Raw genomic sequence first — 57671 nt, forward strand, 5'->3', positions numbered from 1 at the left:
ATTGCTGCTATTGACCAAGGACGCAAGGAACGGGCTCAGCTGGAGTCAGCGATTATCAAATCAGCAGAAACCATTAATGACTCTGTCAAGCTGCGCGACCAAAGCATCATTCAAGCTCTCCTCAATGAGGGCAAGGAAAAACAAGAGACAATCGATCAGGCAGAACACAAGCCTTAAAGCCTCTCTTGGTAAGATAGACCTGCCACAGACACTCTGCCTGTGGCTTTTTAATTGGTAACAACAAAAAACACCCTTTCGTCAGACACCACCACTGACAAAGGGTATTTGTAATAGTCACTTATTTTCTTTGTATGACTTAGCTACTAGGTATTCTTAGCAAGGGCTTATAGTCAAGATCAAAGACTATTGCTTGCCTTTTTTGTCATACGAGAATAAACCGATACGAGAACAACAGCTATAGTAACCCCAATAACAGCACATAATAGCTCTATCCACAGCCTTGCTGTATCAATACTCCCTAAGGCTAGCTTAGCCTTTTGATATTGCTTTTGGTGATAAGGAACCCTATGACCTCTCACCAATAAACGTTTAGTATTAACGCCATAAGGCGTGCAGGTCACTAATGTGGCATAGTCTTTCCCAATTTCTCCGGAAAGGGCTGCAACCTGGTCCGGTTCAACAGTTACAATCTGGTCAACCCTGTAAGCCAGCTTTCGATTTAAGATGTGAAAATAAAACAGCTCTCCTTTTTGAAGCAGGTTTAAATTGGTAAACATCTCTGCTGATGGGAGACCTCGATGAGCAGAAATAACAGCATGTGTCCCCTCTCCCCCAACAGGCAAGGCACTTCCAAATAAATGACCTGCACCCTTGGATAAAACCTCATCGGTTGTGTAGTGATATATCGGTAAATTTACCTTAATAGACGGGACCTCAACATACCCCATAATGCCAGCCTTATCAATATTAAGTAAGGCCTCATAAGCCTTATCATGAACACCATCTCTAAAAGAAAAGGCATCTGGAACAGGTTGAATTCCTATTTGAGCATTATAGCTTATAGCCCTTTGCCACATATCATCTGTTTCGGATCGTTTCTGTTTCGCGATCTGTTCGTCATAGGCTGACATAAGCTGTCTATCACGGTAAGCGTTCCATTGACTACTGATCATAGGGTAAAGCAAAATAGCTATTCCTAATAAAAATAATATAAGTAAAGCTAGATTTTTTAGTTTTTCTTTCACAATAGCTCCTTATCCTTAAAAATCGAGACTGTAATGAGACAGCCTCGATTTGTTCCTTGGTGGTAGCCTTAAGCCTTACGACGTTTCACAATGTAAATGCCAACAGCTCCTACCATAGCAGCAGCTCCTACAGTGGTAAAGATGTAAGTACCGATACTACCTGTTGAAGGAAGCTCACCAAGCTTTGTGTTAGGGATCGGCTCTTTTAATAATGCTGTTCCTGATCCGTCACCTTGATTGTCTTTGACTTCTGTGGTTGTAGAAGCTTCCTCTGTTGATTTTTTGATATAGGCTGGTTTGGCGTCCTTAGCTTCTGGCTTTTCCTTATAAAAGACATCCCCTACGAGCCAACCAACTGCTTTTGTTCCAGAAGACTTCTGATTATCGTCTGAGGTATAGATTGTTTCTTGGCGATTGCTTGTTGATCTTGTATCTGCACTTGTCCAAGAGGCTTCAAGAGCATAAATCTTTGTATTCAAGGAATAGCCTTTAGGTGCTTTGATTTCTTTGAGGTAATAGGTTCCTGCCCCCACCTGGCTTGATGTCGCATAACCCTCTTGATTCGTCACAACGACATCAATTAGGCTTGTTGCCGCCTTGTCTGAATAAATACCAAACACAGCATTAGCTAATGGCTTGTTGTCTTTACCTGTTTTCTTGAAGGCAACGCGATAAGTGTAAACTGTCTTTTGATTAGTCTTTTTAGTAATATCTTGGCCTTCTTGAGGCTTCTCAGCTGTTTTATGGGTTTCTCCTTTGTTCGGGTTATTTGAGTAATAATAATCAACATTATTAGCATTACCCTCCTTACCCACAGCTGCCTTTTCATTTAATACAGCACTATAGGTAACCTCTGGATTATGGCTCTCAAGGTTGTCATAATTAAAGTTAATATTGAAGCCATTTCCAGTTAGCTTGAGCTCAGCGATTGTTTTACCCTTGTGTTCAAATACATTATGTTTTGCAGTCAAGGTTTGACCATTCCATTTAACCCGTAAGCTACCAGCAAGGAAGGTCAGACCTTCTGACATTGTATCAGAAACAAAGACTGTCTTATTTGTAGCTTCTTTAGAATAGCTTGGCAATTGAACGGTTAAGCTATAGTCGACCTTATCACCCACAGAGGCAGTGACTTTATCGCCATCTTTTGTTGATTTTGTAATGTCCTTATGAATAGTTGGTTGACTTGATTTTGCTACTGCTGCTTCCCCATATAAATACTTACTGGTTACATCAATTTTCCCACCTTTAAGAGGCTTTTCTCCACTGTAAGAGGCTGTTAATAGGATTGGGTTATAAACAAAACCATCTGCAGCCCCTGTTAACATGGCGATATAAATGCCAGCAGATACTTTTTGGGAAACATAAGTGTCCCCTACAGACTGCTTTTCTTCCACTTTATGAACACCTTTAAGTGTACCTGAAATAACATCGTTGGCTATCTTATTGATTTCCTGTGAGGTTGGTTTTTCCTTGGTCAGCTTAACCCCTTCTTTGAGCTCAAACCTAATAAAAGAATCTCCTCGCTCACTATACTTGCCTTCACCTATTTTATAAAGCGTTACTGTTGGTCTCCCTTTAATATCAGTAATTGTCAACTCTGCTTTATCATCCTTTGACAAGGCTGAGATGGTTGTCACACTAAGTCCTATGACTGTCAAGATTACTAAAAAGGCTACCATTACCTTCTTGAGTATTAGTATGTTGTCTTTCACTATTTCTCTCCTATTTGCTAAAATCGTATGTACTGTTTACATGATTGACTGCTGTCTCTGTTTCCTGTTATACCAACGCTGATAAAGCAATGCAACGATTGTGATCACCATGCTACCAAAAATAAGGAAAAGCTGACTGCCCCTACCACCAGAAGATGGCAGTTGATAAATCTTATGATTTTTAATGACATAGGCGCCATGATTTGACTGAAGCTCACCTTCAATTGGGTGTGTTAGCCTTATTTGACCCTTGTCATCAACCTTGATTTTCCAAGGATTTTCTGGGAGTGTATAACCAGCCCTTGCCTTTGTTTCATACAGGTAATAGGTTTTACCTTTTTGAAGGTAGTTAAACACTAGCCTTCCATTTTTAGCAGTTGTTCCCTTTTCCCAGACAGCTGTCTTATCCTCTTTACGTAGCTCAAACTCAACACCGTCAAGTGTTTTTTTATCATCATTAGCATCAATCTTGCTAAAAGCTACAGGAATTGTTTTAAGCTGAACAACAGGACGCTTATAAGTTAACTTTTGCCAATGGCCATCAGCCATGTAATTGACAGAAGCCTCCTGATTGGAATAAAAGCCATCTTGGCCAGAACTCGTGTTATTACTTCCGTAGTCGGTGTCGACATCACCCTTTGTTGTGTACTTCCCTTGTTGGTTTTTATATTTTTCATAAGCCTTATCTGAAACCTTCACGTTAAAGGATAAGGTGTAGGTATACTCATCATCAATCTTGTAATCAGGTTTAAACGTTAAAGTAACCTTACCTGAAGAATTTTGAGTCTCCTTTGGAGTAAAGGTAACACTCTTAATAATCTTTTGTCCTTCTGAAGTTAAGGTATTATCTTTATACAACGTTTCAACCTTGCTCTTATCAGCTTTCGATATCCTGGTAACGACCACATCAGGCTGCTTCTCATAATAGTCGACATACTGACTCAAAGTATCTGATATTTCTAGATGAGAGACCTTACTATCTTCAACAATTTTGTTAGCTATCTTTTCTAACTCTACTGTATTCGTAATACCATAATAATGATCTTCACCAGATAAATACTTCAAAACAACCGGACTAGAGCTGGCTGTATCACTATTGATATCCTTGGATACTCCTAGAGAATAGATTGACAGGTTAGGGTGCTTTTTCCTAAAGTCGTCTATTGCAGCACGAGTACCATCTTGCGAACTTTTTATATTGCTTGCATCACTCGTTCCATTACCTGCACGATAATGATCAGAACCGAAGTAAAATGTTGGAACACCATCGCTAACAAAAACCATAATTTTCCTGTGACCATCATCAGCTACTTTGTTTAACATTTCATCTGCTTTTACCAAAGCAGCATGGTAGTTTGTACCGTTCTTGTCTTTATAAGATAAATCATTATGATTCAAAGCAGAAGAGTTTTCCCAATTTTTCAAAACATCAGCATCTTTATTATTATTAATACTTGGCTGATAAATTCTTCCCCAGGGAGTACGCTCAATTTTTTCAGGTGAATACCGATGAGTTATACTCCCCTGAAAACCAATAACAGACAGCTTGTTTTCCGCATTGATGTTGATGAATTTCTGCAACAGACCATTATCTCCTGTTAAGGCATTTTTAACAGCCTGATCACGTGGAATGTCATTTTGGCTTATCCTTTCTTTCATGCTTCCTGACCTATCCACAACAACCAGTACATCTAGTGGCTGTTTTTTTCCTGTCATGTCTAGGTAGAGACGGTAAAGGTCTGAAGTGTCATGCTGACTTCCCGAATCATCAACTGACGTATCGGGGTTATTTTGATTATCTCCTAGGTAGTCAATACGCTTATGGTGCTCCAATTCTCCTTGAGACGCAGAGTCTACGCTTCGACTTCTAAAAGCTCGGGGCTGAATACCGTTTGCTGCAAAGGGCATCGGCTTTAAGCCAAGTGGCTTCTTTGGACGAATATAGATACTGACCGTATTGCTGTGACCTTTATCTGTAGCTAGAGGATTGGGCTCATATTCACCAAATAATAGATCCTGCAGCTTTGGCTCACTGTCCTTAGCAGACTGATACTCTGTCTTTAAGACCTCGTAATCATCAGAAAGAAAATCCAATAGGTAGAAGTGCTCATCCCAAGTATAGAGCTTATCTATCGTTTTAATAACTTCAAAGTCTTTGGAATCAAGTGAGCTTTCAAGCGCTGATGGTTTAGGTGTCAAAATAGTTACTGTAATAGGCTTGCTATAAGGACTCGTCTTTTGTTGAGCAACTCCAACAGCACCGTCAACCACTAGCTTGCCATACTTGCCTAATGCTAGTGTCTTGCTCTCTTCAAGCTTAGCTGTTGTCACAACAACCACGCGCTTGCTTAGAGGTCCTGTATACCCTATGCTATTGACAGCATTAGCATGACTAAGTCCAATCGTGGCTTCAACTATTTGAACCTTATCATCAGATGTTATCAATCCCACTTTGATGTTCTTGTGATCATCTGATATGCCGTTTAAAGACAAGTCTTTCTTAATATGAAGAGCCATCGTCACTGCCGCTGCTTGATTTACCTGATAGTGCAGGTCAATTACTTGTGCATCAACTATAGCTAGGCCTTGCTTGCTTAATGCTAATGAAACCTTTGCTATATCTTGACTATAGCTTTTGTGGTCAGCATCAGTCTTAGCAGCTGCTAATGAGGCTGTTATCGTATCAGCTGATCCAAAGTCTGCCTCACTTTTTACTGAAACCATTACATCATTTGCATCTGACACAAGCTCCCTTTTATTTCCAGTAACAGCCTCTGCCTGAGGCTTACTAGAGTCGCTAGTAACCACTTCTGAGGTAGGGTTCTTTGCTTCAGCGTGTCCCATTAATACCCCAGCCTGTCCTAATGGTACTGAAAATTGTGCCATAAGAAGCCCAGCAGTAGCTACTAAGCTAAGTAGTTTTCGTTTTTTTATCATAAGCCGTTTGTAAGCTTCTCTCCTTTCTCATGCAATGCTTACAATTTTATCACCGAATGTTATATATCGATACATAATTTTTAAAAATTTTTCCCAAAATTAAACAAAATATACACGTTTTTTGGGAAATTCTTGTTAAGGACTTATTTAGCTTAGTCTCAAGCGAAATTATAGCCAGTTAAGCGGTTTGCTTTATCATTCTTGATTGGGTAAAATGACAATAATATTGCGTTTACCGGCAATAATACTAGTTATTAAGAGGGAGAGAGCTCTTTTGATTGAAAATCACCTTGAGCATACTATTATTGATAAACACAATTTAATTAATTTATTATATAAAACACCTAGATTAGCTTTAATAGAAGCCAGTCAAAGCACCAATCTATCTACATTGCAAATCAAAAAATATCTCGAAGAATTAAGTGATCTGTTTCAAGAAGAGGTTTCTATAGTCATTGATAAAGGGATAATCCTGTGTCACTTTAACAAACCATGTAAAGACTTTTACTCGTTTGAAGTTTATAGGCAGTCAAATGTCTTACAATTACTAAAATTTCTCATCAAAAATGACACCTCCTCCAAATCACTTAGCTCTTTTGCAAAAAAGCATTTTTTGTCTAGCTCAGGGACTTACCGCTTGCGTACAGCTCTTACACCCTTACTAAAAGAATTTGGGCTTAAGCTCTCCAAAAATACAATTGTCGGGGAGGAATATCGTCTTAGGTATTTCATCGCCCTGCTACAATCCAAATTTGGCATTGACATCTATCACCTATCCTCCAAGGATAAGATGGTCATTCGTGAGTTTTTGTTTCTCGGCTCAACCAATTTACAGCTGTCCAATACCCTGTCTAAATCGTTTCTTTTTTACAATGTCCTACTAGCCCTGTCGTGGAAGCGCCATGACAAGCATGTTATCATTCCACCATCTGACATACTAGATAGCCTTAAAGCACTATTTATCTATGATGATATTGATAACTGTGCAAGGCATGTGATCACATCTCGATTTCAGATTTTGCTTAATGATCATGATTTAGCCTACCTTTTTCTGATCCATCTGACTGCAACACATTCCTTTGCCACTCAAAAATGGTCTGAGGAGCATACAGAGCAACTACTGCTCATTTTTCAATCTCATACTGCCTTTCAGTCACTCTTTCAGCCCATTTCTGAGCTCATTCCCTTATCCTTAGAAAACCGAGAGCTTCTGCTTAAAATTGTGGTGTATTTTGCTAGGTATTTTATCTTAGATCTGCAGCAATTTATCCCTGAAAAAAGCTATTTCCCCTTAGATTATTATCCAGGACATCCAGTCATCGCAAAGACACTCAAGCCCATTGTAACGACTTGGTTGCAGCAAATAAAAGGAAGCTCTCTTAATCAACAATATTTTTTCCTGCTTTGCAGCCATATAGAGCAATTAATAAAAAACAGTCTGTCGGCAATCACTGTCGTTTTGATAACCACTGATTTTATTAACGAGCAGCTCTTAACGGACTACATTTCAAAGCACCTATCGACAAAAAATATTATATTTTATTCTTATTACCTGTTGACTGATGATATTTACGCCATTAAAGACTTAAATCCCGATCTCATCATTACCCATCAAAAACTAATTCCCTTTGTCAAGAAAAAATTGTCTCCAGATGCTATCGTAGCCGACTTTGACAATGTCAATACTCACGTCTATATCCGTAGAATTCACGACATTGTCCTGTCAATTGAAGAGAACAATTACCAGCAATATATTCAGGAGTATTTTAACCAATGAAACTACTAGCTTTTACCTATTATTCAAGAAATGTTCCCAATGTAGTTGGGGATTTTTTAATAGCCTTTTGTGAAAAAACTAACCATCTGGCAAAGACCTGATAGCTCTGTGTAGCTGGTGGCCCCACCATAGAACCCAGTTTTGAGAGCTTAAGGGAATACTTTTAAACCTCGTTTTGATGTAAAAGCCTGATGATCACAGCTAAAACAATACCTGTACCGGATTTATCAAGCCTACAGCGCCCAAGCCCTGTAGGCACGTCAAAAAATCCTATCAAGCTAATAAGCTTGATAGGATTTTTTTGACATTTAATAACTAGCCACTTACACAAAGCTTTTCTTTACCAAAGGAAGCAGCTTCAAAACTAAGCACTCTGCGATGAACCAGCAAAGCCTAAAATAATACAATTCTTTATTTGTTACGAGTTAGAACGCTTCCAGAAGATAGCTATAAAGCACAAGAAACTACCAATCAAGAAATAAGGCAAAATACTTGGCCCACCTGTTGCCGGTAATTCTGTTCTCTTATAGTTTATAATACGGCCATCTTTTAGGCTCTTATCAACAATTTCTCCAGCAGCAGTCACCTTAAAGGTAGCAACAGCTTCAATCGGTTTTATATAACCATTGGGGGCCTTTATTTCCCAAAGCTCATAATCACCTTGTGAAAGACCTTCAAAGTAAAATTTACCTGTTGTTTTATCAGATGTTACCGAATCTCCAACAGTTTCCAATCCATTGGCTGTTTTTTTCCGCAATTCAAATGTAGCTTCTAATGATTTTCCTTGCGCATCTGTCTTAACAAAGCCAATATAATTCTTTCGATTTGTCATATTAACAACAACAGCACCATCAGCATTACTTTCTCCAGATTTCTTAACCACATCAGAGCTGTAGATAAATGCCTCTGTATAAGGACCATAAGGAATATAACGACCAGATGGCGTCCAGTACGGATAGTCATTATAATATTGCTGTGTCAATGTTGCTTCTGTATGTACAGGAGCAGGATTAGAAGTATCTGACTTACCACTAATTTTGACAATGTAAGACTGACCATATAAGAGATCATTATCAAAATTAATAATAATACGGCCATTTTCTTTTTTAATATTATCGTATGCAACCTCCTGTAAGGAGCTATCCTCAACTCCCCAGCTTGATGGCATTTGAAGATGAGGATTATCAACCTTAAATAGCTGGATCTTAGTGTTTTGATTGAGTATCGTTGAACCATTGCCTGTAAATGTTAAGGTCGCTTTCTCCAATGATTTTTGAAGCGGATTGATATAGATATAATTGACAAAATCGCCTGAATCTTGATTTAGCTTTGTAATCATAGAACCAATATTAACTGGGTTTTTAGTATCGGTTTGCCCAATATAAGGAAAATAATTAACAGCAAACCGTTGTGATGCTGTCTTCTCATTTCCTAGTGTTAAGAAAATATCAATATCCTGATTGGTTTTGACAGTATAACGATCTACAAAGAAAGGTGAAATCATACTAAATGATGATACTGCATACCTCGTAATGTAATCTGTAAAGCGATAGGTAATAGTTCTTGTATTAGTGTCATAGCTCCCTAATGCTAGTGTTCCTAGTGGTCCCATAATTCTAAAGCCAACATTCTCTAGGGCAGAAATACCAAATGGATCAATCGTTTCTGGGAGCTTAATCGTAAAGAAATCTCCTGCTTTAATTGTACTTTCTGGTTTGATAGCAAATGCTGCACGAATAACAATGTTTTCCCCATGATTTGGCTTGACCTGATAAGGAGTTGCTTCATTTGAGGAAGTGATTTCAAGATTTGTCAAAGTAATCTGATTAGAAACATCTTGGCCTGTATCAGTTACTGCAGCAGGGTTAGCTGCTGTAGCGTTAACAAGCACAGTTTCTGGCTTGGCTAAGCTCTCATCTGCTACAATCTCTGTCTCTGTTTCAGACGGAGTGATTTCAGTAATGCTTACTTCATACGACGTTGGATCTAACACATAACCTGGCGGCGCTTCAGTTTCTGTCAACATATACTGACCATAAGGGAGTTTATCAAAGATCAGTTCTCCCTTTTCATTGGTTGTTCCATGGTAGAGAGTACCATCTGAAGCTTTAAGCTGAAACTTAGCGTTGGCTAAAGGCTGGCTTGTTAGCTCATCTCGCTTTACAACCTTAATCTTTTGATCACCCGTTTTTTCTGTAGCCGTCAGTTTTGAACTAACACCTTGATTTCCTACTCTTTCTGTAGCTCGAGCTGCCCTTGGTTGAATAGTAGGTCTTTGGGAATTGCTGTCTATACTTGCTCTATCCTCATCTTGACCGGCTCCCAACACCAACCTTTTGATAAGGCTTGCCTTTTCCTGTTCCTGATGATCTCTTAGCAAAAGTTCACGTGGCTCATCTGTAATAGTATCATTAACCTTAAAAACAAGATTAACCGTTTCTGTTGTTGGTTCAAAGCTAATCTTATAAACCTGATCTGCTATTTTTTCAAAAACCGATACCAGCTTTGCGTTATTAATGGTCGTGTTGTTCTTAACGAAAGCCAAATCCTTAGGCACAGCTATGGTCTCAATATCAAGGCAATTGTCTTGTCCAATGTCATCAATGGTCATGCCCTTAGGTACTGTTAAAAAAAGGTCCTGCTTTAACAAGCGATTGCTAGCCTTATTATAGGTTACCTGCAGCCACCTTACTGATCCATTTTTTAAAGCAGCACCTGATTCTGAAGCAGCCTTTTTAAAATCAAGGTTATCAGCCGTTATTGTTTCACCCGTAGCAGTGGCTACTGAGGCTGGATTTTCTGTATTAATTTGTTCTGAAAGTACTGTCGCCGCAGTCAAGCTTGTTGGCAGAATTAACTGAATAATGGCCAAAAGTGCAGCTAGTTTAACAAGTATCTTTTTTAATTTTTCTTTGCTCACAATACTTATTTTCCCCTTTTAGTTTTAACCCTCTATAAGAGCTTACTGCAAATAGCATAGCTATTGCTTAGTTCTTCTATGATATTTTGTAAAAATAATCATCAGTAAAATCACCACCAACACGAGCACAAGATAAGTCAGCCACTGATAATATTGATAATAGGGCACCAAAGCGGCACTAGCTCGCTTTACTTTTTGAGAAGGCAATAAAACTCTCTCTCCTCTTATCAACAAACGATGGCTATTAATCATATAAGGGGTACAGGTTAACAGTGTAACGTAATCTTTACCATCTACAACCCTAACAGCATCTAACGCTGTCGGATCTACAACCCTTATTGAATCTACCTTGTAAGCTAAAGTCTCTTTGATATTTGTCACATAAAAGGTATCTCCTTTTTTGACCTTATTCAAATCAGTGAATAGTCTCGCTGTTGGAAGACCTCTATGCGCTGTTAAGACAGCATGAGTTGACCTTCCACCTATTGGAAGGCTGGTTCCTTCTAGGTGACCGCTCCCTTTTTCAAGCATAGTCGCTGTTGTTCCAGCATAAATAGGAATATCTACCCCAATACTTGGAATCGTCACATGCCCAATTTGTTCACATATCTCTAACATCCTAGCGTATTCTTTTAATCCCTCTTTTTGTTTTTTAGTAAAAGGGTCAATCGGCAACGATCTTTTTGATAGCGTTTCATTGTAAGCCTTTGCTAAAGCTATACGCTGGTCAATCTCACTTGTGTCCTGCTTAGAGACAGACCTTTCAAATTGATTGATCTTTTGATGAGAGGCAATATAATAACTAACCTGACTAACGATAGGAAATATAATAATCACTATTCCTACTATGAATAACAAAACTCTAGCTTTATTTTCTTTCACTATTCGAAATAGAGTGACTAGGCTTTTGCGCATTGTTTTTTCCCTTTACATCTATGCTTATACCAAAGCAGCACTAATACCAAAACACATACACCAGCAGCTATGATATAGCTTTCGTATTGCTTTCTTTGAGACACTTGAATATCCTTTTGTTCTACCTTTTTGTCATAAGGAATACGATGTCCCCTAACTAACAGCCTATGACTATTAATCATATAAGGAGTACAAGTCAAAAGAGTCACATAATCTTGCACTGGTACGATATATAGTTCTTCAAGTTGATTCGGTGTCACTACCTTCACCTGATCAACCTGATAAGCCATTTTTCCACCTATATGCTCAATATAAAAACGATCTCCTTTTTTGACCTTATCCAAATTGGTAAATAGCTTGGCTGTTGGCAAGCCACGATGAGCCGTCAACACTGCATGTGTTGATTCTCCACCAACTGGTAGACTTGTCCCCTCAAGGTGGCCAACACCTCTTTGAAGATTATCTTCTCCAGATCCTGCATAAATAGGAATATCTTGATTTATGCGCGGAATCATCACATGACCAATTTGTTCCTTGACCTCAAGCATACGAGCATATTCGGCCTGACCGGCCTTTTTTTGCTCTTCAGAATAAGGATCTGTAATGGCTGTCTGGTTTCCAGCTGCAGTTGCCCCAGATAAGGTCATATTATAAGCACGAGCTAAAGCTAGGCGATGCTCAATATCAGAACGGTCAATGGTTGCAGCTACCCTTTCAAAGGTATTAATCTGAGCATGAGAGGCTTGATAATACAGCCATTGACTAACAAATGGAAAAGCTAAAATCAATAAACCAACGAAAAAAATCAAGCGAAAAAGCCAAAGACGAGGGGAAAATGAGCGTGATGAAGCGACTCGATTAGCTTTTTTTCTTGTCATTTGATGATTCGTCTTTCCTGTAACGGCGTATCAAAATAAACGCCAATACAATGAGACTCCCTCCAATCATAAGAAACAGAATAGCTTTTAATTCCCCTGTATATGGGATAAAGCCTCCTTTACGAGGGGGTGGAGTGTTTTCTTTTATATTTTTTATGGTAATATGACTTGTTTCATGAGCTTCAATGGTAATAGGTATATCCGTCTTATCAATCAGATACCCCTTAACGGTCTCTTGCTCTTTAAGATAGTATTCTCCTGGGATTAGCCCTGACACTTTAATATGACCTGTATGATCTGTTGTTAATGTTGTCGGTGCATCAAGGTCATAGGAATGAATCCCTTTTTTAACACGAATCGGGGACAGCCCATTTCTCTCATAAAGCTCAAAGGTAACCCCAGATAACGGTAAGCTTTCTTTCCCATCTACTCCAATTTTGAACAAGTCAAATGCTCCTGTTTCCCAAATAATCTTGGGATAAACCAGAAGTGGTTCCTTTTGATTACCTATCATATCAACAAGAAAGCTAGAAACCTGTTTATCTCTCTGATTCGCCTTTACAGCGATTCCATAATATATTCCAGATGGTAGCTGTGTAAACCTAGCTCGCCCCTCGCTATCTGTTGTTTCCTGAAAGACTCGTTGCGCCTGATGTGCCAAACCCTCCAAAGAAAGATTGTCCAACTGGCTTAATATAGCTACATCCTCTAGCTGCTTCAGCTGATATAGCTGATAACGAATACCTTCTATCGGTTCACCAGACTTAGGGGCAACATCTAGCTTAGGGTCAGGACGATCAATGTCTCTGGCTTCTAGATGAGTAACAATCAATGAATGCTCCGCTTCTTGCGCCCATATCTGCTTTGGAAAACGAAACACCACACCTAAAATCATCAATAACAAACAACTATAAATGATTAATTTTTTCATCCTGTTCCTTTACATTTAAAAACAACGAAAAGAGAAATAAGACTATTTCTCTTTTCCTAGCATGGTTACATCGAAATAGTCGTTTTTATTAGCCTTCGTCTGAACGACTTTTCATGCCTTTAGCAGCAAATGCCATCACCGCAACTCCAATGGCCACAAAGATAGCTGTACCAATACTACCAGTATTAGGGATAGAAGGACGTTTGGTGTTTTTGATTTCTAGGGGAGTTGCATCTTTCATGTCAGTTTCAATTTCTGTTGGCTTAGCATTATAAGATGTCTGATTAACTTCAAATTCAATGGGTTTATCTTGAATAACATAACCAACTGGAGCTTTAATTTCTTTTAGTTTATATTTTTTAGATTCGACGGTTACCATTCTACTTGATGTCGGACTAGTTGGACTTTTTACACTATATTCCAAACCACGTATGGCAAATACCGAACTATTAGATTTCAAGATAATTGGCTTACCAACTTGAATATCTCCCGAAAACATTGATTTATCATTTGCATTAATTAAATCATCTGTCCAATTGATAGCTTCCCCGTTTTCATTTTGCAATTCAAACTCTGCTCCTGCAAGCGCCTGAGATTGTTGATCAGAACCAACTTTTTTGAAAAGTTTACCCCCAGTTTGTACATCTGGTTCATCTGAAGGGGAAGTTGTTTTGAGTTTCTTTTCTCCATCTGGATTATTATCATAATCAATTGTAACTTGGTTATTAATTGATTTACCAAGAACAACTTTGCTATTAATTTTAGTTATAAATTCTACTTGCAAAAATGGTTTTTCTTGAGTATTTTTATCAATATCCTTAATTTCATCATTCTCAATTAGTCTACGTTGTGGATAAAGTCCTGCAACTTTTTTAATACCCACATCGGTTAAAGTTACCTTTAAAGTCCCACCACTTTTCGAAGGTTCGGTGATTGAATAATCTTCGTTTAATTTTAAGATTTCTGTTCCATATTTTACATTCTTAACTTCAAGAAAATCCAGCTTACTGTCAAGTATATCTTTAAATTCATAAACTTCATACGATTCTATATTTTTAGGAACAGTGCCTTTCATAAACCAAGAAATGTTATCACCAATATTATAACTAGCATGATTTATACCAAGTTGATGCACATCTTTACCAGATTTTGGAGTTTCACCTGTTGTATTTTTAGGATAAATGTTAACCTTCGTCAGATAACCCGTACCATCCGATGTAGACATCGGGACGTCCAAAATAAACGGAACAGCATAAGCTAATGATATATTTTCAGGAGTTCCTTCAGCAGTCAAATCTTCAACTACAAAATATTTACCATATTTAGATTGCTCAATTTTAAAAATTGTTGTTCCATTGCCTGATGTTTTAGGCAAAACTATACGCTCAATCTTCTTAGAAAGTGATGTTAAATAAGATTCAACATCTTTCACTGTTTTTTTAGTTTTTAGTGTTTCAATCTGTTCTTTTGAAATATCGGTAGGTAATTTAAAAGCAACAAATGTCACATCATTTAACGTTCTTACATTGCTACCTAATGACATTAAATCATCAATCGGCAATCCATTTTCATTCATTTTTCCATCAGGTTTTACTTCTTTATGATAATCATCTGCTTGTAATTTAGTGATAATAACTTCTGTGATTTCTGGAATCGTTTTTGAAGTTCTATCAATAAGGACTTCATCCGCCTTTGCAACAATTCCGCTAGTTATTTGTGCCACCGGCTTTGCAGCTGGTGCTGCTAGCAGCAAAGCTGCAGCAGAATACAATAATTTTCTTGATAATGTCACTGGTAAAAATCCCTCCCATTGTATTTAATGCTGTCATTTTTGGTAACACCCAAATGAAGACACTTTATCCATTATAGAAGAATTTATTAATAATATTTTTCACTTTTTAATCAATGTCATTTTTTACATTATTTTGTTGTATTTTCAGAACATTATCATTGACATCATCTATATTTCATTTATGATTAGTAATAGTATGGAAAAGATAATATTTTTAATAATTCTTGTTAATGACTTCTCCATTCATACTAATCAGCTACCCTGCTAATAGTCAGATGCTTGGCTAAACTGCTTAGCCATTTAGCTCTCAAGTCAGAAAGGTCATATATCATAATGGTTTCATTTCACTTAAAACACATTCAAGCTTTACATAACCTATCACGATTACCTGTTTCTGTGCTTTCTCAAAATCTTGATCTCCTTCAGGCTTACGGTGACAAGGACTATCGCTTTCCCTACTATGAATTGATCAAAACATTAGATATTCCTAGCAATACTGAGCTTAGCTGTTATGAAGGAATGCTGGAGGAAGCCTCTCTCATTTTCCCTATTGGCGACAAGTTTATTTTCATTGGACCTTTTTACACCTCCTCCTTTCAGGATTGCTATAAAGAGGAATTAGCCGATAGCTTCTTGAAGCACTCTCCTGATACGTCAAAACAAGAGCTGATAGATTACATCTCTACCATTCCTCATTTTCCTGCTTCTCATATCCGAAGCCTTCTGATTACTGTTGATGCCTTTTTTGATACCAACTTTGAAATGGACTGTCAGCGATTCATTAATCATCTACTAGAGGAGGCTCAGCTAATCTGGGAGGAGCCTCAGATTATAGCTAATCTTGAATTGGAAAACACTCCTTCATTTCATGTCCCGACGGTATTAAATTATTTAAACCATATTATTGATTTAGTTAAGCTAGGTAATACCGAACTTTTAAAAAAAGAAATCAATTGTATCCCTGCATCAGATGTTATCTCTTCTTCTATTTCTGCATTGAGAGCTGAAAAAAATCTTTCGATGGTTTACTTTACAAAGCTTCTTGAATTAAGCTTTACTGAAAATACTGATGTTGCTAAAAACTATGAGCGTATCAAGCACTTTATGAATCTAACGGAAAAAGCTCCAGATCTCCTTAAGGTGCTTCAAATAAGGGCAGCTGCTATTATTAGCCTTTCAGAATCCTTGACCAACAAAAGTGTTTCTGATAAGCAGCAAATTTACAATAGTATTTTATATTATGTTGATAAGCACCTTTATTCAAAATTAAAGGTGTCAGATATTGCTAAGCATCTTTATATCTCAGAGTCACATTTACGGGCTGTTTTTAAAATGTATTCTTCCATTTCGTTGCAGACCTATATTTTGAAGGAAAAGGTGCAAGAGGCTAAGCTTCTTTTGCGAAGAGGGGTACCGGCTGGAGAGGTGGCTAAACTCCTTTATTTCTACGATACCACCCATTTTTTGAAAACCTTCAAAAAGTACACTGATACAACTCCGCATGAGTACCTTGCTCATTATCAGCAAAGCATTACAAAGTAGCTCTTTTGTTATGTCTTTATTTGATCAGCCTATTGGGCTATTTTTTGATGCTTGTTTGACTTGTACTCACTCAGATGACCAGCTTACTGCGAGCTAAGGACATGAATGACACCATGTGTTAGCACTGCTCTGTTTTTGAGCGGCTTTACAGAGCGTTATTGTTAACCAACTAAGTATTTCCCTATTTTCCAGCAGCTTTCCTCTAAAGCAACCAGCACAAGCCTTGTTCATTATGTTATAATAGAAGCTATGGATAAACTAATTAAAACAATTTCTGTCTCTGGTGCCTTCAGGGCTTATGTTTTGGATTGTACTGAGACTGTCCGAGCTGCTCAGGAAAGCCATCATACCTTATCGTCCTCAACGGTTGCACTTGGCCGCACTTTGATTGCTAATCAGATTTTAGCTGCCAACCAAAAAGGAGATAGTAAGGTTACTATCAAGGTTATTGGCGATTCCTCCTTTGGGCATATTATTTCTGTTGCTGACACAAAAGGGCATGTCAAAGGCTATATTCAAAATCCCGGTGTTGACATCAAAAAAACAGCAACCGGTGAGGTGCTGGTCGGTCCTTTTATGGGGCAGGGACACTTTGTGACAATTACTGACTATGGAACAGGTAAGCCTTACACCTCTACTACACCTTTAGTTACTGGTGAGATTGGTGAGGACTTTGCCTACTACTTGACAGAGTCTGAGCAGACACCATCTGCTGTTGGCCTTAATGTGCTTCTAGATCAAGAGGACAAGGTTAAGGTTGCTGGCGGCTTTATGCTGCAGGTGCTTCCTGGGGCTTCTGACGAAGAGATTAGCCGCTATGAGAAGCGCATTCAGGAAATGCCAGCAATTTCAAGCCTTCTAGCGTCAGAAAATCACATTGATGCTCTCTTAGCGGCCATTTATGGTGAGGAGTCTTACAAGCGGTTAGCTGAGGAGCAGCTGAGTTTTCAGTGTGACTGCTCAAAAGAACGCTTTGCATCGGCCCTAATGAGCCTTCCTACCGCTGATTTACAGACAATGAGAGATGAGGAGCAGGGCGCTGAAATTGTCTGCCAGTTCTGCGGCACTAAGTACCAATTTACAGAAGTTGATTTGGAGGTGCTCATCAATGACAAGGCTTAACTCATCTTTCAAGATCGGCTCTGTGGAAATCCCTCACCGGACAGTGCTTGCACCTATGGCTGGTGTGACCAATTCGGCCTTTCGCACGATTGCCAAAGAATTTGGAGCAGGTCTTGTTGTCATGGAGATGATTTCTGAAAAAGGACTTCTCTATAACAACGAGAAAACCCTGCACATGCTTCACATTGATGACAATGAACACCCTATGTCAATCCAATTGTTTGGCGGTGACGCTGAGGGGCTAAAGCGTGCGGCTGATTTTATCCAAAGCCACACCAAGGCTGACATCGTTGACATCAATATGGGCTGTCCTGTCAATAAGGTCGTTAAAAATGAAGCAGGTGCCAAGTGGCTTCGCGATCCTGATAAGATTTATCATATCATTCAGGAGGTTACCTCTGTCCTAGACATTCCACTGACTGTCAAAATGCGTACCGGCTGGTCAGACAGCTCATTAGCCCTTGAAAACGCCTTGGCTGCCGAAGCTGCTGGTGTATCAGCTCTTGCCATGCATGGCCGTACTCGTGAGCAGATGTATACTGGCACCTGTGACCATGAAACCCTTGCACGCGTTTCAAAGGCTATTACCAGGATTCCATTTATTGGAAATGGAGATGTCAGAACCGTTCAGGACGCTGCATTTATGATTGAGGAGATCGGTGTAGACGCGGTCATGATTGGCCGCGCAGCTATGAACAACCCTTATCTCTTCACCCAAATCAATCACTTCTTTGAGACTGGAGAGGTCTTGCCAGAGCTGCCATTTGCTAAAAAGCTAGACATTGCTAAGGACCACCTCAAGCGCCTAATCAAGCTCAAGGGAGAAACCATTGCTGTTCGCGAATTTCGTGGGCTAGCTCCTCATTACCTTCGAGGAACAGCAGGTGCTGCCAAAATTCGGAGTGCTGTCTCACGCGCTAACACCTTAGCTGATGTTGAGACTATTTTTGCACAAATACACTAAGACTACCATAGAAGGAGAAACATGTTGATTGTATTAGCTGGAACAATCGGCGCAGGCAAGAGTTCCCTTGCTGCTGCACTGGGTGAGCATTTAGGAACAGAGGTATTTTACGAGGCTGTTGATAACAATCCTGTTCTTGATCTGTATTACCAAGACCCTAAAAAATATGCCTTTTTATTGCAAATTTTCTTTTTAAATAAGCGCTTCAAATCTATTAAAGAAGCCTACCAGGCAGACAATAATATTCTTGACCGCTCAATCTTTGAAGATGAGCTCTTCTTGACACTTAACTATAAAAATGGAAATGTTACCAAGACAGAGCTTGAAATTTACCAAGAGCTCTTAGCCAATATGCTAGAGGAGCTTGAGGGAATGCCTAAAAAACGTCCTGACCTGCTGATTTATATTGATGTATCCTTTGAGAAGATGCTAGAGCGCATTGAAAAGCGTGGCAGGCGGTTCGAGCAGGTTGATGACAATCCTGACCTAGAGGCCTATTACCATCAGGTACATGGTGAATACCCAAGTTGGTATGAGCAATATGACGTCTCGCCTAAAATGAGGATTGATGGAAACAAGCTTGATTTTGTGCAAAACCCAGAGGATCTGGCAACCGTTCTGCACATGATTGATGAAAAGCTAAAAACCCTAGATTTATTATAAAAAGCAAGGATTTGAGTTATCTGTTAATACAATCATAACCACCCGTCAAACGGGTGGTTTGAACAAGGGCTATAAGCCCCTATCACCAGCCAGCGCCTAAAGACGCTGGCTTTCACTTTGTTCAAGCCTCACTGCTCTTGACTCGTCACATGCCTCTCAAAGAGGCGTTTGTACTACTTGCCATTATCCCTAAAGGGATCTTCATATTCTTTGACACTTTATTTATCCAGTGCGATATCATGTTTTTATTGTTCTTGTATGTATTTCTTTATAGTGGCTTCATTTTATCCCACCGTACTCACGTAATATCCTTCTGACCAGAAATGGCGATTGCCAAATTTGTATTTGAGATTGGCGTGTTTATCAAACATCATCAAAGCGCTCTTTCCTTTCAAATATCCCATGAAACTTGACACACTGATTCGTGGTGGAATGCTCACTAAAATGTGAACACGATCTGGCATCAAATGTCCTTCAATTATTTCTACTCCTTTATAGCTACATAATCTATGAAAAATATCACCTAGACTACTTCTATATGGATTAGAGATAATTTTTCGTCTATACTTAGGTGTAAAGATAATGTGGTACTTACACAACCACTTTGTATGTGATAAACTATGTGCCTTTTGTGCCGTACTTTTCTTCTTTCGCTATACAATAGGCTTGAACACCTTTATTTTATCGCGTTTGGAGTTTTTTTGGGTATAACCTTCGTCGCGCACCCGCATAGCGGGTGGTTTATTGTTTCACACCTGCGGTGTGAAACGGACTAAAAGTCACATAACAAAGCCCCTTACAGCTTGACACAGGCTGTAGGGGCTTTTTGTTGAGGCTATTGATCATTCTAGTGAGCTGCATTCTGCTTGGGCATTTCGCACCAAGACGCACAGAATGACCACTGCCAGCCTAAGCTAGCTTTCTGATGTGTAAGGCTAAGAGTCATTTCTTTAAGATGATCACCCATTAATGATATTGACAGTCTATACTCATTTTGATAACATTTATGAACACATCATAACAGAATGGAAAGGGTATCATGTCCAGTCGTAACAACATTATTTGGCGTAGCCTACTAAAGCACTTGCTTCTACTAGCCACATGCTTAGGAAGCCTTAGCCTTGGAAACATCTTATCCAAGGCAGATAGTCAGAATCACTTACGTGTCAATCTTTATTTGATCCAGTCTGACAGTAACCTCAAAAAGTACGGGAAAAGGATTATTGACAAGGCTATTGAGAAGGTCAAAGCCAGACCTAGGCTAAAGTTTTCATCGGAATATGAGGTTAACCAATTTCTCAACAATATTAGTCGTTTACACCCTGAGCTACGACTAACCGAGCAGGAGAGCCACTCAAATAAGCAGCAAACACCAAGCCAAGAGACTAGAAGAGCAGAAGCTTCTCGAAATTCCAATACTAGTAGGCCTGCTGCTTCACTATCAAGCTATCGTCGACTTTCAAAGGACGAGATTTTAGCCAATATTAAAGCAGAGCTAGAAAAATCAGACTACGATGCTATTAAGCAGTTCAAGGATGATTTTCTCAATAGGCTTCATAGTCAGGAGATCAAGCTCAGTCCATTTAGAGATAGGTCGAAAATTCCAGCGCTTTTGTTCCGCGAATTGCAGCATTACCTGAAGCTGCACCCAGAGATGATTTATCGCCTAGATGGCATTAATCTAAGCCCTGATACTGCTGATAGCTTTGTTAACCGCTTGGCGAATGCTTATTCCTTAGACAATATGCTGTCAATCCTTCAGGAGGCTAGGGCGTATGGTCAAGGAATCATAGATACCATTGCAAAACGTGCTGAGGCTAAGGCCATTTTAACTGAACATAGAAGTACCTATAGGGAGCGCAATCAACACGTGGGTGATGATTATTATAGCACTGCTTTTCATGAGATTGACGAAGCAATCACCATTCAGCAGCTCAATAAAGCAATTGCAATTGTGGAAAATGAGGCCTATCGCGTCCGAAACAAATCCTTTGACTTCAATGGCCGCCACCATGGTTTTTTCACTCTTAGAAAAATATCTTAAGTATTATAACAAGGCTTGAGCTAGCGTTTCTAAAAACGTTAGCTTTAAGCCTTTTTATTATGGCTACTATTTGAAAACAGAGCTAAGCTTCATCTTGCCTATCCCAAAACAAGTGCATCATCAAGGAGCATGTGACCACTATTTTGGTGAAAGAGTGTCATTAAGTGATCGACAGTTAGATTGGCCTTTTCCTCTCCCTTAATATCCACCACAATATTGCCTTGATGGAGCATGACCAGACGATTACCATAAGCAATAGCATTTTCCAGATTATGGGTGATCATCAGGGTTGTCAAGCCATGTGTCTCAACAAGCTGCCTTGTCAAAGTCATCACCATTGCACTGGTCTTAGGATCAAGAGCTGCGGTATGCTCATCTAACAGCAAAACCTTAGGCTTCTCTAAAGCAGCCATTAACAGGGTCAAGGCCTGTCTTTGCCCTCCTGATAAAAACTGTGTCTCGGCCTTAAGACGGTTTTCCAGATTTAGGCCTAATTCCTGCAAGGCCTGACGATAGATCTGGCGCTCTCTTTCTTTAACGCCCCAGCCTAGACCCCTTGATTTCCCTCTACGGTAAGCAATAGCCATATTTTCCTCAATGGTCAAGCGTGAAGCGGTTCCCATCTTAGGGTCTTGAAACACTCGACTGATGTCCTTGGCACGCTTAGCTGCTGATAAGTGCTTGATTGATTTTCCCTCTAAAAGAATATCACCCTGATCCAGAGACAAGGTTCCCGCTAGGGTATTCATTAATGTGGATTTTCCAGCGCCATTCCCACCGATAACCGAGATAAAATCCCCCTCCTCAACGTCTAAAGACAAGCCTCTCAAGACATGATTTTCGTTAATCGTACCTGCTTCAAACGTTTTGTGAATAGCCTTAATTGATAATATCGCTGACATGATGTCTCCTATCCTAAGCTTGTTTTTCTAAGGCGAAGCCTTTGCTGTAATTCTGGTACAAAAAGAACCGCTGCCAATAGCATGGCTGAAAAGAGCTTAACCAAATCTGCATCCATGCCGGGAATGGCTAAGATAGCTAGAATAATTAAGCGATAAACAATAGAGCCTAAAACAATGGAAGCTAAGCGCCAGCCAATGCTTAGCTGCCTGATCATCACCTCAGCAATGATAATCGAAGCCAGCCCAATAACAATTGTCCCAACACCAGCATTTAAATCTGCATAGCCATTATTCTGACAAAGCAAGGCACCGCATAGGGCAATTAAACCGTTAGATAGCATGTAGCCCATGATCTTCATCTGATCTGTTTTGATACCATTGGCTTCACTCATTGGACCATTGTCTCCAGTTGAGCGCAGAGCTAGGCCAAGCTGTGTTTTCATCAGCAAGGCTAATAAAAGAATCACAACCGTCACAAAAACAAAGCCCATAATCAGCACCGCTGCAAGCTTGGTAAAGCCTAGATCATAGAGCTGGGTAACTAAGGTTCTTTGACGTAACAAAGCCACATTGGCCTTACCAAGCACCTTTAGGTTTACAGAATACAGGCCTGTCAAGGTGATAATTCCTGTTAGTAAGGCTGGTATTTTTAATTTGGTGTGAATCAATCCTGAAACAAGACCTGCTAGCAAGCCTCCAGCAAAAGCTAAAAATGTTGTAAGCAAGGGAGAAGCACCTGACACAATACCCGTTGCACAAATAGCTGCCCCAAGCGGATAGGAGCCTTCTGCAGTCAAATCAGCAATATCTAAGATACGAAAGGTTAGGTAAACACCAATTGCCATAATAGACCACAACAAGCCCTGTGATAAGCTCGATAAAATGAGTGACATGATTTCTCCTTTTTTGTCATATGAATCGTTAATAGTAAGCTAAGCTAACTGGTTAAGACTTTGTCATTTAGCCAGCTGGCTAGAGATCAGTCATTTAGCCTTTAGCCTAGCGATTTAGTCAACTGATAATGTGGAAGTATCAATCGCTAGCTTGTCTGCCATTGCTTGATTGATATGTAGCTTGACTGTTTTTGGGTACTCCACTGCTAGGCTTGCTGGATCCTGTCCTCTTAAAATCTTAATGGCCATTTCCCCAGCCTGTCTACCAAGGCTCTCGTAGTCGATACCATAGGTCAAGAGCCCACCTGCATCAACCATATCCGTTGAGCCACCAATAATTGGAACCTTATTAGCCAATGACAGCTCACCCAGCATTGTCATGGTTGAAGCAACGGTATTATCTGTCGGTACAAAAAGCGCGTCTACTGCTCTCATCAAGCTTGCAGCAGTATCTTGCACATCATTTGAAGTGGAAATTCCCTTTTTAATAACCCTATAACCAGCCTTGGTCAATAGCGTTTCAGCTTCCTTTACCTGTACCTCAGCATTGCGTTCACTAGCTGTGTATAAAATGCCAATAGTTTTGGCCTCTGGTAAGGCCTGGGCTAACAAGTCGATTTGCTTTGCAATCGGCGCCTGGTCACTTGTTCCTGTTATCAAGCCACCGGGCTTTTTGATTTTATCCACTAAGCCTGCTGAGATAGGATCTGTTACTGCTGTAAAAACAATTGGTCTATCTGATGAGACAGTCGCTAAGGCTTGCGCTGCCGGTGTCGCAATAGCCAAGATCAAATCATTTTGCTTCACTAGCTGCTCTGAAATCGTCTGTAAATTAGCTTGGTCGCCCTGTGCATTTTGATAATGAAGGCTCAGCTTGTCTCCCTTAGTATAGCCTGCTGCCTTTAGTTGCGCTTCAAAGCCTCGACGAGCTGCCGTTAGCGAATCATGCTCCATGTATTGTAAAATACCAATGCTAACATGAGATTTGTTAACCTTACGAGGACTAGCTATCGAACGACAAGCTACCAACATGAAGCTTGCAAGTGCTAAGAGCAGTAAATAACTTCCTTTTTTCATACCTTCCTCCTAAAATGCTAATTGACTCAGTTATTTGCAAGAGCCTTGATCATTTCAGGGTCAATGCCTAGCAATCTTGCCATATCGTCATTAACAGCAATACTTGCCTTTTGAGGCTTAGCGACCTTGATGCTTGCTGGCTTTTTACCCTTTAAAATGTCTACCGCCTGCTGACCAGCCTGCACACCAATAGCATGGTAATCAACACCTGAGGTGAATAAAACAGCACTCAGGTAAGCAGCATCGCTTCCCATTGAAGGAATTTTGGCCTCCTTTAAAATATCTCCAATAGTAGCGGCTGTCGAGGCAACCGTATTATCTGTTGGCAGGTAAACAGCGTCAACCTGACTAGCCAAGCTTGTCATAACCTGCTGCACATCATTGGTAGTGGTTACAGTTTTCATAAGGACCTTTAAGCCTTTTTTCTCAAGCTCCCTCTTGGCCTTCTTAGCCTGTATCTCCGAATTCACCTCGCTTGAATTGTAGAAAATCCCAACTGTCCTAGCCTGAGGCAGCGCCTTGGTCAACAAATCAATCTGATTCTCAACATCAGTCGCATCTGTAGAGCCTGTCATATTCCCACCAGGCTTAGCTAATGTATCAACCAGACCTGCTGAGACAGGATCTGTTACCGCTGTAAATACAGCTGGTGTCTCTGAGTCCATATTTAAAAGCGCCTGCGCTGCCGGCGTTGCGATCGCAAGCTGCAAATCGTTCTTACCTGCCAGCTGCTCTACCATTGTTTGCAGGTTAGCCTGATCACCCTGTGCATTTTTGGTTGTAATGGTCAGGTTCTTCCCCTCTCTAAAGCCGCCCTGCTCAAGCGCCTCAATAAAACCCTCACGCGTAGCATCTAGGGCTGAGTGCTCTGCATATTGAATAATCCCAACTCTAGCAGCTTGATGTGTTTGGTTGGTTTCTTGTCGACAAGCCGTTAGCAGCATTGCCAAAAGCCCTATAAAGGCTGTTAAGGATAACTGTTTAAATCTCATGTCATTTCCTCTTTCTTGCATAAAAATAAGACCATCTAGATAATCTAAATGGTCCTATACAGGTATCATGAGATAACAAAATACATGCTGTATGGTGTCCACTTAGAAGAGATATCATCTATGTGGACAAACAACTCAAATAGCCCTTAGCCCCATAGATACAAACATAACGTTCGGTGTGTTTGTATCCATGCGCTCATGTCTACAAACACTATCTAAAGAAGCTAAAGTAATAACGCTTAGTCATCGTCTGAGCTGTGCTAACTGCTACCATACCAGCACCTCCTATTTTCTTTCATTTTAATTGTCATACATTGTAAACCTTTTTCTAAGGCGTGTCAAGACTTTTTTTAGGATCATTGTCATTTTTTAGATTATGTTGAGATCTCTAGCATGCGCAGTGCTCCAGTGTCTGACTTCCTTCCTTAGCGACGGTAAGCTAGCAGCTGTCTTTAAAAGGGAAGCTTTTCCTCCTCTAAAGCCAAATCAATCAAATCATTAGCAGCGTTGTTTTCACGTATAGCTCGTTGCGCTCGACTTTCCAGCAATTGAAAAGAATGACACAAAACCTCTGTCACAAAATGAGTCTGACCTGCCTTGTCATATTTTCGTGTGCGAAGCTCGCCATCAAGTGACAGCAGGCTTCCCTTGCTAGCATAGGAAGCCAAGGTTTCAGCCAAGCCTCCCCAAGCAACAACATTGATAAAATCAACCTCACGCTCACCAGTCGTCGTCTTAAACCGACGATTAACTGCTAAGGTAAATCGAACGACCTGCTTATCCGTTAATGTCTTGGTTAATTCTGGCTTGGCCACTAAACGGCCTATCAAGATTACTTTATTGTACATGTCATACCTCCTTATCTTATTATTCGTAAAACATGGTAAAATAAGGACAAGCTGTGAAGTTTATCCTTTGCAGCAGGTCAGACCTACAGTATTGATGACTTACTCAGAAAGACCGATTTGAAGCTCCAAAGCTATCGTGGACTGCGGACATGCTACGGGCTTCAACCAAATGAGGTTAAAGCTAAGCCTGGTTGGCTGGAGGCGTTACGGACGATTGAATTAGCCATCTGTGATCAAAAGCCATATAAAGACATGGCCTTTTTTCAGCATCTCATGCTCATCAAAGCTTAAAAAAACGGTACCTAAGCACCGTTCAATATTGAAATCAGCGAGCTGTTCATCTCAAAAGTGGCTCTAATGCACCTTTTAGCCTTAGCTAAGTCACTGATAAGATTTACCTTCATTTACCACAAGCATAGCACTACTACAACCAAGCTGACAATAAGTTAAGCAGCTACTCTAGTGCTTCGAGCCTGAAGCTAAAGACAATCACAAACTGGCAAAGAGCTCTGCCTGCCTCAAGGCCTAAAGGCTTTTCGTCAAGCAAAAGAAGGACTAAATACCATTTTAATGTTGATCAAGTCCTGCTAGCCCTGCCAGTGCTTAGCAGGATCAAAGGCTTCACCGACCACTGCAGTATCACCAAGCTCAATAATACCACGCTTTTGAGGAGCATTTGGCAAGGCCAATTCGCGTGGAGAGCACATCATACCAAAGCTGTCCTTCCCACGAAGCTTCCCTGGAAAAATAAGGCTGCCACTTGGCATCATAGCACCCGGCAAGGCCACAATTGTTTTTAAGCCAACAGCAGCATTAGGTGCTCCTGCAACGATTTGCACAGCCCTATCAGGAGCAATCTGTACCTGACAGATATTTAAATGATCACTATCTGGGTGAGGAATCATCTCAATGATTTGCCCCACAACAAAAACAGGGTCTGGGCTAGCCTCCAATCGCTCAGTAAATTTTTCTTGAGCAAGCTCCGCATTTAAAATCGCTAACTCTTTCTCAGACAAGAAAACCTGCCCTTTTCCTTCAATAGCGATTAAGGCTGAAGCCTCAAAAATATTCCAAGCAAGGGTTTGTCCTGTCTCTTCTGCAAAAACACGCGCCACTCTCCCCTTACGCTCAACCTGTCGCTTGATGTCCTTTTTATCCTCTAGTATCACCATCAAAACATCACCGACCTGCTCTTTATTATATGCAAAAATCATCTCATTTTCTCCTCTTAGTGATAGGCTGCTAGAAAGTCACTAATCTCAGCCTTTGTTTTTCGTAATCTATTGACCAAGCGGCCCTTCTCCTGCCCCTTTTCCATAACAAGAAAGCTTGGAATACCAAAAATTTGCCAATCCTGCGCTAAATCAATAAAGTCATCGCGATCAAGACGGACAAAGGTCATATCCGGGTTTTCAGCCTCTAGCTCAGGCATCACAGGATAAATATACTGGCAATCCGGGCACCAATCTGCTGTAAAAAACAAGACCAGCCTAGGCTCTGTCTCAATTAGCCTAGCAAGCTCATCCTTAGACCTTGGAATAATCATGTCAAATCCTCTTTAAAATCAATGCTTCCCTTGTGGTAACGATAAGTATAGGTTTTACCATCTGTCATGACAAGGCCACCAGTGACATCATCACGCTTTGAGCTAAAGGAGTTGATGTGCAAGACCTCAATCTCTCCTAAGGCTGAGAAAAAGGCGCGCAACTCAGCCAATACCCTCTGACGCTCTCTTTCTTGATAGACTTCCTTAAGCCTCAAGCTCAAGCCGGCTAGCAAGCCCAGCCCAATTAATCCTGAAACAATACGTGTCTTTTTTCCACTCATACCTTTTATTTTATCACAAAAAGGGAATAATAGGCTAGAGCAAAAGCTAACAATCTCAGCCAAGGCTAACTGATACCTTGGGAAATAATCATAAACCACCTGCCAAGAGCAACTAATCACACCAACATCAGGCTACTGCTCTATTTAGACGCCATTGATGGCATCAGACAGCTCAGGCCTGTCAATCCTTGTCAAGGCAGCTGTGCACAGCTGTCCCATTTCCTTAATACCAACAGCCATCTCATCTGAATCAAATTGATAAGCAGCCTATCAAGCAAGAACGACACACCTAATCTCCCAAGCTCTTTTCCTATGCTCAGGCTATTTCCCATTCTTAACCAAAAAATGATAGAATAGAGGCAGACATAATACCTTTAATCTTATTATGACAATGGAGTATACAAATGATTGATTTATTTTCAAAAATTAAAGAAGTTACTGAATTAGACGGCATCGCCGGCTACGAGCACACTATTCGGGATTACTTGCGCGCTAAGATCACGCCGCTTGTTGACCGAGTGGAGGTTGATGGACTTGGTGGCATATTTGGGATAAAAGAAAGCAAGGCGGATCAAGCTCCTCGCATTCTTGTTGCGGCTCACATGGACGAGGTTGGCTTTATGGTGAGCGAGATTAAAGCTGATGGAACACTGCGGGTTGTTGAAATTGGCGGCTGGAATCCACTAGTTGTTAGCTCACAGCGCTTTACCTTATACACTCGCACTGGCCAAGCCATTCCTGTTATTTCAGGCTCAGTTCCTCCCCATTTTCTGCGCGGGGCAAATGGTGCTGCTAGTCTGCCAGCGATCTCAGATATTGTTTTTGATGGTGGCTTTATAGACAAGGCTGAAGCCGAAAGCTTTGGCATCACACCAGGAGATATTATTGTACCGCAGTCTGAAACCATTTTAACTGCCAATAAAAAGAATATCATCTCAAAGGCTTGGGACAACCGCTATGGTGTTCTCATGGTCACCGAGCTACTAGAAGCCCTAAAAGACCAGACACTTCACAACACTCTTATTGCTGGAGCAAATGTCCAAGAAGAGGTCGGGCTTCGTGGTGCCCATGTTTCAGCCACTACATTTGATCCTGAGCTTTTCTTTGCTGTTGATTGCTCACCTGCTGGTGATATTTATGGCAATCCTGGCCATATTGGTGATGGAACCCTTCTACGCTTTTACGATCCCGGACACATCATGCTTAAGAACATGCGAGATTTCCTATTAACCACCGCTGAGGAGGCTGGGGTTGCCTTCCAATATTATTGTGGTAAAGGCGGTACAGACGCAGGTGCTGCCCACCTCAAAAATGGCGGTATCCCTTCAACTACAATCGGTGTCTGCGCTCGCTACATTCACTCACATCAGAGCTTGTACGCCTTAGATGATTTCGTAGAAGCACAGGCCTTTTTGCAAGCCATTGTCAAAAAGCTTGACCGCTCAACAGTTGATTTAATCAAGAAATACTAGGAAGGATAAGGCTAAAATACGAATCTAAGGTTCAATAAGCACTCTAGCCTATTGACCCTTTATTCATTTTTAGGAACATTATTATGAAAATTGGATTTATCGGTGTTGGCAAAATGGCAACTGCTATCATTCAAGGCCTAACACACACACCACACGAGCTAATCATCTCAGGCTCATCCTTAGCTCGCTCTAAAGAAATTGCTGGCCAATTGCACCTAAGCTACGCCCAATCTCACCAAGAGCTGATCGATCAGGTTGACTTCATCATTCTAGGGATCAAGCCACAGCTCTTTGAGACTGTTCTTAGCCCTCTACAGTTCAAACAGCCTATCATGTCAATGGCTGCTGGTATTTCCTTAGACAGACTAGCTCAATTAACAAGCTCTCATTTGCCACTCCTACGTATCATGCCAAATATGAATGCTCAAATTCTCCAAAGCACCACTGCTTTGACTGGTAATGACTTAGTAACTGCTGATTTATTAGCTACTGCTAAAGAGCTAACCAACAGCTTTGGAACAACCTTTGAAATAGCTGAAAAGGATTTTGATACCTTTACTGCTCTAGCAGGGTCAAGTCCTGCTTATCTTTACCTTTTCATCGAAGCTATGGCAAAGGCTGGGGTCAAAAATGGACTGCCTAAAGACAAGGCCCTTAGCATTGTTAGTCAAACTGTCCTAGCTAGCGCCAAGAACCTGCTAGTCAGCACAGATAGTCCCCATGATTTGATTGATAAGATCTGTAGTCCCGGCGGCACAACCATTGCAGGCTTGATGGATTTCGAAAGAACAGGCCTGACACATTCTGTCTGCTCTGCCATTGACACAACGATCAAAAAGGCTAAGGATTTATCCTAACCATCATCAATGCAGCTAATCGACACACCAAGCTTACTGCCTCAGACTAGCTCAAAACAGAGCCTAAATGCCTATTCTTTCTAAAAAGGGCATATGATTCTGGCTCACATTTGAAACAACAAGACCGCATGCAGTGACATGACTTAGCCTGTTACTACATGCGGTTTTTTGCGTTTTTAGAAAAAATAGTTTCATTCAAAGCCCTTGCTCTAGACCTCTTTGTGTTAAGACGACTTACATGTGTTTACTAACCCAGGCTCTAATCATGACATACAGATTGAAAACAATCAACGGAAGATTATACCCAAAAAGCTCTTTGATCGTCATATTTGGAAAGAATATCGCTAGCACAACAAAGAGAACAGCAAATAGACAAAAACAGTAAGCCTGTGTTTTCTGACGAATCGCTCGGTTACGCTCATCATAGCTATTAATCAGATATTCTCGTAAAGACGTTGGCTCTGTAAGCACATAATAGCAAAGACATGACGCAATCAATAGTATAGGCCCCAGGATAAAAAGGAGAAAGCCCGTTTGATGATTCCCTTGAATAATCAAAAAAATCCCATAAGTCCCTACCAACACACCGATTGTCAGTAAAGAATGACCAAGTCTCTTATACACTTTCTCCCAACGTTGATATTTTTTGTCAATCCAATGATCATTTTTCATTCATTACCCCCTTCATTACTCAAGCAGTACTACTGAAGATAAGGCAGCAAAAGCATGATAATAACAGCTAGTGCATTATTCAAAAAATGAATCAATATCGTGTATTCGACCTTCTTTGTTTTATGGAAAACAAAGCCTAACACCAGCCCCATACCGCCATAGATAAACCAACTGCCAAAATCTGTTGGCACATGAATCAGACCAAACATGATACTGCTAAAAATCAAGCCTAGATAAGACTCTGCACCAAAGAGCTTCCCATAAAGCAGCCCTCGAAAAGCAATTTCTTCCACAATTGGTGCCACAATAGCAACTAGCGTAACCATAAGAATCGGAGATAAGCCTGCCTGTTCTAAGGCAGCTTGATTGACCGTATTGGCTCCCGGACCATGCTCCAAAAACAACAGAATACCACCAATCATCTTGACAACAAAGACAGCTACCACTCCCAAACCAATCCAAAGTGCCCGATAGTCATTCTTAGGAATAGCTTGATTTCCCACAATGTGAAGCTTCACAGCTAAATAATAAGTACCACTACTAATCAAAAGAAAAATGACCACAAGAAGAAGCGTCTGCCACATTGGCTGTTCTTTTGTCATCAAAAATGTTGGAGCCTGCTCAAGCATAAACACAAGAAGAGCTAAGCCAAACCATTTCAATTTGCTGATGATGACCTTTACCACTGAATGTTTTGTTTCCATTGAAGCCTCCTAAATCACATGCTCTAATAATCGCTTGATGCCTAAAAAACCAAGCAAGATCGTATACAGACAAATCTCTAAAAATACTCTAAAGCCAAGAACCAAGCCCCAAAAAACATTCAAGCACAGACAGCCAATAATCAACACCACTAATAAGATTAAGGTTGATACAGCAGCTAGCTTGATAACTACCTGATGACGCTCATCATAAGCCTTAATATAAGAGGCTCTCAGCCTTTGAGGATTAAAGGCAATCTGAAAAGCACGGACACCTAATAATAAGCTACTACTACCAAGCCCTACCAGCATTCCCTGAGCAAAGCTCGTCAGTCTCACGTCAAAGGCCAGCAGCAAAAACAAGCCGCCTAAACAGAGAGCGAAAAAGCCTGTATACTTCAGCCTTTTGGCATAGGCTAGCTGACTTTTTTGCGTCAGCAGGACGCTTAAATCATTAAATATCATCTCATTCTCCCTTCTCTTCAAACAAGAAAACGTCTTCTATAGTCAGGTTGAAAAATGTCGCTAATTTATAGGCTAGCTCTAATGACGCATTATAGCGTCCTTTCTCTAAGGAGATAATGGTTTGTCTGGTGACACACATCATATCTGCTAAATCAGCTTGACTAATCCCTCGTGACTTACGGAGTTCTTGTATCCGATTTTCCATGGTTCCTCCAATATGTCAAGTTAACTTTACACATATAGTATAGTTTCCTTTACATTTTTTGTCAATAGCCAATATCTAAATGTTTAAGTTAATAAAAAACAGCACATCGGTTTATATTGATTTCTCAATCCAACATAGAAAAAAGTCCTGTAGGTAATCCTACAAGACTATATTTCTTTTCCTTGACTCTGAGTTTCCCCATCATCAACTGTGTTATTGTAAGTGGAACACTTACTTGACCTGAGCTTCTGTTTATCAAACAGACTTGAGTATATATTAACATACTTAGAGAGGTTATGCAATACTAAATCACTATATTTTTAAAAACTAATCAAAATGTAAAAAATGTAAAAATTAGTTTCATATGACATAACCGCCAAATGTCTCCCACTCTTGACAGAAGGTTACTGCCTTTACTACAATAAACCTATGTTAACTTTTTTAATTCCAACAGCTAAAGAAATGAAACCAGTCCTACCTTGCTATCCACATCAGCTGCCCCAAAAAAGCCTACCCATATTAGAGGCTATGGCTGAACTATCCCTAGAGGAGCTAGTAAGGGCCTACAGCATCAGTATAGAAGCAGCAAGCAAGGAAGCCAAGAGACTAAAGGCCATAGCTCAAGGGCAGAGCCCTGCTTATCCTGCTTATCAGCTCTTTAATGGGCTCATGTACCGTCATCTCAAGCGAGACAACCTCTCTAAAGCTCAGCAAGACTACCTCTCAAAGCAGGTTTACATTACCTCGTCTTTTTATGGCATTATCCCTACTGACGAGAAAATCGCAGAGCACCGACATGATTTTCATACTAAAGTAACCATCAATGGGCAAAGCCTTAAGCATTATTGGCGCCCTGTCTACGATCAGTTTGCTAAAGATCACAAGCAAATCATTTCTCTGTTATCCAGCGAGTTTAGAGATGTTTTTTCAAAGGAATATCAAAAACTGTGGATAAGTCCCAAATTTATGGAGGAAAGATCAGGACAGCTCAAGACGCATTCAACCATTTCAAAAAAAGCTCGAGGAGCCTTTCTAACAGCCTGTCTAGAAAACAATGTCCAAACCAAGGAAGCACTTAAGCAGCTGAGCTTTGCTGGCTTTTGCTATAATGAGGAGCTATCAACCGAAACTAATTACTACTACATCAAAAAAGAAAGCTAGGAAAAACATCAGTGCTTTCAGAATGTGAACAAGCCTCAGCTGTCACATCACCAATCATTGACATATAGCAGCTCAGAAAGCCTCTTAGCACACAAAGCGACCCACAAGTCGTACTTCCCATCGCCATTAAAAAATGCCTGACTCCTAAGAAAATCAGACATTCAGAGATATTGAAAGCTAGGCTTAAAGCCTAAGTATACTATTTCAAGAGAGGTCACTTGCCTCTCTTTCTTTTAAGAAAAAACATCAAAAAGAACCCTTTTTCAGGCCTAGAGAATTAAAGAACCCCTTAATTCTCTTTTTTATCCACAAACCAACAGGTTATTCACAACCTGTGGATAAGTATGAGGATAATGTGGGGAAAACCCTTTACCAAATTGATTAAGCAAAACCACAAGAGCTTAAAATCATGCTTTCATTATTAGCTTTCAAGTCTAATGATGTTGATAAGTCTCTACTAAATCAAATCATCTCGGCTCATCTGTTCAAAGGACTGATCACCATCATTTAGCTTATCCCAAAGAACCACCTCTCCAGCAGCCAATGACTTTTTAACGTCGATGATACGCTGATTACTGGATCCACGAAATTGCAGCATCAGATTCTTTTTGGTGATATCAAAGCGGCCATCAACTAAAATATCAATCATGCTTAACAGCTCTAGCTTATCCTGAGTTTCCTCCATCATTTCCTCCCAGGTATAGCCTGTCCAGGACCAAATATCCTTTTCTGGTAGCTCTTTTCTGATACGCTTAACCAAAGGAATCAATATTCCCGTATTCAAAAAGGGCTCACCGCCCAAGAGTGTCAGACCTTGAACGTAGGGCTTTGCAAGATCAGCCATAATTTGCTCCTCAAGCTCTTTTGTATAGGGAATACCCGCCTTGAAAGACCAGGTTGCTGCATTATAGCAGCCCTTGCAATGGAACATGCAGCCTGAAACATAAAGTGAGTTTCGCACTCCCTCCCCATCTACAAAATTAAATGCCTTATAATCAATAACGCGTCCTTGACTTAATGCCTCTGACGTCCATTCCTTTGGTTTAGGAGAATTCCAACAGTTTTCCTTCATTGTTGCCTCTTATGCTTTTATCCAATAGCGTTCAATCCCCTTATTGCAATCCTTCAGCTGACCACCATTAGCTAAAATAACAGACCGACTAGCACTATTGCTGCAATGACAAGTCACTAAAACCTCACGAATACCCTTTTGACGAGCAAGCTGCAAGGCTTCCTTTAGCATCAGCTTTGCATAACCCTTCCCACGCTGGCTAGGTCTAACAGAATAACCAATATGTCCCCCTTTAACCAGTAGCTGTTCGTTTAATCTCAAGCGTACATTGACAAATTCAATAGCCTGCTGATCCGCAAAGGCAACAAGCTGTATCGCAGGCACCCAATTCTCAGGGATAGCTAAGCCCGCCTCCATCAGAGCATTAGACTCCAGCCATTCTTCATAATCAAAATGCTCAGCATTCCAAAAGCCCCCATCATGAGGAGACTGATAGTCTTCAAACTCTGCCATCATTTCTAAAACAGACGCTTCGTCCTGCTTTTTAGGTCTTCGTAGCTTCATATTATCACTCCTTTATATAGGGAAGAGAAACATCTAATATGCCATCAGCTTCATGAGATTGACAAATTTGGTGACAAATCCAGTGACTCAACAAACTTGTCTCTGGCTGGACAGGGTTAACACCATCCTTGACAGCCTGTAAAAAAGAATCCACAATAGCCTCAAAGCCTCGTTTAGATAAGGTAGTATCCCAAGCACTAAATCCCTTGATCTCTTGATCAACTCCTCGGTAAGCTCGCAAGCTCTCTAGATTTTCTAGCTGATAGGTTTCTTTAGGTGTCTGGACCTCCATCACCTCACGCCTGCTGCCTGACTGTAGATTCATAGCTACTGAAATAATTGTCTGTTCTGTCCTTAAGGTTACACTAACCTGACTTAGCAAATCATTGTCAGTCAGCTGATAATGAAAATAGCCTGCAACAAGCCTCTCATCAGCTAAAAATAAAGCTGTATCTAAAGGGTGGATAAAGAAGTCAAAAAGCTTAAACTGTTTATCACCTGGTCTATTAATATCATTTTTCTCAACAACAACTTTACGCTTAGTTGACAGAGTTGACAATCTCTTGACACCTGGTGCAAAGCGTCTATTAAAGCCTGCCATTAAAAAGGTGTTGTGCTCTTTTGCCAATTGATAAAGAGCTCGTGTGCTAAAGAAATCCTCTGTCAAGGGCTTATCCATGTAAACTGGAATTCCTTTTTGTAAAAACAAGCTAGCCAGCTCTAAATGAGCCTTAGTGGCTGCATGGATAAACACACCATCTAACTTAGCCTCAAGTAGCTCATTGACAGTCCTGTAAAGCCTTGTACAACCAAAAAGCTGTCCCACCTCCTGGCGAACTGACTCATTTCTAGTAGATAAATGCCAATTGATTCCTCTTAATTGACGCATATAAGGTAAATAGGCCTTCTGTGAAATAGCGCCTAAACCAACAATTCCAATATCTAGCATTTTTCACCGCCTTTACTGAGTGTGCCATTATTTCTTTGATTGCTTTACTTTTTCTAAAAATTGTGCTCTAAGCTGCTGCACTCGAGATTTTTTGTCTGTTTTTGTAACAGAATGTTTCTCATGAAACCTCTCTACTTGCTGCATTCCCTTGTAATCTAGCTGGTATTTTCCCATTTTTCTCCCTTTCTTTGTTACAGACCGGTCTTGATAACTAAAGGACTGCTTGCAGGAAGCAATCCTTTCTATAGACGATTATAGGTGTAATGAGACTCTTTTCCAGGGCTTATATCCCCGGATACTTGATGGTTGACCCATTCATGTGCTTGACACGAGCAGAGATTTCCTTATGACGACCATTGACCATTGGACGAGCCTGAGGGTTTCCTAAATAACCACAGGTTCTTTTGACCACATCTACTGTCTTAGGGTCATTGTTTCCACAATTTGGACAAGTAAAGCCTCGCTCTGTTGGGGTGAAATCTCCCTCAAAATGGCATTCATAGCACTTATCAATTGGCGTATTTGTGCCTAGGTAGCCCACACGATCATAAGCATAGTCCCAAACAGCTTCCAAGGCCTTGGGATTTTGCTGTAAAACAGGGTATTCACAGTAATGGATAAAGCCACCTGAAGCGCCTGCTGCTGGATAATCCTTTTCAAAATCTAGCTTCTCAAAAGGTGTCGGATTTTTACGAACATCATAGTGAAATGAATTCGTATAGTATTCTTTATCCGTAATATCAGCAACAACGCCAAATTTGTCAGTATCTAGGCGGCAAAAACGATCTGTCAAGCTTTCTGATGGTGTTGAGTAAACAGAGAAATGATAGCCATATTCATCTGACCAAGCCTCGCAAGCCTTCTTCATTTCCTTAACAATAGTGATTGTAAAGTCTTTGGCCTCTTGGTTGTGCTCCCATTGCCCACCGTAAAATACGGTTGCTACCTCATATAAGCCAATGTAACCCAATGATACAGTTGCGCGGCGATTGTTAAAGAGCTCATCAACATTGCCAATCTTAGCTAGCCGCTTGCCAAAGGCTCCATATTGGTAAAGAATAGGAGCATTGGCTGGCGTTGCCTCCTTAACGCGCTCCACACGATAAACAAGAGCGTCCTTACAAATGTGTAATCGTTCGTTAAACAGCTCCCAGAATTTATCCATATCGCCATTTGATTCCATAGCAATACGAGGTAAATTCATGGTTACAACCCCAAGGTTCATACGCCCTGAGGTAACATCTTGCCCCTGTTCATCCTTCCAGCCTTGAAGGAAAGAGCGACAGCCCATTGGTGACTTAAAGGATCCTGTCAGCTCAATAATCTTATCATAAGATAACATATCTGGATACATGCGCTTTGTGGCACATTCCAAGGCTAAGGTCTTAATATCATAGTTTGGTGAGTCTGGCTCTAAATTGAGCCCACGCTTGACCGTAAAGATGAGCTTAGGAAAGATTGCAGTACGGTGCTCGCTGCCTAAGCCATTAATTCTAATCGTTAAAATAGCCTTTTGAATCTCACGCTCAAACCAAGAGGTCCCTAGACCAAATCCCAATGAGGTAAAGGGGGTCTGACCGTTTGAGGTAAATAACGTGTTGATCTCATACTCTAGAGATTGCATGGCATCATAAATGTCTTTTTTGGTTTTTTCAAAGGCGTAACCTTCCCGCAGCTCCTCAATAACCCATTTTTCAGCGTCAGCCATATGCTTTTTGAAATTTAGCTCAGCATATGGTGCCAAAAATTCATCAATACGATCGGCTGTACAGCCACCGTACTGACTGGAGGCCACATTAGCAATGATTTGTGAAATTTGAGCTGTTGCTGTTTGAATAGACTTAGGACTTTCAACCTCAGCATTCCCAATTTTAAAGCCATTTGCCAGCATTCCCTTAAAATCAATCAAACAACAGTTTGTCATTGGCGTATAAGGACTATAATCTAAATCATGGTAGTGAATATCACCCTTTTGGTGAGCATTAGCGACATGTGGCGGCAGCAGCTTCAAGCCAATAGACTTACCAACAATCCCAGCTGTCAAATCACGCTGAGTATTGAAAACATCACTATCCTTATTGGCATTCTCATTGACCACTGTCTGATCCTTATGAATGAGCTTATCAATAGAAAAATTAATGTCTGTCGCCTGCGAGCGAGCAAAGTCACGCTGGGTTCTATAATTGATGTATTCCTTAGCAATAGCATATTCATTAGCAGCTAATAGCTCATGCTCAACAATATTTTGAATTTCATAAATTTTAATATTTGTAGGAAATCGCTCGATAATTTCTGCAATAACGCGTTCAGAAATAGCTTCTAGCTTTGCTTCAACGAGCGGTGACATGCGTGTTACCTTCATGCTTGCTTTTAACAGCGCACTGTAGATCTTTGTTGCATCAAAATTAACTAAGCGTCCATCTCTTTTAATAACCTTAATAGCTGGCTGAACAATAACTTTGTCTTTTTCTAATGTTATCATGTCCTATCTCCTTACTCGACTATTATATCACGCCACACAAAAAAATCAATATATTGTGTTAAGTTTTTTGTGCCGACACAATATATTGATTTTATTTATTTTTTCTGATATAGGCTAAAGCCCTTAACATCAATCTTTCTGTCAATTTTATAATTAGCTGTCACTATTTTCTTGACTGCCTTTGGTAATGCTTTTTGCTTATTGACCACAATATAGGCTGCCTTATTCTGTAGTAGCTCATCCTCTAACATCTGTTGATGACTCTCCTTTTTCAGATTAACAAAGGGGGAGGCAAACTGTGAAGCTGATTTGGCCTGCGTCTCCAGGTAAATTTTTGACGTATCGTCCCATACATAGATGGGTTGGTCCTCCGCTAGCCTCTGTCTTAGATAGTGAGCAATCTGAGAACGCTCTTGATTAATGGCAGAGCTGGTCACATACTGATAAGCTGTGCCAAAAACCGCTCCTAGCATTATGATTGCTGGCACATAGAAATGCTTATTTAGATAAATAGCAATAACCCGTCTCGCACCATTTTTCCCCTTACGACGACGATGACTAACCGTCCTAAGTCCTGCCTCATATTGTCGGCCAACAGAGCTTGATAGCAAAATCAAAGCATAAGGCAGTAAAGGCAATAGGTGATAAGTATGAAAATCATGCGATATAGCCGCAATACCAGCATAACTCAACACAACAAAGACTAGTAGCCATTTCATAGCAAGATCAGACTCTAGCTTAGGCTGCTTCATAAACGTCAGCAGCCCCGTTAACAGTCCTAAGCCAAGAACAAGTCCTAATTGGACTGTTAAACCGAGAATCAGCGATAAATCACCTGTCACAAAATAACTAAACGGATAAACAAGCGCCTGCTCCAAATAAGGACTCAAAATCTGTAGATTGAGGATAAAATAGCCTGCTGTATAAAACACCAAAAGCATTCCAAAAATAGCTGCTAACAGCTGATAAAAGCCTCGAGCAAAATGCTTTTGAGACACATTATAAGCAATAATCGCAATGCAAGCAAGCAGCCAAAAAAGAAGCGTCCTAGGCTCAATTAGCATGGCTATTGCCGCTGCAAAGCCAAAGAGAATAAAGGCCTCGTCCTTTACCAAGCCAGCAAAATACTTGGTTAAAAACCAAAGCGATACTAAGACAAAAGGCAGGGCAAGCTGGATCGCATATAAGCCACCAAATCCAAGACTAATAGACAATAGGTAATAGATAGCTGTAAAACCTAAAGCAACCTTCTGAATACCAGTCACATAATGGACTAATTTATAGAAATAAACACCTGTCAAATAAAAGCACAGCGCTTGAACAAGCACCAACCATACCGTTGTTCCCAAGTGATAACTCAAAGCTATGAGCACAAAAAACAGAAAGCCTCCTGTTGTAAACAAATCACTATATGGAATCTGACCTTTAGTCAACATCATTCCGATGTATAAATTTTGTGACTGAACGCTATTTGCAGTGTCTGCAAAAAAAGGAACCGCAACCGTAAGCAAGCTCGCTATGATGCTAAAGAAAAAGATATAAAATTTATATAAACTAGGGACCTTCATGTCATACTTAGTCGTATGTGACGATGGGTGGTCCTTCACCAAATAATTGACCTTTTCCAGCATAACTTCTTGATGTAATTGACTCAATGTGTTTCTCCTTGACATGTCATATTACAAGTATAGCAAAATCTATTATTTAGTCAATTTATGACAAAGGCTGGCATAAGTCAGCAGCTCTTTAAAGCGGTGCAGTGTCTTTAGCCTATAATGCTTTAGAAAGTTTTTTTCTTCTTGACTGAGTCTTTTGATAAAATCACCCCCATTAAGATTATTCGAAATAATACCCAGAAAAGCTAAGGATAATGGTAATGATCGGCTTTAAGCTAAAAGTAGCTATTGGCTATTTCTTTACTTATCAAAATAAGCAGCTTATGCTGTGCTAAGTTGAGTCATTTCCTATAGCCTAGCTACAGCTTTGTTAAGGCTTAAACTAAAAAAGACAACAGCAAGTAACTTCAACAAAATCACAGGCTATTGCAACATCTACAAGACCCTAAAAAACCTCTTAACAGTAGGCTATTTAGAGGTCATAGGAATAGCTATCACTCCTACTGTCTGATAAACCATAAAAATAGCCTAAAACCCGTGCTGCTAGCACCAAGATTCTAGGCTATTTATTATTTTAAAGCTAATGCCTCAGGTTGTTACTCTTCGTCTAAAAAGCTATTAAATACTTCCTCAATCATATCCCACTCAGCGTCTGAATCCTCTGGGATTGGCTGTAAGTCACCCTCTGTTCCGTCTTCATTTTCTGTAAATGAATAGGCCTGAATCTCAACCTCTCCTGATTCATCCTCTTGCGAACCAGCAGGAACTAGTAAAACATAGTTTTTACCGAATTCTTCACGTCCATCGATGGTTAATAAAATTTCAAACAATGCTTCATTTCCTTGCTCATCGACAAGTGTAATGACTTCGTGTTTGTGATCATGATTATGTGTCATCTGTTCTCCTTAATAGTTACAATCTAAATAATTCTGTAAAATCAGCTGCGCAGCCAGCTTATCGATTACTTTTTTACGTTTACCACGACTGATGTCTGCCTGCTCAATTAGCATACGCTCTGCCTCAACAGTTGTCAAGCGCTCATCTTGATAAGAAACCGGAATGTGAAAGAGCTCCTCAATCTTATCTCCATAAGCCTTACTTGCCTCAACACGTGGGCCACTAGTGTTATTCATATTCTTTGGCAAGCCAATGACAAACCGATCAACCTGATATTGCTTAACAAGCTCAGCTAATCTATCAAAGCCAAAATCCTGTTTATCTTCATTGATCCTAATAATCTCTAGTCCTTGGGCAGTAAAACCAAGTGGATCACTAATGGCCACACCGACGGTCTTAGAACCGACATCAAGTCCCATTATTCTCATCTAATATCTATTCCATTTCCTTGCAAATAATAGCGGACAAGCTCTTCTACGATCTCATCGCGCTCATATTTACGAATTTGGTTGCGAGCATCATTGTAACGAGGAACATAAGCTGGGTCCCCGCTTAGTACATAACCTACAATTTGATTAATCGGATTGTAGCCTTTTTCATCTAGTGAATGATAAACTGCCGTCAGCGTTTCGCTAATCTGCTTTTTATCACCATCGTCTAAATTAAAGCGGACTGTTTCATCTGTAAATCCCATACTTACACCTTCTTTCTAACTTTAAGTGCTACGCTCTATTATAGCTTATTTTTATTGAATAAACAAGAATTCAGATTTGTTAGGATATTAAAAAAAAAGCTCTGACAGAGCTTTTTTATAAGGCAGCGCGTAAACGCGCCTCTGCATTTTCAATATTACGAATAGAACGAGGTAAAAAGGCACGAATATCGTCTTCCTTGTAGCCCACCTGAAGACGCTTGTCATCGATAAGAATCGGACTTTTTAAAATACGGGGATTGTCCTGAATCAAATCAATAACCTCATTTACGCTTAACTCATCAATATCACAATTTAAGGCTTTGGCATAACGATTTTTAGAAGAGACAATACTCTCCACACCGTTTTCAGTCTTTGATAAAATAGCTAAAATTTCTTCTCTTGAAAGAGGTTCTTTTCCTAAATTCTGTTCTTTATACGGGAGCTTATGGGCATTCAGCCAGGTTTTAGCCTTTTTGCAGCTCGTACAACTTGAAATCGTGTAAATTTTTATCATGCTGTTCTCACTTTCTATCTCGTGATAATTCTATTGTAGCATAGTTTTTTTCTAATCAATATCGGTCTTTGGACCTATTTTTTAGTTTTCTTTTATGATCCCTTTAACCAAGGCCAAAATCCTATATTGAGCTAGTTGTAGGCAGACTTACTACGTCACTATCTTGTCTGTCAAAAACCTTTTTTATAGGGCTTTTATAGCTTAACAGTAAATCCCTAAAGAAAACATAAACTCAGTTGACAAATCGTCCAAACGTCCAGCCTAGCTCCTGAGCAGACCGATATAAAGCTTGATCAAACATAGGCTAAAAAGGACTTAACAGCAACTGTTAAGCCCTTTTTTGATGCTTTTATCTGAAAATCTAATACCAGATACTAATCCTCAATTTCAATGGCATCGTCTAGCTCTAAAACCAGCTCATCTGCTTTGGCTGCAGCTGGATCTACAGCTGCACTTTCCTCGGTATCTTCAAGCAAGCCAAATTTAACACGCACCTTATGATCAATCTCATCAAATAGCTCTGGGTGGTCAGCCAAATATCTCTTAGCATTTTCAGAGCCCTGACCAATTTTTTCACCGTTGTAAGAGAACCAAGCACCAGCCTTTTGAATAATGTCTAAATCTGAAGCAATTTTGATCAGCTCACCTGTACGTGAGATGCCTTCTCCATACATGATTTCAACCTCAGCCACCTTAAACGGTGGAGCAACCTTATTCTTAACAACCTTAATCTTAGTTTCCTTACCGATACTGCTGTCTTTTTGATCTCCAGTTCCTTTTATTTGTGTTGTTCCACGAACATCTAGACGGACAGAAGCATAGAATTTCAAAGCACGACCACCTGGTGTCGTCTCTGGATTACCAAACATAACCCCTACCTTTTCACGTAGCTGGTTAATAAAGATAGCAATTGTCTTGGTTTTATTGATTGAGGCTGAAAGCTTACGCATCGCCTGACTCATCATACGAGCCTGCAAGCCAACATGGTTATCACCAATATCACCATCAATCTCAGCACGAGGCACTAGAGCTGCAACAGAGTCGACAACAACCAAATCAACAGCACCAGAATCAATCAGTTTACCTGCTATCTCAAGTCCTTGCTCACCAGAATCCGGCTGTGACAAAAGCAGCTCATCAATATTAACACCCAGCGCCGCAGCATAAGCAGGGTCCAAGGCATGCTCCGCATCAATGAAGGCTGCAATACCACCTTCTTTTTGAGCCTGCGCTACTGCATGCAGGGCAACTGTTGTTTTACCAGAAGACTCTGGTCCATAGATTTCAATAATACGCCCTTTAGGATAGCCACCTGCTCCAAGCGCAATGTCTAAAGCAAGACTGCCCGAACTCATCACCTGAACCTTTTGCTCTGCACGCTCACCAAGGCGCATAACCGCACCCTTACCAAAATCTTTTTCGATGTTTTTTAACGCATCATCAAGTGCTTTACGACGTTCATCACCAAATTTTTTGGTGATTTCTTCATTTTTTTTAACTTTTTTTGCCAATATTTTCTCCTCTATTTAGGCTGACTAGCAAGCAATAAACAGCATAACCTCACATCTGTCTAGCTACTAATTTCCTAAAATACACTATCCTAATTATAGCAAATTCTCTGATTTTAATAAAGTTTTACGAACCATATTAAAAGCATATAAGGCAGCAATATACCGCACGTCCAAACGGCTACGGCCTCCTATGACAACTTTAAGAGATTCTACCTTATTCTTAGTGGCAAGGCCAATGAAAACTGTTCCTGCTGGCTGTCCCTCGAGTGCCTCTGGGCCAGCAACACCTGTTAGACCAACACCGATATCTGAATTGGTCAAGCAGCGTGCCTGCGCAGCCATTTGTTCAGCTGTAAAAGAGCTCACAACACCGTGCCTTTGTAGCTCACCCAATGGAATGCCAAGCATTCTTGCTTTTTCTTCAATGCTGTAGGTGATAAAGCCACCGTTAAACACCTGTGAAGCTCCCGCAAAATCAGTTAACTGAGCTTGAAACAGTCCTGCTGTTAAGCTTTCAGCTGCTGTTATCGTCTTACCACTTCGCTTCAATAGCTCAAAGGTCTCACGCGCCAAGGAATTATCCTCCCCATAGCCATAAAGCAAACGCCGTAAGGGTTGATTATCTACAGTTTTTATGGATAAGAGCTGCGCCTCTAGTCGATCCAGCCTTTCATCAGCTAATGCTTGGTTGTCAGCCTTTGTGGATAGTCGCAGTGTTACCTCGCCGGTCTTTGCATAAGGAGCAATGGTAGGATCTGTTTGATGCTTAATCAAATCCTCCAGAGCAGTCACCAGTTGACTTTCACCAATGCCAAAAAAACGCAGCACTCTTGAATATAGACTGGCATGACTAGCTGAAAGAAGGGGCACCAGCTCATTTTTTACCATAGGCTTTAGCTCACTTGGAGGCCCTGGTAAGACAACATAGGTTACCCTATCTACAGTTATTAACCCACCTACTGCAAGTCCTGTTTGATTTTGCAAAGCAATAGAGCCTTCAATCAGCTGCGCCTGACGTTGGTTATTTGGTGTCCTAACAGTCTGCTTACGATGTGCAAAAAAAGCATCTAATTTTTGACCTGCCTGCTCATCAAAGACCAAAGCTTTTCCTAGATACTTAGCTAAGGTCTGCTTCGTTAGATCATCATCTGTTGGACCAAGACCACCACATAAAATCACTAAATCACTTCGCTGGCTAGCAATATCAATAACAGAAAGCAAACGCTCTTCATTATCTCCTACAGCTGTTTGAAAATAAACATCAATACCAAGCTCTGCCATTTTTTCTGATAAAAATTGAGCATTGGTATTTACAATCTGACCAGTCAGAATCTCGGTTCCCACCGCAATGAGTTCAGCTTTCATTTTCCCACCTACTTATCTATTCGACATTCAATCTTATTTTAACAAAAAAAGAATCATCCATGAAGCATTGAAATAATTTTAGATGAATTAATGGTTTTCAATGATAATCAAATAAAGACTTATGTTGAAATAGTAACAATCAGAATAACTTGTTTAAATTTTCTAAAATTTATTTCATATGACAATCCCACTATCTCTCTAATTATCAACACACCGATAAATAGGTATTAGAAGCTAAGCAGTAATCTTCAAAAGATTTTAGGTAATTGTTAGCTTAAAATTGCACTTATTCACAACAATTTCGGAATAAAAATCAACCTCAAAAAACAAAAAGCGAGCAATGATAGGACTTCCGAATATCAGATCACTAACAAAGTCGCTTTTTTACTTTTATACTTGTGACAATTTGAATTGATTACAAAGTTTTTTTAGTTACATTTTATTCAAATGAACCAAGAATGAGAAAGCAATGCTCTAAGGATTTTGCATAAATAACAACTAATCAATCCAATATTAACAAGGAATACCCTGAAGCAGCAATTCCCATGCCTAGAATAGTCTTTTTAACATTGTCAACAGTGAACAAATGATAAAGAGATACTCCAAAGCATTTGAGAAGTAACAGGAAGCCTTACAGAAAAACAGCCTGTTCCTCATCTTCAAAACACCATAAACAGTTTAATTGTTAATTTCCCAAAAGTCCAGGTAATAGATAGAAAGCTAAGAAAAGATTAATCCAAAAAGCAGCACAGCATAGTAAACCAAAAATTCCAAGAACAATTTTTCTAGAAATAATGGCCATTATCATCGCAACTACTCCTAGTACGATAAATACCTGTTTCATAATCAGTGGATAGAGTAATACACCAGCCACAGTAGTATCCCATCGTACAAAAAACATCCCAATCCAGATCACAACAATAAGGAATACATAATACATGTAGTATCGATTGATAATATTTTTTAAGGTTAACATCCAATAGCACCTACCGTTTCAAAATATACTCTAATAGCATCAGCAACCCCCAAGGCATGAGCTGGCATCCACCGTCGATATACTTTAATGTAATTTACTAACTGACGATTGCATTCACAATTTGCATCAATCCCAGCTCCCCATCGATAACAACTGTCATGATTTTGACAGCCTTGATCTAAAACATCAATAACAGGTAAAGTAAAATTATTTCCGTTATGGCCAGGTCCACAATAATTACCATAAAGCTGCCATCCTGCCTTGAAATACTTTCGAGGGGTAAACGTTTGTTGTGAATAGTCCTCACTAATTGTCTCAACAAGGAATCCCATATCTATTACACCATCAGAAACCTTATCTTGAATAGCCTTGTCATAATCAAAATACAATCTATCACCACTTTGGACCAAATATTTTTTCAACAGTTCTCCATTGTAAAAACTCACATCACTATCTGTTGCCATAGTTGCACTTGCAGGTGCAGTATCTGCAGCTAAAACTTCATTTCCTAAACTAAATCCCAAAATACCAAAAGCAACTAATATAAATGCTAAACGTTTCTTCATATGCTTTTCTCCTCTTAAAATGTCTTTCACTAAGCTACTTGTATTTTACTCTTTGATTAATCTAGATAGTCTAATGGCAACAACATAACAGTAATCAGTTAAGTTCTATGGTCCCCAAGGCCACCATGGAAAATTACCCTCATTTACAATAAATGCCAATAGTGCTGCAAGTAATAATACAACCTTTAGATGTCTCCTCATAAATTTTCCTCCTTTACTCTTTCTAAATGCTATTATAAAATATTATTGTAGATTTTATTTTTTTGTAGCATTTAGTAACATTTTAGAGGTGTTTTATGCGTTGGGATTACGGTAAAATTTATCAAGCTATACGAAAATCTAAAGGATTAACACAAGAAAAGATCTGTGGAGACTTTTTAGCTCGTTCTACACTAGCTCGTATTGAAAGCGGACAAGTCATTCCTAAATTTGATACAATGATTTTTTTATTAAACCAACTCAATATGACACTGGAAGAGTTTAGATATGTCTGCAACACTTATCATCCTAGCACAAGGCAGGACATTTTAAACCAATTTTATAATCAGCTATCAGCTGTAAATATTACTGAATTAGAAAAATTACGCCAAAAATGCTTCAATTACCTTAAAAATAAAAATGATATTCCCATTTCTTATATTTTAGATAGTGTCGACGTCATGATAAGTCTTAGGAAAAAAGGCGTTAAAAACAATCAAGATTTACAAGAGCTAGCTTATAAAATCTGGAATTCCCTCGCAAAACAAGATACTTGGTATGAGAAAGATTTACAATTACTACATACCATTCTTTTTCACTTTCCTATCGAAATAATTGAAAATATCAGTCAAAAAATTCTAGATAGCCTAGCAAAATATAAAGATTACCGCAATATCAAATCGTCTGAATATGCTTTACTAACCAATCTTTCAACCATTTACCTCTATCACAACCTCAAAAAGGAATGCGAAGAAATTACCTTACTGACAATCAAATTAGCTAGACAGCTTAAACGCTATGATAGCTTAGGTTTTTCTCAAGTTCGTCTCGGTATTTGTCGCAATGATGATCACCTAATTAATAAAGGCTTACAATTACTGCAGTTGACAGAAGAAACTGAACTTCTAGAAACCTTGCAACATGAACTAAAAAACTACCGCTAAGAAATTTTTAAGCGGTAGCTTTTACTATAGACTGTAAATGAAAGACTAGCTGATAAGAAAAAAATAGAAACCAAGGGGTAACACCAATCGTACCGATACTCTATTATAACTTTTAGAGCCACAATCACATGCACCAAAATAAGTTATAGAAAGAAGCACCAGCCAACAGCAACACAATCGTTGAAGCAGTCCAATATATCTGCCTGATCAAACTATATCTTACTTTCAATAGCAGTAATAGGCTATAACCAACCACACATTAGAAGCTTACAACGTTCGCTACAGGGTAAATAAGGGGACTCACCATCTATACCTTAAAAGAGCAAAAACATAGCTCTTACACATCATCCTATAAGCAATTAAGATTGGGCAATTTTTATCAAGCTCCCTTTGATAGGCTAATGAAACATCACTCCAAAGAGGCGATTTCTTCTACCTAAACTCACAGTTCTCTTCATGGTCGTTTACCAATCCTGCTGCCTGCATAAAGGAATAAACAGTTGTTGGTCCTAGCCATTTGAAGCCACGTCTTTTTAAGTCCTTAGATAGGTTAAGAGATAGGTCTGTTTGAGCAGGTGCTGGGTTGTCATCGTTGACAAGTCTGTCAATTGGCTGACCTCCTACAAAGCTCCAAAGATAGCTTGAAAAGCTACCATATTCTTGTTGAATGTGTTGGACTGCCACTGCATTGTTGACAGTGGCTATTAGCTTTGGCTTGTGTCGGATAATTGCTGCATTTTGCAAGGCAGCAGCCATTTCCTGCTCACTAAAGCTTGCCACAGCCGCAATATCATAATGATGAAAAATGCTTCTGAAGGCTGGACGTTTTTTCAAAACAGTTAACCAAGATAAGCCTGACTGATAGCTTTCAAGACAAAGCAGCTCAAAAAGAGCGCGATCATCATAGACAGGCCTTCCCCACTCCAAGTCATGGTAATCACAGTAAAGCTTATTATCTTGTGGTACCCATGCGCAACGTTTCATATGAAGCACCTAGCCTTTCATAAGCATTTTAAGGGCTGATTTGATATACTGCTCAGCTGTCTCGCTTGTTCCCTCAAAGAAGGCACGAATTTTCTTTAGCTCTGTCGCCTTATATCCAAGGGCTAATAGGGCTTCGACAGCCTCATCAAGCTGTTCATTCCCCTGTTGCTTGGCTTTAGGGGGCTTGCTGCTTTCCTCCTTAGGTGCTTCAACGAACTTACCTGCTAAATCAAGCACCATTTGCTGAGCTGTTTTTTTTCCGATTTTAGGGAACCTCATCAAATATTTAATATCACTATTATCAATGGCATTGACGAGTCCTCTATTATCATCTACAGCTACAATAGCTAGGGCAGTCGTCGGTCCAATACCTGATACCGAAATCAACTTCAAAAAAACGTCCTTTTCTTCCTCACTGTGAAAACCAAACAGCAGCTGAGCATCTTCTCTGATCACCTGATGAAGATAAATCGTTACCTGCTGGTTGACACAGTCTGTAAAGCTATAAGGATTGGCAACAGCTATCATATAGCCTAAACCATTTGCTTCCACCACAATATATTTTGCAGTAATTTTTGTTAGCTGACCTTTAATATAATCATACATATGACACCTTTTTCTTCATTTTCGCAGATAAAACAATCACATAGAGTCCCACACAGGCAATCAAAACAAATGCTAGCTGAACCCCAACCTGTCCTGTAAAGTGACTAAGAGAAACCAGCAAACCTGCTAGAATAGCTCCTAAGGGCTGAGCCATAGAAATAAATCCTGTATAGGAACCAATTTTAGACTGATCCATCATTTCTGCTCTTAGCACTTGATTGGCAGGAACATTTAGCATTTCACCAATGGTAAACACCACAACTGAACACCAAATAGCAAAAAAGCCAGTAAAAGTAAATGACAACAGCATACCAAAGGCAAAAATAACCGATCCAATTACCAGCTGTGGCAACAATCTCCACTTTGCTGTCAAGCGATTAATAAGTGTCATCAACAGCACAATCAGCAAGGTATTGGTAAAGACCATCAATGACAGCATTTTTGAGCTGGTCAGATGAATACCGAGCACATCAGTCTCTTCAAAATACAGCTTAAGGTGAACCGGAACGTAATTATCCATCTGCAACCAAACACTGCTAAACAAAATCGTCCCTACGGTAAATAGCACAAAAGCGCGATCCTTAAACACTTGCCGGTAGTTAGCAAGACCTGCTAGAATACCAACACCATGCTCAAAGCGGTAATGCTCAGGCCTCGTTTCACCAAAATAACGATAGGCAATACCAAAGCAGACAATATTAATAATCAATAAAGCAATCAACAGCTCTAAGAAATATTGATCATAGAAAAGCCCTGAAATACCTGCACCAAGCATAATGGCTATATTAATAAACCAGTAATTAATGGTATAAACAAAGCGACGATTGCTATCATCTGTTAAATCAATCAGCATAGCCTCATAGGCAGGAGCGTAAAAGCTGGAAGCAAGCTCAACCAGCAAAATTCCCACAAAGGTCAACCAAGGAAGAACCATCTTTGGAGCATTGGCCAAAATGGTCAGCAGCCAGCCTAAGGTGCTCACAACTGAACCAAGCATAATTACTTTCTTACGACCAATAGCATCTGACAAATGACCTCCATATAAGGTCCCAATAAAGCCTGTAAAGCTAGTCACCATCATTAGTATGCCTGTCCAAAAGGCGCCAAAGTAGCTTGTATAGTACATCGCCATAAAAGGAAAGATACTACTGCCAAGCGTAATTGTAATAAAGCGCACAAACTGCCTCACTTGTATTTGCTTAGGCAACTGGAAAAATTCTCGCATGCTATCCTCTCTAGTATTTGCCCAATTCTCTCAAGCTGGTATGATTTTCTTGAATACGACGGAACATCTTTTCCATGTCCGCCTTACTGAAATTAATCAAAACAGGTCTACCATGTGGGCAGTTATAAGGATTTTTACATTGAGCAAGCTGTAAAAGCAACTGTCTTGCTGAGTAATCATCTAAGCTATGGTTTGCCTTGATGGAACGTTTACAGCTCATCATAATCGCTAATTCTGCTCGGTAGGTTTTGATGGATACTTCATTTGTCAACAATAGCATGTCACACATTTCATAAACGCCAGATTCAATCTCTGCCTCCTTCATCCAAATAGGATGCTCCCTAAGAATAAAGGTATGATTGCCATATGGCTCTAAATAGATACCAACCTCATTCAAAAGTGACATTTTTTCCTGAAGGTTAATAAAATCTGACCCAGAAAATTCAAAAAGATAGGGCACCAGCAATTGCTGTAGGCTATTGTCAACCTCACCAATCTTGTCACGATAATACTCATACTTGACGCGCTCCTGAGCTGCGTGCTGATCAATGATAAACAAGCCATCTCTGCCTTGGGCAAAAAGGTAGGTCCCATGCATTTGACCAAAATAATCAAGCTCTGGAAAGACTGACTGCTCTTCATTTTCTAAACGATCAAGCATCTGAGATAATTTTTGCTTATTGTGGACATCAAGACCCGGGTGCTCACTATCAGAAAGCATAGGAGCTGGCCGACTAGCATATTTAACACTTGGAGCAGCTGCTTCAGATTCAGTCTTGGCCAGCTGCAAATTGTCAACCTGCTTGACACCACTGTCAACCAAAGTTTCATGGTTAAAGCCCTGCGGGCTATCCTCTGAAACCACTGTTTCTTTGGTAAAGAAATCATTTTTTTGCGGATCATAATAAAGCTGACTAGGCTGTAAAGGCAAACTGGTCTGCTCAGGCTTTGAAAATGAACGTGTGCTGGACCTAGCTAAATTTTCCAAGGCATCAGGAATCAAGTCCTGTTCTCGCAGGCTCTCTGAAATAGCTGTACTAATCAGGGCCATTAATTCACGCTCCTTAGAAATTCTGATTTCCTGCTTGGTTGGGTGAACATTGACATCTGCCAGATAAGGATCAATTTGAATATCAATGACAGCTATAGGAAAGCGTCCCACCATCAGCTTAGAGCCATAACCATCTAAAATGGCTCGATTTAACAAGAAATTTTTAATATAGCGACCATTGATCAGGATAGTAATGTAATTACGATTAGCTCTTGTCAGCTCTGGCAGACTCACAAAGCCTCCCACTTCAAAATCTAAATCAGCACTAGAAATGTCAATCATTTTTTTAGCAGTATTCAGGCCATAGATACCAGCAAGCGCTTGACGTAAATCCCCAGCCCCAGAGGTTTGTGTTAGCTGCTTGCCATCACTGATCAATGTAAAAGCAATCTCTGGGTGAGCCAGGCTCAAGCGATTGACGACATCAACAACATGAGCCAGCTCCGCTTGTAAGCTCTTCATGTATTTCAGTCTAGCTGGTGTATTGTAAAATAGGTTTTCTACCTTGATTTTTGTACCAACAGGTGTTGAGACAGCTTCCAGCTGCTCAATCTTACCGCCACTAGCAACTAATATTGACCCATGCTCTGCATCAGCTGTTGCTGTTTTGATCGTTAGTTTACTGATAGAGGCAACCGAAGGCAAAGCTTCTCCTCGAAAGCCAAGTGTTCTGATTCTGAACAAATCACTTTGACTTTTGATTTTACTTGTGGCATGACGACGCAGGCTAAGGGGCAGGTCCTCGTGAGACATCCCTTCGCCATTGTCAGTGATTTGAATCATTTTCAAGCCAGACTCTTCTATTTCAACAGTAATCTGACTACTCTTTGCATCTATGGCGTTCTCAACCAATTCTTTAACAACACTTGCTGGTCTTTCAATGACTTCACCAGCTGCAATTTGATTGGCGAGAACCTCAGGTAATTCGATAATTGTTGTCATATATTTCCTCGCATTCTTATGGACTATTATAACATAAAACTAAAAGAGCCAAGCATCAGAGCTAGCAAGGGTCTTATGGTCAATAAACCAAAAAGCACCTGTGGCCTGGTGAGCCTACAAGTGCCTTTAACATCTGATACTAGCTTTTACAGTAGCTTTTTTAGCTCATAAAGAACGGTCATGGCCTGAATGGGAGTTAGATTCATCACATCAACACTCTCAAGCCTTTTAATAATCTCGCTAGAGGAGCCATCATCTGTAAAAAGTGATAGCTGCTGATTAGCCAGCTGCTGAGTCTCTCTTACTTCTGTAGTTGATAAGACGGACTCTCTTGCTTGTGATTGAGCTTCCAGCTTGGTTAGCACAGTATCAGCTCTGGCTAGTAAATCCTCTGGCAATCCAGCTATTCTCGCCACATGAATCCCATAGGATTTATCAGCAGGACCTTCGGCAATCTTATGCAGGAAGGTTACATTTCCATCTTTTTCTAACGTCGCAACATGAACATTAACCAGCTTTGTCAACTTGGTTGACAGTTCTGTCAATTCATGATAATGGGTCGCAAACATAGTCTTTGCACCAACCCTATCATGAATGTATTCGATGATAGACTGGGCTAGTGCCATACCATCATAGGTCGCTGTACCACGCCCTAACTCATCAAACAAAATCAGGGAATGAGGGGTTGCTCGCTTGATAGCATGATTAGCCTCCATCATCTCAACCATGAATGTAGACTGGCCTGAGATCAAATCATCTGCTGCACCAATCCTAGTAAAAATAGCGTCAAATAAAGGCAGGCTAGCAGATTCTGCAGCTACAAATGAGCCTATCTGAGCCATAATGACTGTCAAAGCAAGCTGTCTCATATACGTAGACTTCCCACTCATGTTTGGTCCTGTAATGAGCTGAATGCTTGTCTGTGGACCAAAGGAAATACTATTTGGAATATACTCCTGAACACCTAGGACCTTTTCAACAACAGCATGCCGCCCATTGTCAATTGCAATCCTGCTCTCCTGATTAAATAATGGTCGAACATAGTGATTCTTCTCTGCAACCACTGCTAAGCTTTGTAGGACGTCAACAGTTGCTAGGGCTTTTGCTAGCTGCTGCAGCCTATCAATATAGGTCTCTACTTGAGCACGAATACGCATGAAAATATCATATTCCAGGCTAGATGACTCCTCTCTAGCCTCAAGCATTTGTCCTTCAATCTTAGCTAGCTCTGCTGTCCCATAGCGCTCAGAATTTTTCAGTGTTGCCTTTCTAAAAAAATGGTCAGGAACCATACCTAGATTAGAGTTGGTCACATGAAAATAGTAGCCATCTTTTTTATTGTAGTCAATTTTGAGATTGGTTATCCCACTAGCCTGTCTTTCTTTTGTCTCGATATCAGCAATCCAGCCGGTACCTTCTCGCATAACCTTTCGGTAATGATCCAGCCGCTCATCAAAGCCTGTTCTGATAATATTGCCTTCATTGATAGTGGCAGGAGCATCTGGATCTATAGCCGACCGTATCAGATGCTCTAGCTCAGGCAGTGTGTCAATTTGATTGACAAGCTTGTCAAGATAAGGGCTGTTAAAGGCCTCTAAGACTGCCTTGATATAGGGTACCTTAGCCAAAGTATGACCTAGCTGTAAAAGGTCCTTGGGATTTGCTTTTCCAAAGGATACACGACTAGATAAGCGCTCAATGTCGTAAACACCCTTTAAACTATCGCTTAAATCGGTCCTTTCAATAAAGGCATTAAGAAACACCTGGATAATTTCCTGACGCTCTAGGATCGCCTCACTAGTCACAAGTGGTCTATCAATCCAAGCCCTTAATAGACGCATGCCCATGGCTGTTTTGGTTTCATCAAGTAGCCAATAAAGGCTCCCATGCTTTTTACCAGTACGAGCATTTTCAAGCAGGTCAAGGCTTGATTTGGTTGCATAAGACATCTGCAAATAATCCTTAATGTCATAGTGGACCAAGGTCTGTAGATGGCTAAGCTCACGTAGCTGGGTTTGGTGAACATAGTGTAGTAGCTTACCTGCTGCAGACAGCTCAACTGCTGTTAGCTGATGATCAATCAAAGGTGAATCCTCTAGTGCTGTCGTCTCAAAGGACAGCAAAAGATTCATCTGCTTTACCAAAATAGCCTGCTCTTCTTCAGATAATTCAAAGCCTAAAAGAACCTCTCTTGCCTTCAGGTTTTGAATCTCACTTTTGACACTGGCAAAATCTGCTAGGTCTGTGGCAAAAAATTCTCCTGTAGAGACGTCCATATAAGACAGGCCATAGGCCTTGCCATCAAAATCAACAGCCACCAAAAAATTATTGGGACTATCAGGTCGGCTTGAGTCCACAGCCGTTCCCGGAGTAATGACCTGAACCACCTCACGCTTAACAACACCGATTGCTTGCTTAGGATCCTCCATCTGCTCAGCAATAGCAACCTTATGCCCCAAATCAATTAAAACATCAATGTATTGTTGGACAGAATGGTAAGGAACACCTGCCATTGGAATTGGGTTGTCAGCATTTTTATTACGACTGGTTAAGCCGATTTCTAAAATCTGCGCTGCCTTAACAGCGTCTTCATAAAATAACTCATAAAAATCTCCCATCCTAAAAAGCAAAAAAGCGTCTGGATAGTTCTTTTTGATGTCCAGATACTGCTGCATTCCGGGAGAAACATTAGTCTTTGCCATCATTGAACTCCTTATTTAATTCATCTTCTATAGTTCCTGTAATGTACCGAACCAAGTCACTAGCGTTTTGCATTTTGTCACGATAATCATCTATCAATGGTTGATGATCTAAATCGTCTCGTAATTGCTGAGCCTTAAAAGCTGATTCTTCAGCTGCTTTATCCTTAGCGATTTGACGAAAAAGATAGGTGTCCTGTTGATGTCGCTTCATCTGATAGGCCTTTTGATTATAATCAGTCCTTTGAAGCAGCTGCTGAGCCTCCTTGTAAGCTATAATGCTTGAATGCTTTTCCAGCGCTGCTATCAGCTGATGTAAGGATTCGCGGTAAGGCATACTATAGACCAGCAGCTAAATCTTTTTCAAAGCGCTTGGCAATCTCCTCATCACGACAAATAACAAGTAAGGTGTCTGCACCAGCAATCGTGCCCAAGACATCCTCGATAGCATCATTGTCAATAAGATTTGCCAACACGTCTGCTTCTCCCAGATTGGTATGGAGAACCAGCATAAAGCCCGCTCGATCAACCTTTAGGACATAAAAGCGCACATCTGGACTAAATGGTGTGGCAACAGGCTCAGAAAGACTGTAGTATAGCTTACCTCTATCATCTCTTAATTTGAGTAATCCGATTTCTCTTAGATCTCGTGATAGGGTAGCCTGAGTGACCACGATACCATCCTTTTGAAGAAGCCGTCTAATCTCCTCCTGTGTGCCGATGTGCTCAGCCTGAATAAGTTGCTTGATTTGCTGCTGCCGTTCTATTTTATTCATGATATATTTCCCCAATGTATAATTATCCTCTCAAATTATAACAAAAAAATGGTAGTATTTCATCTTAGCTCTATCAATTTGCTTTATTTTTATTTTAAGGAAGCATTATTTCTTGCTCATATCATTAGACCCCCTAGATTTGGCAGGCTTTGCTGTACTAATGTCTTTACCTTGGTTTCAAAAACACCTGCAAGCCTTCTAGTATAATTTCTCAATAGACACCTCGTTTATTTCCAAGAAATGTGTTAGAATAGGGTGACAAACTATTTTTAGGAGAAGCAATATGGACACTAAAACTCTGATTGCAGCTGAGATTGCTAAGGTTGTTCCTGAACTAGAGCAGGCTGCCATTTTTAACTTACTTGAAACACCCAAAAATTCTGACATGGGAGACTTAGCCTTTCCAGCCTTTAGTCTAGCAAAGGTGCTTCGCAAAGCACCGCAGGCTATTGCTAGTGATTTGGCTGAAAGGATTGATGCCAGCCAATTTGAGAGAGTTGCTGCTGTTGGTCCTTATGTCAATTTCTTTTTAGATAAGGCTAGCATTTCTGCACAGGTCCTTACACAGGTGATTACTGACGGAGCTGACTATGGTCAACAAGATGAAGGACAAGGACGTCATATTGCTATTGATATGTCCAGCCCTAACATTGCTAAGCCATTTTCAATTGGCCACCTGCGCTCAACAGTTATCGGTGACAGTCTTGCTCATATATTTGCAAAAATGGGCTATAAGCCTGTTAAAATCAATCACCTAGGTGACTGGGGCAAACAGTTTGGTATGCTTATTGTAGCGTATAAGAAGTGGGGAAATGAGGCTGCCGTTCAAGCACACCCAATTGATGAGCTCTTAAAGCTCTATGTGAGAATCAACGCAGAGGCAGAAGCTGATCCTAGTCTTGATGAGGAAGCACGTGAGTGGTTCCGCAGGCTAGAGGAGGGAGATCAAGAGGCTACAGAGCTTTGGCAGTGGTTCCGCGATGAAAGCTTGATTGAGTTTAACCGACTCTATGACCAGCTAGGAGTTAGCTTTGATAGCTATAATGGTGAAGCCTTCTACAATGATAAAATGGATGAGGTCCTTGAGCTTCTTGAGGACAAAGGCCTACTAGTCGAATCTAAGGGAGCTAAGGTGGTTAACCTTGAAAGATATGGTATTGAGCACCCAGCTCTCATTAAAAAATCAGATGGGGCTACGCTTTATATTACTCGTGATTTAGCTGCTGCCCTTTACCGCAAGCGTACCTATGATTTTGCAAAATCAGTTTACGTAGTTGGCAACGAGCAAGCTGCACACTTCAAGCAATTAAAGGCTGTTCTTAAAGAAATGGGCTACGATTGGTCAGATGACATGACACACGTTGCTTTTGGACTTGTAACAAAGGGTGGAGCAAAATTGTCAACACGTAAGGGCAATGTCATTTTGCTTGAGCCAACAGTTGCAGAAGCCATCAGCAGAGCAGCAAACCAAATCGAAGCTAAAAATCCTAAGCTTGCCAACAAGGAAGCAGTAGCTCATGCTGTTGGTGTGGGAGCCATCAAGTTCTATGATTTAAAAACAGACCGCATGAATGGCTATGACTTCGACCTTGAAGCAATGGTATCCTTTGAAGGAGAAACTGG

At 40.2% G+C, this 57671-nt stretch carries 53 protein-coding genes and 1 pseudogene (2 of these 54 cut by a window edge); 12 read left to right on the forward strand and 42 right to left on the reverse strand.

Annotated features, from left to right (window positions below):
- Positions 1–177, forward strand: the final stretch of a protein-coding gene (locus tag I2432_RS09575) for a toxic anion resistance protein (protein ID WP_111678696.1). Its footprint begins 1089 nt before the window's first position; the window shows 177 of its 1266 coding nt (coding positions 1090–1266); its start codon lies beyond the left edge, outside the window; its stop codon occupies positions 175–177.
- Between the two features lie 179 nt (positions 178–356).
- On the opposite strand, the gene I2432_RS09580 is transcribed toward I2432_RS09575, so the two are convergent.
- The 3 genes from I2432_RS09580 to I2432_RS09590 all read right to left on the reverse strand — a co-directional run bounded on the left by I2432_RS09580 (position 357) and on the right by I2432_RS09590 (position 5857).
- The gene (locus tag I2432_RS09580; RefSeq protein WP_037579467.1) at positions 357–1205 is read right to left on the reverse strand and encodes a class C sortase; all 849 of its coding nucleotides are present in this window, start codon (positions 1203–1205) and stop codon (positions 357–359) included.
- Positions 1206–1273: 68 nt separating this feature from the next.
- Positions 1274–2920, reverse strand: a complete 1647-nt coding sequence (locus I2432_RS09585) for an isopeptide-forming domain-containing fimbrial protein (RefSeq protein WP_206158768.1) — start codon at positions 2918–2920, stop codon at positions 1274–1276.
- Between the two features lie 36 nt (positions 2921–2956).
- A complete protein-coding gene (locus I2432_RS09590) occupies positions 2957–5857 on the reverse strand; it encodes a DUF7604 domain-containing protein (protein ID WP_206158769.1) in 2901 nt (966 codons plus the stop codon).
- 274 nt (positions 5858–6131) lie between these two features.
- Here I2432_RS09590 and I2432_RS09595 point away from each other — a divergent pair, with 274 nt between their 5' ends.
- The gene (locus tag I2432_RS09595) at positions 6132–7634 is read left to right on the forward strand and encodes a helix-turn-helix domain-containing protein (RefSeq protein ID WP_206158770.1); all 1503 of its coding nucleotides are present in this window, start codon (positions 6132–6134) and stop codon (positions 7632–7634) included.
- A 418-nt stretch (positions 7635–8052) separates the two neighbouring features.
- Here I2432_RS09595 and I2432_RS09600 read toward each other — a convergent pair whose 3' ends face one another.
- The 5 genes from I2432_RS09600 to I2432_RS09620 all read right to left on the reverse strand — a co-directional run bounded on the left by I2432_RS09600 (position 8053) and on the right by I2432_RS09620 (position 15070).
- The gene (locus I2432_RS09600; protein WP_206158771.1) at positions 8053–10554 is read right to left on the reverse strand and encodes a SpaA isopeptide-forming pilin-related protein; all 2502 of its coding nucleotides are present in this window, start codon (positions 10552–10554) and stop codon (positions 8053–8055) included.
- A gap of 60 nt (positions 10555–10614) precedes the next feature.
- The gene (locus tag I2432_RS09605) at positions 10615–11469 is read right to left on the reverse strand and encodes a class C sortase (protein WP_206158772.1); all 855 of its coding nucleotides are present in this window, start codon (positions 11467–11469) and stop codon (positions 10615–10617) included.
- Entirely contained in the window at positions 11454–12347 is an 894-nt protein-coding gene (locus I2432_RS09610) for a class C sortase (RefSeq protein WP_165620175.1), read from the reverse strand. The genes I2432_RS09605 and I2432_RS09610 overlap by 16 nt, the downstream gene beginning before the upstream one ends.
- Positions 12328–13278, reverse strand: a complete 951-nt coding sequence (locus I2432_RS09615; protein ID WP_206158773.1) for a SpaA isopeptide-forming pilin-related protein — start codon at positions 13276–13278, stop codon at positions 12328–12330. Before I2432_RS09615 ends, I2432_RS09610 begins: the two co-directional genes overlap by 20 nt.
- An 88-nt stretch (positions 13279–13366) precedes the next feature.
- A complete protein-coding gene (locus I2432_RS09620) occupies positions 13367–15070 on the reverse strand; it encodes a SpaH/EbpB family LPXTG-anchored major pilin (protein WP_206158774.1) in 1704 nt (567 codons plus the stop codon).
- A gap of 333 nt (positions 15071–15403) precedes the next feature.
- Between I2432_RS09620 and I2432_RS09625 the strand changes: the two genes are divergently transcribed.
- The 4 genes from I2432_RS09625 (at position 15404) to I2432_RS09640 (ending at position 19361) form a co-directional block, all read left to right on the forward strand.
- Entirely contained in the window at positions 15404–16612 is a 1209-nt protein-coding gene (locus I2432_RS09625; protein WP_206158775.1) for a YSIRK-targeted surface antigen transcriptional regulator, read from the forward strand.
- A gap of 249 nt (positions 16613–16861) precedes the next feature.
- Positions 16862–17734: an Hsp33 family molecular chaperone HslO gene (gene hslO, locus I2432_RS09630; protein ID WP_037579450.1), complete on the forward strand. Its 873-nt coding sequence runs from the start codon at positions 16862–16864 to the stop codon at positions 17732–17734.
- A complete protein-coding gene (dusB, locus tag I2432_RS09635) occupies positions 17721–18698 on the forward strand; it encodes a tRNA dihydrouridine synthase DusB (RefSeq protein ID WP_249093245.1) in 978 nt (325 codons plus the stop codon). Before hslO ends, dusB begins: the two co-directional genes overlap by 14 nt.
- Positions 18699–18719: 21 nt before the next feature.
- Positions 18720–19361 carry a deoxynucleoside kinase gene (locus I2432_RS09640; protein WP_014623615.1) on the forward strand — a complete coding sequence of 214 codons (642 nt, stop codon included), beginning with the start codon at positions 18720–18722 and terminating at the stop codon, positions 19359–19361.
- A gap of 218 nt (positions 19362–19579) precedes the next feature.
- Here the strand turns inward: I2432_RS09640 and tnpA are convergent.
- A pseudogene (gene tnpA / locus I2432_RS09645) lies at positions 19580–19960 on the reverse strand (IS200/IS605 family transposase).
- Between the two features lie 440 nt (positions 19961–20400).
- On the opposite strand from tnpA, the gene I2432_RS09650 reads away from it, so the two are divergent.
- A complete protein-coding gene (locus tag I2432_RS09650) occupies positions 20401–21405 on the forward strand; it encodes a hypothetical protein (protein ID WP_206158777.1) in 1005 nt (334 codons plus the stop codon).
- 98 nt (positions 21406–21503) lie between these two features.
- On the opposite strand, the gene I2432_RS09655 is transcribed toward I2432_RS09650, so the two are convergent.
- From I2432_RS09655 to I2432_RS09690, 8 genes are all read right to left on the reverse strand, one after another.
- Positions 21504–22307, reverse strand: a complete 804-nt coding sequence (locus I2432_RS09655; RefSeq protein WP_012678666.1) for an ABC transporter ATP-binding protein — start codon at positions 22305–22307, stop codon at positions 21504–21506.
- Positions 22308–22315: 8 nt separating this feature from the next.
- A complete protein-coding gene (locus I2432_RS09660; protein ID WP_206158778.1) occupies positions 22316–23200 on the reverse strand; it encodes an ABC transporter permease in 885 nt (294 codons plus the stop codon).
- A 114-nt stretch (positions 23201–23314) separates the two neighbouring features.
- On the reverse strand, positions 23315–24277 hold the full coding sequence (locus I2432_RS09665; RefSeq protein ID WP_154804304.1) for an ABC transporter substrate-binding protein: 963 nt from the start codon (positions 24275–24277) through the stop codon (positions 23315–23317).
- 26 nt (positions 24278–24303) lie between these two features.
- Positions 24304–25269 carry an ABC transporter substrate-binding protein gene (locus tag I2432_RS09670; RefSeq protein ID WP_206158779.1) on the reverse strand — a complete coding sequence of 322 codons (966 nt, stop codon included), beginning with the start codon at positions 25267–25269 and terminating at the stop codon, positions 24304–24306.
- Between the two features lie 452 nt (positions 25270–25721).
- Positions 25722–26117, reverse strand: a complete 396-nt coding sequence (locus tag I2432_RS09675) for a single-stranded DNA-binding protein (RefSeq protein ID WP_012516417.1) — start codon at positions 26115–26117, stop codon at positions 25722–25724.
- 587 nt (positions 26118–26704) lie between these two features.
- A complete protein-coding gene (gene ytpR / locus I2432_RS09680; protein WP_206158780.1) occupies positions 26705–27331 on the reverse strand; it encodes a YtpR family tRNA-binding protein in 627 nt (208 codons plus the stop codon).
- Between the two features lie 14 nt (positions 27332–27345).
- Complete coding sequence (locus I2432_RS09685; protein ID WP_012516420.1) at positions 27346–27663, reverse strand: thioredoxin family protein; 318 nt, start codon at positions 27661–27663, stop codon at positions 27346–27348.
- Complete coding sequence (locus tag I2432_RS09690) at positions 27660–27944, reverse strand: DUF4651 domain-containing protein (protein ID WP_249093247.1); 285 nt, start codon at positions 27942–27944, stop codon at positions 27660–27662. Before I2432_RS09690 ends, I2432_RS09685 begins: the two co-directional genes overlap by 4 nt.
- A gap of 404 nt (positions 27945–28348) precedes the next feature.
- Here I2432_RS09690 and pepA point away from each other — a divergent pair, with 404 nt between their 5' ends.
- Positions 28349–29416 (forward strand): glutamyl aminopeptidase, encoded by a 1068-nt coding sequence (gene pepA / locus I2432_RS09695; protein WP_206158781.1) that lies wholly within the window; start codon positions 28349–28351, stop codon positions 29414–29416.
- Positions 29417–29499: 83 nt separating this feature from the next.
- On the forward strand, positions 29500–30273 hold the full coding sequence (gene proC, locus I2432_RS09700) for a pyrroline-5-carboxylate reductase (RefSeq protein WP_043031581.1): 774 nt from the start codon (positions 29500–29502) through the stop codon (positions 30271–30273).
- Positions 30274–30507: 234 nt separating this feature from the next.
- Here the strand turns inward: proC and I2432_RS09705 are convergent, their stop codons facing one another.
- From I2432_RS09705 to I2432_RS09720, 4 genes are read right to left on the reverse strand one after another with little or no spacing between them, the layout of a single operon-like run.
- The gene (locus tag I2432_RS09705; protein WP_206158782.1) at positions 30508–30945 is read right to left on the reverse strand and encodes a hypothetical protein; all 438 of its coding nucleotides are present in this window, start codon (positions 30943–30945) and stop codon (positions 30508–30510) included.
- Between the two features lie 29 nt (positions 30946–30974).
- Positions 30975–31649, reverse strand: coding sequence for a CPBP family intramembrane glutamic endopeptidase (locus I2432_RS09710; RefSeq protein ID WP_206158783.1), 675 nt, complete (start codon positions 31647–31649; stop codon positions 30975–30977).
- 9 nt (positions 31650–31658) lie between these two features.
- A complete protein-coding gene (locus I2432_RS09715) occupies positions 31659–32111 on the reverse strand; it encodes a hypothetical protein (RefSeq protein ID WP_037579409.1) in 453 nt (150 codons plus the stop codon).
- Between the two features lies 1 nt (position 32112).
- On the reverse strand, positions 32113–32316 hold the full coding sequence (locus I2432_RS09720) for a helix-turn-helix transcriptional regulator (protein WP_012516427.1): 204 nt from the start codon (positions 32314–32316) through the stop codon (positions 32113–32115).
- Positions 32317–32745: 429 nt separating this feature from the next.
- On the opposite strand from I2432_RS09720, the gene yaaA reads away from it, so the two are divergent.
- The gene (gene yaaA / locus I2432_RS09725; protein ID WP_111678726.1) at positions 32746–33477 is read left to right on the forward strand and encodes a peroxide stress protein YaaA; all 732 of its coding nucleotides are present in this window, start codon (positions 32746–32748) and stop codon (positions 33475–33477) included.
- Between the two features lie 457 nt (positions 33478–33934).
- On the opposite strand, the gene nrdG is transcribed toward yaaA, so the two are convergent.
- From nrdG to I2432_RS09795, 14 genes are all read right to left on the reverse strand, one after another.
- Complete coding sequence (gene nrdG / locus I2432_RS09730) at positions 33935–34549, reverse strand: anaerobic ribonucleoside-triphosphate reductase activating protein (protein WP_043031585.1); 615 nt, start codon at positions 34547–34549, stop codon at positions 33935–33937.
- Positions 34550–34558: 9 nt separating this feature from the next.
- Entirely contained in the window at positions 34559–35053 is a 495-nt protein-coding gene (locus I2432_RS09735; RefSeq protein WP_206158784.1) for a GNAT family N-acetyltransferase, read from the reverse strand.
- Positions 35054–35057: 4 nt separating this feature from the next.
- The gene (locus tag I2432_RS09740) at positions 35058–36002 is read right to left on the reverse strand and encodes a Gfo/Idh/MocA family protein (protein ID WP_206158785.1); all 945 of its coding nucleotides are present in this window, start codon (positions 36000–36002) and stop codon (positions 35058–35060) included.
- A gap of 27 nt (positions 36003–36029) precedes the next feature.
- Complete coding sequence (locus I2432_RS09745) at positions 36030–36176, reverse strand: hypothetical protein (RefSeq protein WP_164437590.1); 147 nt, start codon at positions 36174–36176, stop codon at positions 36030–36032.
- Positions 36177–36285: 109 nt separating this feature from the next.
- On the reverse strand, positions 36286–38484 hold the full coding sequence (nrdD, locus tag I2432_RS09750; protein ID WP_206158786.1) for an anaerobic ribonucleoside-triphosphate reductase: 2199 nt from the start codon (positions 38482–38484) through the stop codon (positions 36286–36288).
- A 95-nt stretch (positions 38485–38579) separates the two neighbouring features.
- Positions 38580–40139 (reverse strand): membrane protein, encoded by a 1560-nt coding sequence (locus I2432_RS09755; RefSeq protein WP_021321219.1) that lies wholly within the window; start codon positions 40137–40139, stop codon positions 38580–38582.
- Positions 40140–40696: 557 nt separating this feature from the next.
- The gene (locus I2432_RS09760; protein ID WP_206158787.1) at positions 40697–40996 is read right to left on the reverse strand and encodes a DUF1292 domain-containing protein; all 300 of its coding nucleotides are present in this window, start codon (positions 40994–40996) and stop codon (positions 40697–40699) included.
- A 9-nt stretch (positions 40997–41005) separates the two neighbouring features.
- Positions 41006–41425: a Holliday junction resolvase RuvX gene (ruvX, locus tag I2432_RS09765; RefSeq protein WP_015898660.1), complete on the reverse strand. Its 420-nt coding sequence runs from the start codon at positions 41423–41425 to the stop codon at positions 41006–41008.
- A complete protein-coding gene (locus I2432_RS09770; protein WP_012516439.1) occupies positions 41422–41691 on the reverse strand; it encodes an IreB family regulatory phosphoprotein in 270 nt (89 codons plus the stop codon). The genes ruvX and I2432_RS09770 overlap by 4 nt, the downstream gene beginning before the upstream one ends.
- Before the next feature lie 115 nt (positions 41692–41806).
- Positions 41807–42205, reverse strand: a complete 399-nt coding sequence (gene spx, locus I2432_RS09775) for a transcriptional regulator Spx (RefSeq protein ID WP_012516440.1) — start codon at positions 42203–42205, stop codon at positions 41807–41809.
- 374 nt (positions 42206–42579) lie between these two features.
- Complete coding sequence (gene recA, locus I2432_RS09780; RefSeq protein ID WP_012516441.1) at positions 42580–43716, reverse strand: recombinase RecA; 1137 nt, start codon at positions 43714–43716, stop codon at positions 42580–42582.
- 93 nt (positions 43717–43809) lie between these two features.
- Positions 43810–45081, reverse strand: a complete 1272-nt coding sequence (locus I2432_RS09785; RefSeq protein WP_206158788.1) for a competence/damage-inducible protein A — start codon at positions 45079–45081, stop codon at positions 43810–43812.
- Between the two features lie 685 nt (positions 45082–45766).
- Complete coding sequence (locus I2432_RS09790) at positions 45767–46057, reverse strand: hypothetical protein (RefSeq protein WP_012516443.1); 291 nt, start codon at positions 46055–46057, stop codon at positions 45767–45769.
- Positions 46051–46623, reverse strand: coding sequence for a phospholipase A2 family protein (locus I2432_RS09795; RefSeq protein ID WP_206158789.1), 573 nt, complete (start codon positions 46621–46623; stop codon positions 46051–46053). The genes I2432_RS09790 and I2432_RS09795 overlap by 7 nt, the downstream gene beginning before the upstream one ends.
- A 296-nt stretch (positions 46624–46919) precedes the next feature.
- Here I2432_RS09795 and I2432_RS09800 point away from each other — a divergent pair, with 296 nt between their 5' ends.
- Positions 46920–47765 carry a helix-turn-helix domain-containing protein gene (locus tag I2432_RS09800; protein ID WP_206158790.1) on the forward strand — a complete coding sequence of 282 codons (846 nt, stop codon included), beginning with the start codon at positions 46920–46922 and terminating at the stop codon, positions 47763–47765.
- Positions 47766–48197: 432 nt separating this feature from the next.
- Here the strand turns inward: I2432_RS09800 and I2432_RS09805 are convergent, their stop codons facing one another.
- The 7 genes from I2432_RS09805 to argR all read right to left on the reverse strand — a co-directional run bounded on the left by I2432_RS09805 (position 48198) and on the right by argR (position 56048).
- Entirely contained in the window at positions 48198–48749 is a 552-nt protein-coding gene (locus I2432_RS09805) for a DNA-3-methyladenine glycosylase I (RefSeq protein ID WP_206158791.1), read from the reverse strand.
- A 9-nt stretch (positions 48750–48758) separates the two neighbouring features.
- Positions 48759–49355 carry a Holliday junction branch migration protein RuvA gene (ruvA, locus tag I2432_RS09810; protein ID WP_115251409.1) on the reverse strand — a complete coding sequence of 199 codons (597 nt, stop codon included), beginning with the start codon at positions 49353–49355 and terminating at the stop codon, positions 48759–48761.
- Positions 49348–50580 (reverse strand): MDR family MFS transporter, encoded by a 1233-nt coding sequence (locus I2432_RS09815; RefSeq protein ID WP_115251410.1) that lies wholly within the window; start codon positions 50578–50580, stop codon positions 49348–49350. The genes ruvA and I2432_RS09815 overlap by 8 nt, the downstream gene beginning before the upstream one ends.
- A gap of 10 nt (positions 50581–50590) precedes the next feature.
- Positions 50591–52573, reverse strand: coding sequence for a DNA mismatch repair endonuclease MutL (gene mutL, locus I2432_RS09820; protein WP_115251411.1), 1983 nt, complete (start codon positions 52571–52573; stop codon positions 50591–50593).
- 146 nt (positions 52574–52719) lie between these two features.
- Complete coding sequence (gene mutS, locus I2432_RS09825; RefSeq protein WP_206159093.1) at positions 52720–55275, reverse strand: DNA mismatch repair protein MutS; 2556 nt, start codon at positions 55273–55275, stop codon at positions 52720–52722.
- Positions 55262–55609, reverse strand: a complete 348-nt coding sequence (locus tag I2432_RS09830; RefSeq protein WP_014623648.1) for a YlbF/YmcA family competence regulator — start codon at positions 55607–55609, stop codon at positions 55262–55264. Before I2432_RS09830 ends, mutS begins: the two co-directional genes overlap by 14 nt.
- A gap of 1 nt (position 55610) precedes the next feature.
- Positions 55611–56048: an arginine repressor gene (gene argR, locus I2432_RS09835; RefSeq protein ID WP_012516453.1), complete on the reverse strand. Its 438-nt coding sequence runs from the start codon at positions 56046–56048 to the stop codon at positions 55611–55613.
- A gap of 283 nt (positions 56049–56331) precedes the next feature.
- Between argR and argS the strand changes: the two genes are divergently transcribed.
- Positions 56332–57671, forward strand: partial view of an arginine--tRNA ligase gene (gene argS / locus I2432_RS09840; RefSeq protein WP_206158792.1) — the 5' portion only. The gene runs 352 nt beyond the window's last position; only the first 1340 of its 1692 coding nucleotides appear in the window; its start codon is at positions 56332–56334; the stop codon falls past the right edge of the window.

The organism is Streptococcus equi subsp. zooepidemicus, from assembly GCF_015689395.1.
Classification (GTDB): Bacteria; Bacillota; Bacilli; order Lactobacillales; family Streptococcaceae; genus Streptococcus; species Streptococcus equi.

Excerpts from the sequence above, each read along its gene's own strand:
- I2432_RS09720 (WP_012516427.1), bottom strand. The coding sequence starts at position 32,316 with ATGGAAAATCGGATACAAGAACTCCGTAAGTCACGAGGGATTAGTCAA.
- I2432_RS09785 (WP_206158788.1), bottom strand. The coding sequence starts at position 45,081 with ATGAAAGCTGAACTCATTGCGGTGGGAACCGAGATTCTGACTGGTCAG.
- I2432_RS09710 (WP_206158783.1), bottom strand. The coding sequence starts at position 31,649 with ATGGAAACAAAACATTCAGTGGTAAAGGTCATCATCAGCAAATTGAAA.
- I2432_RS09640 (WP_014623615.1), top strand. The coding sequence starts at position 18,720 with ATGTTGATTGTATTAGCTGGAACAATCGGCGCAGGCAAGAGTTCCCTT.
- I2432_RS09740 (WP_206158785.1), bottom strand. The coding sequence starts at position 36,002 with ATGCTAGATATTGGAATTGTTGGTTTAGGCGCTATTTCACAGAAGGCC.
- I2432_RS09610 (WP_165620175.1), bottom strand. The coding sequence starts at position 12,347 with ATGACAAGAAAAAAAGCTAATCGAGTCGCTTCATCACGCTCATTTTCC.
- yaaA (WP_111678726.1), top strand. The coding sequence starts at position 32,746 with ATGTTAACTTTTTTAATTCCAACAGCTAAAGAAATGAAACCAGTCCTA.
- ruvX (WP_015898660.1), bottom strand. The coding sequence starts at position 41,425 with ATGAGAATAATGGGACTTGATGTCGGTTCTAAGACCGTCGGTGTGGCC.
- ruvA (WP_115251409.1), bottom strand. The coding sequence starts at position 49,355 with ATGTATGATTATATTAAAGGTCAGCTAACAAAAATTACTGCAAAATAT.
- ytpR (WP_206158780.1), bottom strand. The coding sequence starts at position 27,331 with ATGATTTTTGCATATAATAAAGAGCAGGTCGGTGATGTTTTGATGGTG.
- mutS (WP_206159093.1), bottom strand. The coding sequence starts at position 55,275 with ATGGCAAAGACTAATGTTTCTCCCGGAATGCAGCAGTATCTGGACATC.
- I2432_RS09670 (WP_206158779.1), bottom strand. The coding sequence starts at position 25,269 with ATGAGATTTAAACAGTTATCCTTAACAGCCTTTATAGGGCTTTTGGCA.
- I2432_RS09615 (WP_206158773.1), bottom strand. The coding sequence starts at position 13,278 with ATGAAAAAATTAATCATTTATAGTTGTTTGTTATTGATGATTTTAGGT.
- nrdG (WP_043031585.1), bottom strand. The coding sequence starts at position 34,549 with ATGAAGGAAAACTGTTGGAATTCTCCTAAACCAAAGGAATGGACGTCA.
- nrdD (WP_206158786.1), bottom strand. The coding sequence starts at position 38,484 with ATGATAACATTAGAAAAAGACAAAGTTATTGTTCAGCCAGCTATTAAG.
- mutL (WP_115251411.1), bottom strand. The coding sequence starts at position 52,573 with ATGACAACAATTATCGAATTACCTGAGGTTCTCGCCAATCAAATTGCA.
- I2432_RS09665 (WP_154804304.1), bottom strand. The coding sequence starts at position 24,277 with ATGAAAAAAGGAAGTTATTTACTGCTCTTAGCACTTGCAAGCTTCATG.
- I2432_RS09660 (WP_206158778.1), bottom strand. The coding sequence starts at position 23,200 with ATGTCACTCATTTTATCGAGCTTATCACAGGGCTTGTTGTGGTCTATT.
- I2432_RS09830 (WP_014623648.1), bottom strand. The coding sequence starts at position 55,609 with ATGCCTTACCGCGAATCCTTACATCAGCTGATAGCAGCGCTGGAAAAG.
- hslO (WP_037579450.1), top strand. The coding sequence starts at position 16,862 with ATGGATAAACTAATTAAAACAATTTCTGTCTCTGGTGCCTTCAGGGCT.
- I2432_RS09655 (WP_012678666.1), bottom strand. The coding sequence starts at position 22,307 with ATGTCAGCGATATTATCAATTAAGGCTATTCACAAAACGTTTGAAGCA.
- I2432_RS09625 (WP_206158775.1), top strand. The coding sequence starts at position 15,404 with ATGGTTTCATTTCACTTAAAACACATTCAAGCTTTACATAACCTATCA.
- argR (WP_012516453.1), bottom strand. The coding sequence starts at position 56,048 with ATGAATAAAATAGAACGGCAGCAGCAAATCAAGCAACTTATTCAGGCT.
- I2432_RS09690 (WP_249093247.1), bottom strand. The coding sequence starts at position 27,944 with ATGAGTGGAAAAAAGACACGTATTGTTTCAGGATTAATTGGGCTGGGC.
- I2432_RS09815 (WP_115251410.1), bottom strand. The coding sequence starts at position 50,580 with ATGCGAGAATTTTTCCAGTTGCCTAAGCAAATACAAGTGAGGCAGTTT.
- I2432_RS09760 (WP_206158787.1), bottom strand. The coding sequence starts at position 40,996 with ATGACACATAATCATGATCACAAACACGAAGTCATTACACTTGTCGAT.
- I2432_RS09790 (WP_012516443.1), bottom strand. The coding sequence starts at position 46,057 with ATGTTAACCTTAAAAAATATTATCAATCGATACTACATGTATTATGTA.
- I2432_RS09770 (WP_012516439.1), bottom strand. The coding sequence starts at position 41,691 with ATGGGATTTACAGATGAAACAGTCCGCTTTAATTTAGACGATGGTGAT.
- I2432_RS09650 (WP_206158777.1), top strand. The coding sequence starts at position 20,401 with ATGTCCAGTCGTAACAACATTATTTGGCGTAGCCTACTAAAGCACTTG.
- I2432_RS09715 (WP_037579409.1), bottom strand. The coding sequence starts at position 32,111 with ATGATATTTAATGATTTAAGCGTCCTGCTGACGCAAAAAAGTCAGCTA.
- I2432_RS09805 (WP_206158791.1), bottom strand. The coding sequence starts at position 48,749 with ATGAAACGTTGCGCATGGGTACCACAAGATAATAAGCTTTACTGTGAT.
- I2432_RS09590 (WP_206158769.1), bottom strand. The coding sequence starts at position 5,857 with ATGATAAAAAAACGAAAACTACTTAGCTTAGTAGCTACTGCTGGGCTT.
- I2432_RS09675 (WP_012516417.1), bottom strand. The coding sequence starts at position 26,117 with ATGTACAATAAAGTAATCTTGATAGGCCGTTTAGTGGCCAAGCCAGAA.
- proC (WP_043031581.1), top strand. The coding sequence starts at position 29,500 with ATGAAAATTGGATTTATCGGTGTTGGCAAAATGGCAACTGCTATCATT.
- I2432_RS09685 (WP_012516420.1), bottom strand. The coding sequence starts at position 27,663 with ATGATTATTCCAAGGTCTAAGGATGAGCTTGCTAGGCTAATTGAGACA.
- I2432_RS09705 (WP_206158782.1), bottom strand. The coding sequence starts at position 30,945 with ATGAAAAATGATCATTGGATTGACAAAAAATATCAACGTTGGGAGAAA.
- pepA (WP_206158781.1), top strand. The coding sequence starts at position 28,349 with ATGATTGATTTATTTTCAAAAATTAAAGAAGTTACTGAATTAGACGGC.
- I2432_RS09735 (WP_206158784.1), bottom strand. The coding sequence starts at position 35,053 with ATGAAGCTACGAAGACCTAAAAAGCAGGACGAAGCGTCTGTTTTAGAA.
- I2432_RS09800 (WP_206158790.1), top strand. The coding sequence starts at position 46,920 with ATGCGTTGGGATTACGGTAAAATTTATCAAGCTATACGAAAATCTAAA.
- dusB (WP_249093245.1), top strand. The coding sequence starts at position 17,721 with ATGACAAGGCTTAACTCATCTTTCAAGATCGGCTCTGTGGAAATCCCT.
- I2432_RS09745 (WP_164437590.1), bottom strand. The coding sequence starts at position 36,176 with ATGGGAAAATACCAGCTAGATTACAAGGGAATGCAGCAAGTAGAGAGG.
- I2432_RS09605 (WP_206158772.1), bottom strand. The coding sequence starts at position 11,469 with ATGCGCAAAAGCCTAGTCACTCTATTTCGAATAGTGAAAGAAAATAAA.
- spx (WP_012516440.1), bottom strand. The coding sequence starts at position 42,205 with ATGATAAAAATTTACACGATTTCAAGTTGTACGAGCTGCAAAAAGGCT.
- I2432_RS09795 (WP_206158789.1), bottom strand. The coding sequence starts at position 46,623 with ATGAAGAAACGTTTAGCATTTATATTAGTTGCTTTTGGTATTTTGGGA.